The organism is Streptomyces sp. NPDC030222, from assembly GCF_055573115.1.
The window spans coordinates 36,584-79,091 of sequence record NZ_JBVICA010000031.1 but is presented as its reverse complement, the minus strand read 5'-3'; the positions used below and the strand labels follow the sequence as shown (position 1 = coordinate 79,091).

General features: G+C 72.2%; 31 protein-coding genes. 15 read left to right on the top strand and 16 right to left on the bottom strand.

Annotation, left to right across the window (positions count from 1 at the left end):
* Nucleotides 1-280 precede the first annotated feature (280 nt).
* Nucleotides 281-502: a hypothetical protein gene (locus tag ACZ4Z5_RS31395; protein ID WP_468269306.1), complete on the bottom strand. Its 222-nt coding sequence runs from the start codon at nucleotides 500-502 to the stop codon at nucleotides 281-283.
* A gap of 212 nt (nucleotides 503-714) precedes the next feature.
* Nucleotides 715-3,702 carry an SARP-family global regulator AfsR gene (gene afsR / locus ACZ4Z5_RS31390; protein ID WP_468269304.1) on the bottom strand — a complete coding sequence of 996 codons (2,988 nt, stop codon included), beginning with the start codon at nucleotides 3,700-3,702 and terminating at the stop codon, nucleotides 715-717.
* Between the two features lie 166 nt (nucleotides 3,703-3,868).
* Here afsR and ACZ4Z5_RS31385 point away from each other — a divergent pair, with 166 nt between their 5' ends.
* On the top strand, nucleotides 3,869-5,086 hold the full coding sequence (locus ACZ4Z5_RS31385; RefSeq protein ID WP_468269302.1) for an amidohydrolase family protein: 1,218 nt from the start codon (nucleotides 3,869-3,871) through the stop codon (nucleotides 5,084-5,086).
* Here ACZ4Z5_RS31385 and ACZ4Z5_RS31380 read toward each other — a convergent pair.
* Nucleotides 5,083-5,472 carry a hypothetical protein gene (locus tag ACZ4Z5_RS31380; protein ID WP_468269300.1) on the bottom strand — a complete coding sequence of 130 codons (390 nt, stop codon included), beginning with the start codon at nucleotides 5,470-5,472 and terminating at the stop codon, nucleotides 5,083-5,085. The genes ACZ4Z5_RS31385 and ACZ4Z5_RS31380 overlap by 4 nt on opposite strands.
* Nucleotides 5,473-5,733: 261 nt before the next feature.
* Here ACZ4Z5_RS31380 and ACZ4Z5_RS31375 point away from each other — a divergent pair, with 261 nt between their 5' ends.
* The gene (locus ACZ4Z5_RS31375; RefSeq protein ID WP_468269318.1) at nucleotides 5,734-6,657 is read left to right on the top strand and encodes an LLM class F420-dependent oxidoreductase; all 924 of its coding nucleotides are present in this window, start codon (nucleotides 5,734-5,736) and stop codon (nucleotides 6,655-6,657) included.
* 180 nt (nucleotides 6,658-6,837) lie between these two features.
* Complete coding sequence (locus ACZ4Z5_RS31370; protein WP_468269298.1) at nucleotides 6,838-7,599, top strand: SDR family NAD(P)-dependent oxidoreductase; 762 nt, start codon at nucleotides 6,838-6,840, stop codon at nucleotides 7,597-7,599.
* Between the two features lie 70 nt (nucleotides 7,600-7,669).
* On the opposite strand, the gene ACZ4Z5_RS31365 is transcribed toward ACZ4Z5_RS31370, so the two are convergent.
* Nucleotides 7,670-8,749, bottom strand: coding sequence for a CU044_5270 family protein (locus ACZ4Z5_RS31365; protein ID WP_468269296.1), 1,080 nt, complete (start codon nucleotides 8,747-8,749; stop codon nucleotides 7,670-7,672).
* Entirely contained in the window at nucleotides 8,746-9,402 is a 657-nt protein-coding gene (locus ACZ4Z5_RS31360) for an RNA polymerase sigma factor (protein ID WP_468269316.1), read from the bottom strand. The genes ACZ4Z5_RS31365 and ACZ4Z5_RS31360 overlap by 4 nt, the downstream gene beginning before the upstream one ends.
* Nucleotides 9,403-9,616: 214 nt before the next feature.
* Between ACZ4Z5_RS31360 and ACZ4Z5_RS31355 the strand changes: the two genes are divergently transcribed.
* The 4 genes from ACZ4Z5_RS31355 to ACZ4Z5_RS31340 all read left to right on the top strand — a co-directional run bounded on the left by ACZ4Z5_RS31355 (nucleotide 9,617) and on the right by ACZ4Z5_RS31340 (nucleotide 16,311).
* Nucleotides 9,617-10,741 carry an LLM class flavin-dependent oxidoreductase gene (locus ACZ4Z5_RS31355; RefSeq protein WP_468269294.1) on the top strand — a complete coding sequence of 375 codons (1,125 nt, stop codon included), beginning with the start codon at nucleotides 9,617-9,619 and terminating at the stop codon, nucleotides 10,739-10,741.
* 511 nt (nucleotides 10,742-11,252) lie between these two features.
* Nucleotides 11,253-12,992 carry an N-acyl-D-amino-acid deacylase family protein gene (locus tag ACZ4Z5_RS31350; RefSeq protein WP_468269293.1) on the top strand — a complete coding sequence of 580 codons (1,740 nt, stop codon included), beginning with the start codon at nucleotides 11,253-11,255 and terminating at the stop codon, nucleotides 12,990-12,992.
* On the top strand, nucleotides 12,989-14,461 hold the full coding sequence (locus tag ACZ4Z5_RS31345; protein ID WP_468269291.1) for an aldehyde dehydrogenase family protein: 1,473 nt from the start codon (nucleotides 12,989-12,991) through the stop codon (nucleotides 14,459-14,461). Before ACZ4Z5_RS31350 ends, ACZ4Z5_RS31345 begins: the two co-directional genes overlap by 4 nt.
* A gap of 272 nt (nucleotides 14,462-14,733) precedes the next feature.
* On the top strand, nucleotides 14,734-16,311 hold the full coding sequence (locus ACZ4Z5_RS31340; RefSeq protein ID WP_468269289.1) for an APC family permease: 1,578 nt from the start codon (nucleotides 14,734-14,736) through the stop codon (nucleotides 16,309-16,311).
* Nucleotides 16,312-16,394: 83 nt separating this feature from the next.
* Here ACZ4Z5_RS31340 and ACZ4Z5_RS31335 read toward each other — a convergent pair whose 3' ends face one another.
* Nucleotides 16,395-19,325 carry an ATP-binding protein gene (locus ACZ4Z5_RS31335; RefSeq protein WP_468269287.1) on the bottom strand — a complete coding sequence of 977 codons (2,931 nt, stop codon included), beginning with the start codon at nucleotides 19,323-19,325 and terminating at the stop codon, nucleotides 16,395-16,397.
* Between the two features lie 333 nt (nucleotides 19,326-19,658).
* Between ACZ4Z5_RS31335 and ACZ4Z5_RS31330 the strand changes: the two genes are divergently transcribed.
* Nucleotides 19,659-20,777: an isoafricanol synthase gene (locus tag ACZ4Z5_RS31330; protein WP_468269285.1), complete on the top strand. Its 1,119-nt coding sequence runs from the start codon at nucleotides 19,659-19,661 to the stop codon at nucleotides 20,775-20,777.
* A gap of 165 nt (nucleotides 20,778-20,942) precedes the next feature.
* Here the strand turns inward: ACZ4Z5_RS31330 and ACZ4Z5_RS31325 are convergent, their stop codons facing one another.
* A complete protein-coding gene (locus ACZ4Z5_RS31325; protein ID WP_468269283.1) occupies nucleotides 20,943-22,679 on the bottom strand; it encodes a hypothetical protein in 1,737 nt (578 codons plus the stop codon).
* 82 nt (nucleotides 22,680-22,761) lie between these two features.
* Complete coding sequence (locus tag ACZ4Z5_RS31320; RefSeq protein WP_468269281.1) at nucleotides 22,762-23,271, bottom strand: SigE family RNA polymerase sigma factor; 510 nt, start codon at nucleotides 23,269-23,271, stop codon at nucleotides 22,762-22,764.
* A gap of 550 nt (nucleotides 23,272-23,821) precedes the next feature.
* Here ACZ4Z5_RS31320 and ACZ4Z5_RS31315 point away from each other — a divergent pair.
* A complete protein-coding gene (locus ACZ4Z5_RS31315; RefSeq protein ID WP_468269279.1) occupies nucleotides 23,822-24,838 on the top strand; it encodes an acyltransferase family protein in 1,017 nt (338 codons plus the stop codon).
* A gap of 177 nt (nucleotides 24,839-25,015) precedes the next feature.
* Nucleotides 25,016-25,882: an SDR family oxidoreductase gene (locus ACZ4Z5_RS31310; protein WP_468269277.1), complete on the top strand. Its 867-nt coding sequence runs from the start codon at nucleotides 25,016-25,018 to the stop codon at nucleotides 25,880-25,882.
* A gap of 224 nt (nucleotides 25,883-26,106) precedes the next feature.
* On the opposite strand, the gene ACZ4Z5_RS31305 is transcribed toward ACZ4Z5_RS31310, so the two are convergent.
* Together ACZ4Z5_RS31305 and ACZ4Z5_RS31300 are read right to left on the bottom strand one after the other, a co-directional pair.
* Complete coding sequence (locus ACZ4Z5_RS31305) at nucleotides 26,107-26,601, bottom strand: hypothetical protein (protein WP_468269275.1); 495 nt, start codon at nucleotides 26,599-26,601, stop codon at nucleotides 26,107-26,109.
* Nucleotides 26,602-26,977: 376 nt separating this feature from the next.
* Complete coding sequence (locus ACZ4Z5_RS31300; RefSeq protein ID WP_468269273.1) at nucleotides 26,978-28,492, bottom strand: CehA/McbA family metallohydrolase; 1,515 nt, start codon at nucleotides 28,490-28,492, stop codon at nucleotides 26,978-26,980.
* A 141-nt stretch (nucleotides 28,493-28,633) separates the two neighbouring features.
* Between ACZ4Z5_RS31300 and ACZ4Z5_RS31295 the strand changes: the two genes are divergently transcribed.
* Together ACZ4Z5_RS31295 and ACZ4Z5_RS31290 are read left to right on the top strand one after the other, a co-directional pair.
* A complete protein-coding gene (locus ACZ4Z5_RS31295; RefSeq protein ID WP_468269314.1) occupies nucleotides 28,634-29,458 on the top strand; it encodes a TIGR03619 family F420-dependent LLM class oxidoreductase in 825 nt (274 codons plus the stop codon).
* A 33-nt stretch (nucleotides 29,459-29,491) separates the two neighbouring features.
* On the top strand, nucleotides 29,492-32,071 hold the full coding sequence (locus ACZ4Z5_RS31290) for a bifunctional FO biosynthesis protein CofGH (protein WP_468269271.1): 2,580 nt from the start codon (nucleotides 29,492-29,494) through the stop codon (nucleotides 32,069-32,071).
* Nucleotides 32,072-32,154: 83 nt separating this feature from the next.
* Here ACZ4Z5_RS31290 and ACZ4Z5_RS31285 read toward each other — a convergent pair whose 3' ends face one another.
* Nucleotides 32,155-32,982 (bottom strand): hypothetical protein, encoded by an 828-nt coding sequence (locus ACZ4Z5_RS31285; protein ID WP_468269269.1) that lies wholly within the window; start codon nucleotides 32,980-32,982, stop codon nucleotides 32,155-32,157.
* 406 nt (nucleotides 32,983-33,388) lie between these two features.
* Between ACZ4Z5_RS31285 and ACZ4Z5_RS31280 the strand changes: the two genes are divergently transcribed.
* On the top strand, nucleotides 33,389-34,504 hold the full coding sequence (locus ACZ4Z5_RS31280; protein WP_468269267.1) for an ADP-ribosylglycohydrolase family protein: 1,116 nt from the start codon (nucleotides 33,389-33,391) through the stop codon (nucleotides 34,502-34,504).
* A gap of 414 nt (nucleotides 34,505-34,918) precedes the next feature.
* On the opposite strand, the gene ACZ4Z5_RS31275 is transcribed toward ACZ4Z5_RS31280, so the two are convergent.
* Both ACZ4Z5_RS31275 and ACZ4Z5_RS31270 read right to left on the bottom strand, forming a co-directional pair.
* The gene (locus ACZ4Z5_RS31275; protein WP_468269265.1) at nucleotides 34,919-35,701 is read right to left on the bottom strand and encodes an SDR family oxidoreductase; all 783 of its coding nucleotides are present in this window, start codon (nucleotides 35,699-35,701) and stop codon (nucleotides 34,919-34,921) included.
* Between the two features lie 95 nt (nucleotides 35,702-35,796).
* A complete protein-coding gene (locus ACZ4Z5_RS31270; protein ID WP_468269263.1) occupies nucleotides 35,797-36,057 on the bottom strand; it encodes a hypothetical protein in 261 nt (86 codons plus the stop codon).
* A 16-nt stretch (nucleotides 36,058-36,073) separates the two neighbouring features.
* Between ACZ4Z5_RS31270 and ACZ4Z5_RS31265 the strand changes: the two genes are divergently transcribed.
* Nucleotides 36,074-36,913 (top strand): hypothetical protein, encoded by an 840-nt coding sequence (locus ACZ4Z5_RS31265; RefSeq protein ID WP_468269261.1) that lies wholly within the window; start codon nucleotides 36,074-36,076, stop codon nucleotides 36,911-36,913.
* A 147-nt stretch (nucleotides 36,914-37,060) separates the two neighbouring features.
* Here the strand turns inward: ACZ4Z5_RS31265 and ACZ4Z5_RS31260 are convergent, their stop codons facing one another.
* From ACZ4Z5_RS31260 to ACZ4Z5_RS31250, 3 genes are all read right to left on the bottom strand, one after another.
* A complete protein-coding gene (locus ACZ4Z5_RS31260; RefSeq protein ID WP_468269259.1) occupies nucleotides 37,061-37,270 on the bottom strand; it encodes a DUF397 domain-containing protein in 210 nt (69 codons plus the stop codon).
* Nucleotides 37,271-37,472: 202 nt separating this feature from the next.
* Nucleotides 37,473-38,330, bottom strand: a complete 858-nt coding sequence (locus ACZ4Z5_RS31255; RefSeq protein WP_468269257.1) for a helix-turn-helix domain-containing protein — start codon at nucleotides 38,328-38,330, stop codon at nucleotides 37,473-37,475.
* A gap of 402 nt (nucleotides 38,331-38,732) precedes the next feature.
* Nucleotides 38,733-39,464, bottom strand: a complete 732-nt coding sequence (locus ACZ4Z5_RS31250) for a GOLPH3/VPS74 family protein (RefSeq protein WP_468269255.1) — start codon at nucleotides 39,462-39,464, stop codon at nucleotides 38,733-38,735.
* Nucleotides 39,465-39,644: 180 nt separating this feature from the next.
* Here ACZ4Z5_RS31250 and ACZ4Z5_RS31245 point away from each other — a divergent pair, with 180 nt between their 5' ends.
* Nucleotides 39,645-42,374, top strand: coding sequence for a D-alanyl-D-alanine carboxypeptidase family protein (locus tag ACZ4Z5_RS31245; RefSeq protein ID WP_468269253.1), 2,730 nt, complete (start codon nucleotides 39,645-39,647; stop codon nucleotides 42,372-42,374).
* Nucleotides 42,375-42,508: the final 134 nt, after the last annotated feature.

Here is a 42,508-nt window from a genome sequence, read left to right as displayed (position 1 = left end):
AGTGTGTTCTGGTTAGGGGAGGGGTTAGGACAGGACGCAAATGGGGCAGGTAGACGAAACAGGGGGGCAGGGGACCCGCCCCCCCCCTCCCTCTCCCCCCCCCCGCGTCCGGCCGTTCGCCGCCGGCCCTGATGCGGGTGGTGCGCTCCGCGCGAGATCCCCCCAAGGTCCCTCGCCGCCCCCGTGAGCGCGGCCCGCCCGGCGGCCCGGACATCCGGTGTCCGCGGCGGCTCCCTCCTTCAGGCCGCCTCGAACGCCCCCCTGTGGTCCGGTGCTTGGCTCAGACCGTCTCGCCGGTGGCGTGGAAGTCGTTCGGCTTGGTGCCGGTGGCGTGGAAGTCGTTCGGCTTCGTGCCGGTGGCGTGGAAGTCCGCCGGCTTGGCGTCCGCGCCGGTGGCGTGGAAGTCGGCCGGCTTGACGTCGCCGTCCTCGTTCACCGTGCCGCCCGCAGGGGCGCCGGTGGCGTGGAAGTCGTTCGGCTTGATGATCTTGTCGTCGGCCATGTCGGCAACTCCTTCGTAAGGTGGGGCAGTAGGTCGGTGAGTGCCCGCCCAGCCGTTCCCCCGTGGACTGCCGGGCGGGCGCTCGGGGGCCGATCACCTCTATGGGTCATGGCCCTGGCCGACCCATCTGCCCCCCGACGCGACGGATCGACAAGGAAAAGACTGCCAACCCGCGATAAACGATTGATGAACGCCCCTCCGCGGTTCCCGTTTCAGGCGACGACCGCGGGATTCAGCAGGGAGCGAACCTGGTCGGCCTCGGGTGAGCGCAGTGCGTCGAAGAGCGCGAGGGCCTCGGTCCAGCAGGCCCGGGCCCGGTCGGTGTGCCCTATCGCGGTGAGTCCGCGACCCAGGACGGTCAGGACGTTGCCGCGCCGCCAGTCGCCGCCGATGCCGTGCAGGAGGGCGAGCGACTGCTCGGCCTGGGCGGCGGCCCGGGCGGGCGCCCGGTCGGCGAGGTCCACTTCCGCGAGGCGCAGGAGCGTCATCCCCTGCCACAGCCTCTGCCGGCTGTCCCCGAAGGTCTCCAGGGCCTCCACGAGTATCGTCCGCGCCTCGGCGTGCTGGCCCGCCTGGGTGAGGGCCATGCCGAGCGCGTACTTGCCGTTGGCGAGCCGCAGGGCCAGCCCGGTGTCCGCCTCCTCGTAGATGGCGACTCCGCGCACCGCGAGGTCGACGGCGCTCCCGGTGCGGCCGGTGGCCAGGTGCACCCGGGAGAGGTTGCAGAGGGCGCTCGCCTCGCCGGGGGTGTTCGCGTCGTCACGGAAGGCGGCGATGGCCTCCTCCAGATGGGCCTCGGCGTCCCCGTGACGGCCTTCGTAGAGGGCGATGATCCCCCGCTGGTTGGGTGCCTGTCCGCACACGACGGGGTCGAGGGCGGTGCGGCCCAGTTCGAGCGCCAGCCGTGCCTGCGCGTCGGACTCGGTGAACTGACCGGCGATCCCGTGCAGATGGCTGAGGATGATGCGGGCCCGGGCCTCGGCGCGGGCGTCCCCACCGACCGCGGCTGCCTCGCACACCGCGGTCGCCGACTGGACGAACTGCCGGCAGCCCGCGCCGGACTCGCCCAGGTCGATCGCCGCCGTGAGCAGGTCGGCGGCGCGGCGGAGGTTTCCGGGGCGGGCCGCCGCCTGCTGGACGCACGCCAGAAGTCCGCCCGCCTCGGAGAAGAGCCAGTCGAGGGCCTTCTCGCGGCTGTGGAAGGCGAGGCCCGGGTACTCGCCGTGTTCCAGGTGGTCGAGGACGCGTTCGCCCGGCCGCTCCATGGCGTACACGGACGTCGCCGTCGCCAGGTAGAAGTCCAGCAGCCGCGACATCGCGGCCTCCCGCTCGCTCGGCGGCTGCTCGTCGCGTTCCGCGCAGGCGCGGGCGTAGAGGCGTACGAGGTCGTGGAAGCGGTAGCGGCCGGGCGCGGCGCTCTCCAGGAGGGAGATGTCGACGAGGGCTTCGAGGAGGTCCTCGGTCTCGTGGTCGGGGAGGCCGAGGACCGCGGCGGCCGCCGGGAGGGAGATGTCGGGGCCGTCGGCGAGGCCGAGCAGGCGGAAGGCGCGGGCCTGGGCGGGTTCCAGCGCGCCGTAGCCGAGTTCGAAGGTGGCCTTGACGGCGAGGTCGCCGGCCTGGAGTTCGTCGAGGCGGCGGCGTTCGTCGGCGAGCTTCGCGGCGAGGACGGAGACGGTCCAGGTGCGGCGGGCGGCGAGCCGGGCCGCGGCGATGCGCAGGGCGAGCGGCAGGAATCCGCAGGCGGCGACGACGTCGAGCGCGGCCTCGCGCTCCGCCGCGACGCGCTCCTCCCCGACGATGCGGGTGAAGAGCTGGAGGGCTTCCTCGGGGGACATCACGTCGAGGTCGACGAGGTGGGCTCCGGCGAGGTCGACCATTCGGACCCGGCTGGTGATGAGTGCGGCGCAGCCGGGGTTGCCGGGCAGCAGGGGGCGGACCTGGGCGGCGTCCCGGGCGTTGTCGAGGAGCACGAGGACGCGGCGGCCGTCGAGGGAGGAGCGGAACAGTGCCGCGCGTTCCTCCATGGTGTCGGGGATCGCGGAGTCGGCGTGGCCGAGGGCGCGCAGGAACGCGCCGAGGACGGTCTCGGGTTCGGCGGCGCGGGCGCCGGCGCCCTGGAGGTCGGTGTAGAGCTGGCCGTCGGGGAAGTGGGCGCGGGCGGCGTGGGCGACGTGCACGGCGAGGGTGGTCTTGCCGACGCCGCCGATGCCGGCGAGCGCGGACACGGCCATCACGCTGCCTTCGGCGGTGGTGATCCGTTCGCACAGTTCGCGGACGAAGGCGGAACGGCCGGTGAAGTCGGGGACGCTGGCGGGGAGCTGGGCGGGCCGCACTGGGGCGGCCGCGGCGGCCGGCGCGGGTTCGCCGGGCAGGGCCAGTTCCGCGTCGGCGCGCAGAATGCGTTCCTGGAGGTGGGACAGCTCGGGGCGCGGGTCGACGCCGAGTTCCTCGGCGAGCAGGCGGCGGGTGTCGGCGTACACGGCGAGGGCCTCGGCCTGGCGGCCGCTGCGGTACAGCGCGAGCATCAGCAGCTCGCGGAGCCGTTCGCGCAGCGGGTGCGCCGCGGTGAGCGCCGTGAGTTCGGAGACGGCCTCGGCGTGGCAGCCGGTCTCCAGGTCCAGGTCGAGGCGGGTCTCCAGGAGCTGGAGGCGCCACTCGGCGAGGCGGGTGCGCTGGTGGTCGGCGTACGGGCCGGGCACGCCGGCGAGGGGTTCGCCGTCCCACAGGTCCAGGGCCGCGACGAGGAGCCCGCGGGCCGTGGTGCGGTCGCCCGTGGCGCGGGCCTTGTCGGCGGCGGTGGCGAGTTCCTGGGCGGCGGTGAGGTCGATCCGGCCGGCGCCGGAGCGGATGGCGTAGCCGCCGGACTCGCTGGCGAGCACGTTGGGGCCGAGGGTCTTGCGCAGGCGTGAGGCGTAGGTGCGGAGTGCGGCCAGGGCCTGGGAGGGCGGTTCCTCGCCCCAGATGCCGTCGATGAGTTCGGCGGCGGTCGCGGTGCGTCCGTCACGGAGCAGGAGCGCGGCGAGCAGGGCGCGCTGCTGCGGGGATCCGGAGGGCAGGGCTTCGGTGCCGCGCCACGCGCGTACGGGCCCGAGCACGCCGAAGCGCAGACCCGCGTCCGTCGTCGCCTGGGTCTGCGCCTCCCGTGCGGCCGGAGCCGGTGTGCGCTGCTCCGGCACGTACGGCCCGCTGGAACGGTCCATCGCTGCCCCCTGTAGGCCAAACCGCTGCTGTGCCCCGGTCAGTCTGCCTTGTCCCGGCGGTCCCGTCAGCACGGGGCCCGCGTCTGCACAGGATCCGACGACGGGCCGTGGGCCCTTGCTCCACACGTAGCTGACGCCTCGTCAGATCAGCGCTACGGTGAGACGCATGGAGACCTTCCCCAAGATCATCTCGGTGGACGACCACACCGTGGAGCCGCCGCACGTCTGGCGAGACCGGCTCCCTTCGAAGTACCACGGCACCGGACCCCGCATCGTCCGGGCGCCGCTGAAGGAAATGACCTTCCTCGGCGGGAAGTTCGCGCCCGTGATGGGCGCGCCAGGCGACGACGGCCCGGTGGGCGACTGGTGGGTCTACGAGGACCTGCACCGCCCGCTGACCCGCCTCGACACGGCCGTCGGCTACGACAGGGACGAGATACGCCTGGAGGTCATCACCTACGAGCAGATGCGGCCCGGTTCGTACTCCGTGCCCGACCGGCTCGCCGACATGGACGTCAACCACGTCCAGTCCGCGCTGTGCTTCCCGACCTTCCCCCGCTTCTGCGGCCAGACCTTCACCGAGGCCAAGGACCGGGAGCTGGGGCTGCTGGCCGTTCGCGCGTACAACGACTGGATGGTCGAGGAGTGGTGTGGTCCCGACGCCGGCGGGCGGCTGATCCCGCTGACCCTCATCCCGCTTTGGGACGCGGAGCTCGCCGCGGCCGAGGTCCGCCGCAACGCCGCACGCGGCGTGCGTGCCGTGGCCTTCTCCGAGATCCCGCCCCACCTGGGGCTGCCGTCGGTTCACACGGACGAGTGGGACCCCTTCCTCGCCGCATGTGACGAGACCGGCACGGTCATCGCCATGCACATCGGCTCCTCCAGCCGGATGCCCTCCACCTCGGCCGACGCCCCGCCCGCCGTCGGCTCCACGATCACATTCGCCAACTGCTGCTTCTCGATGACCGACTGGCTGATGAGTGGCAAGTTCGAGCGATTCCCGCACCTGCGGATCATGTACGCGGAGGGCCAGATCGGCTGGATCCCGTACATCCTGGAGCGTGCCGACGTCGTCTGGGAGGAGAACCGCGGCTGGGGCGGGGTCGCCGACAAGGTCCACCGCCCGCCGTCCGAGCTCTTCGCCGGACATGTCCACGGCTGCTTCTTCGACGACGCCTTCGGCCTCCGCAACCTCGACGCGATCGGCGTCGGCAATGTGCTCTACGAGACCGACTACCCGCACTCCGACTCCACCTGGCCGAAGTCCCGCGAGGTCGGCGAGGCCCAGATGGCCCACCTCGCCCCCGACGTCGTCGAGCGGATCGTCCGCGGCAACGCCATCGACCTGCTGGGGCTGACCGCCGACGGCCTGTGGGCAGGCTAGGGAGCGGTCCCGGGACCCTTCAGGGCGCCACGAGGGCGTCGCGCCCGGAGGGCGGGGACATCTCGTCGCCGCGGTACGGTCCGTTCCGACGGGTCGGCGGGCCGACGGGTCGGCGGTCGTCCGGCGTCCCGGCTGCGGCAGGCGGCGGCCGCCACCGCGAGGCCGAGGACGCCCCAGCCCGCCGACGGGTGGGCACCCGTCGTGTTGAACCACACGAGCGTCGTCACGAGGACCGCACGCGTCACCAGGTCGCGCGGGCGCCAGGTCCGCCACAGCGGCATGAGGAACAGGGACGTCCCGACCGCACCCAGGCAGACGACGATGTCGAGGTCGAGGTTGTGCAGACCCGAGATGTGAGTGCTGCGGTACCCGTCCTGGAGCGCCATGGGGTCCACTTGTGGCCAGCCGTTGCCGATGAGCGGGTTGGTGGCCTCGAGTGCCCCTGCGTTCCGCCGCCCTCCGCCGGGTCGTCCTCCGTTTCGAGAACTCGGCGCAGCGCAGCCGACGTGCGGAAACGGCCCGTGACGGGGACGGGACCGCGGGCGTGGCGGGGTCCCGGGCCGGAGGGCACCTTGTCTGACGCTGTGTCAGGTATCACGATGAGGGTTCCCGTCGGCCACGAGCGTCAGATGCAGGGGGTCCACTCCATGCCCGCCTACGGCATACAGCTCCCCGTCCAGTCCCAGTCCACGCTGTTCGCCGAACCCTGGGAGACGGAGGCCGGGGCCGCCGAGCTCGTCGAGGTCGCCAGGGCCGCCGACCGGCACGGGTTCGCGTACATCGCCTGCTGCGACCACGTGGCGATACCGCGGCGGCTCGCGGCGGCCATGAGCACCGTCTGGTACGACCCGGTCGCCACCCTCGCCCACCTCGCGGCCGTCACCACCCGGGTGCGGCTGCTCAGCCATGTGGCGGTCGTCGGGCTGCGCCACCCGCTCGTCACCGCCAAGCAGTACGCGACCCTGGACCACCTCTCCGGGGGACGGCTGCTGCTCGGTGTCGGAGCGGGGCACGTGCGGGAGGAGTTCGAGGCGCTCGGCGCGGACTTCGAGCGGCGCGGGGCGGTCCTGGACGAGACCGTCGACGCGCTCCGGGCCGCGCTCGGCCCGGACGAGTACCCGGAGTTCCAGGGCGACCGGTTCGCCTTCGGCGACCTGGGGCAGCGGCCGCGCCCGGCGCAGACGAGGGTGCCGGTCTGGGTCGGCGGGTCGTCCCCTGCGGCCGTCCGCAGAGCCGCGCTCAAGGGCGACGGCTGGCTGCCGCAGGGCGACCCCCGGGACCGGCTGCCGGGCCTGATCGCGACCCTGAGACGGCTCAGGGAGGAGGCGGGGATCACCGCCCCGGTCACCGTCGGGGCGATCGCCGAGCCCCTGTACGTAGGGGAACCCGACTGGCACACGGGCCGGCGCACCCTCACAGGCAAGCCCGAGGCGATCGCGGAGTCGCTGCGCGCGTACACGGCGATGGGCGTGGACCAGATCCAGGTGCGGTTCCGCTCCCGCGGGCCCGCCGAACTGACGGATCAGATGGCGGCGTTCGCCGCGGACGTGGCCCCGCACCTCGGGAGCTAGGGGGTGGCGGCTCCCCTGGCGGCGGGGCCGCGGGACGGCGGGGTGGCGGCTCCCCTGGCGGCGGGGCCGCGGGACGGCGGGGCAGTACGGCGGCGGGACGGCGGGACGGCGGGGCAGCGGCGCAGTACGGCGGCGGGGCGGCACGGCAGCGGATCGAGGTTCAACGCCTGGAGGGCACCCATGGGCAAGCTGGACGGACGGGTCGTCGTCGTCACCGGAGCGGCGCGCGGCCAGGGCGAGCAGGAGGCACGGCTGTTCGCCGCGGAGGGGGCCAGGGTGGTCCTCGGCGACGTGATCGACGACCAGGGCGCCGCCCTGGCGAAGGAGCTGGGCGAGGACACCGCGCTCTACGTGCACCTGGACGTGAGCCGCGAGGAGGACTGGGCGGCCGCGGCCGCCCGGTCGAAGGACGCCTTCGGGAAGATCGACGGACTGGTCAACAACGCGGGCATCCTGCGCTTCAACGAGCTGGTCAGCACCCCGCTCGACGAGTTCCAGCAGGTCGTCCAGGTCAACCAGGTCGGCGCGTTCCTCGGGATCAGGACCATGGCGCCCGAGATCGAGGCCGCGGGCGGCGGCACGATCGTGAACACCGCGTCGTACACGGGGATGACGGGGATGTCCTTCGTCGGTGCCTACGCCGCGACCAAGCACGCGATCCTCGGCCTCACCCGGGTCGCGGCCCTGGAGCTGGCCCCCAAGGGGATCCGGGTCAACGCGATGTGCCCGGGCGCCATCGACACGCCGATGAGCAATCCGCAGGGCACCGATCCGGAGGCCCTGGACGACCTGTACCGGCGGCTTGTCCCGCTGGGGCGGGTGGGGCAGCCGGAGGAGGTGGCCCGGCTCGCGCTGTTCCTGTCGTGCGCGGACTCCTCGTACATCACCGGGCAGCCGTTCGTCATCGACGGCGGCTGGCTGGCGGGCGTGTCGGTGCTCTGAGGCCGGGGCGTCATCCGGGCGTCGCCGCCGTCCGGAAACCGCCCCGGCCCCAGGAGCCGTCGTCGGTGCGTCAGCCCGCCTGGGCCGGGATCTGCTTGATGTCGTCGACGATGGCCCGCTTCATGACGGCGCTGGTGTAGATGAGCGTGCCCGGCTTGAACAGGACGCCCTGGTCGTTCATCTCCTTCACCTGGACGGAGCGCTTGCCCAGGAAGACATGGGTCTTCTTGTCGAAGATCCACTCCTCGCGCTGGCCGCCGGCCTCGTCCAGCCGGGCCACCGCCACCCCGTGCCGGCCCGCCGCGTCCACCGCGTCCTGCACGACGACGACACCGGGGATCTTCGCGGCGGCCTTGAACAGGGCCGGGTACAGCTCCGCGGGCGGGTAGCTCTCGCCCAGCAGGTCGCCGATGGTGGTGAACGCCTGCTGGTCCCGCGAGTTGCCCATGCCCTCGGTCTCTTTGTAGATCTTGGCGAGCAGTTCGTCGGGGTTGGTGGTCAGCTTGGCCAGCAGGTCGTACGAGGGGGCGTTCAAGGTGGCCACCGGGGTGTTGCCGTACTCGTCGGGGAGGCTCAGGGTCTCCCCCTCGGGGTTCTCGTTGACGGCGGGGTCGATGAGCCAGCCCTTGGTGCCGTCGGGGGACTCCCAGATCTGGCGGGTGTGCAGCTCGTTGCTGACCAGGGTGGTCTTGTCGCCGACGGTCCTCGGGTAGGTCTCGGCCCCCTGGGACTCGATGTAGATGTACTGGCCGGGCTTGACCGCCGGGTGGGGCTTCCGGGCCGCCTCCAGCGAGATCCGGTCGAGCAGTTGCGGTACGCCCTTGGCGCTCGCGACGCCGACCGTGGTGGTCAGGGCCGGCCCGGTGGCGAGGCCGCCGCTCTCCTTGCCCGGCATCACCATCAAAGCGATGACCGTCCCGGCCAGGGCGGCCGCCATGGCGGGCAGGGCGATCGCGGGGCGCGGCAGCCGGAAACGCCGTGCCTTCGCCGGGGCTGCGGTCTGCGTGTGCTGTTCCTGCTGGATGTGGGCCATCAGACGCTCCTTGTGGAACTGGTGACGGCCCGCCGGCAGGTCACGCGCCGTCCGGGCCAGCAGCTCTCCGCGGCCTTCCCACTCGGCCGGACTCTGCCGGGACGTGCTCGCGTTCATCGGTTTCCTCCCTGCGCGGGCCGGACCACGTTGACGTGGTCACCTCTTGTCTGTCGGGCCGGGCGGCTGCCTTCCCGTTTTCCGCGCAGGAACTTCTGCGTGCTGCCGGCAGCCGCACCGGCCGGTTCGTCGCCGGCGAGCGCGCGCAGCTTCTTGCGCGCCCGGGACAGGCGGGAGCCGACGGTGCCGACGGCGATCCCGAGGGCTTCCGCCGCGGCTTCGTAGTCCAGGCCCTCCCCGAGGCACAGCGCCACCACCTCGCGCTCCGTCCTGCGCAGCGAGGCGAGGGCGGCCAGGGCCTTCGCGAGGCGGCGCCGGTCGTCGACCCGTTCGGCCACTTCTTCGGCGTGGTCCGGAACCGACAGCTCGGCCGCCGCGGCCGCGTTCGCCGCCGCCCGGTACCGCCGGTTGCTCCGGTACTGGTTGCGCGCCGTGTTGGTGGCGATGCCCAGCAGCCACGGCCGCAGGGAGCCGCCCTCGGGATCGACCCTGTCGCGCAGCCGCCACGCCTCCATGAACGTCGCGGCCATCACGTCCTCCGCCGCCGACCAGTCGGCGGTCAGCCGGAAGGCATGGTTGTAGACCGCGCGGGCATAGCTGTCGAAAAGCTCCGCGAACGCGCTCGAATCCCCGGCCCGTATCCGGGTACGCATTTGAGTGCTCACGTCCATGAGCTGTCCGGCACCACCCGCCGGCTTCCCGTGACCTGTGTCACATCTCGCCTCTCCTGGTCGACCGGTACATCGATCCCGGCCGATGGCCCACGACGGCAGACCCTAGGGTGCCCACCGGTCTTGACGGTGGGTGCCCCCGGTGGAACAGTCGACCCATCGATCTGACGGTCCGTCAGAAACGGAGGGGGTTCCCGTGGAATTCGGGCTCTTTGTCCAGGGCTATGTGCCCGCCGCGCGCGCCGAGGCCGATCCCCTGGCCGAGCACAAGGCGCTGATCGAGGAGACCGAGTACGTCATCCAGGCCGACAAGTCCGGCTTCAAGTACGCCTGGGCCTCCGAGCACCACTTCCTGGAGGAGTACTCCCACCTCTCGGCCAACGACGTCTTCCTCGGCTACCTGGCCCACGCCACCGAGCGCATCCATCTCGGTTCCGGCATCTTCAACCCCCTCGCCCCGGTCAACCACCCCGTGAAGGTGGCCGAGAAGGTCGCGATGCTCGACCACCTCTCGCGCGGGCGCTTCGAGTTCGGATCGGGGCGCGGCGCCGGCAGCCACGAGATCCTCGGCTTCCTCCCCGGCATCACCGACATGAACCACACCAAGGAGATCTGGGAAGAGACCATCGCCGAGTTCCCCAAGATGTGGCTCCAGGACGAGTACGAGGGCTTCCGGGGCAAGCACTGGTCCCTGCCCCCGCGCAAGATCCTCCCGAAGCCGTACGGGCCCGGACACCCGGCCATGTGGTACGCAGCGGGCTCCCCGTCGTCCTACGCGATGGCCGCGCGGAAGGGCCTCGGCGTCCTCGGCTTCAGCGTGCAGAAGGTCTCCGACATGGAATGGGTCGTCGACTCGTACAAGACGGCGATCAAGGAGGCCCGCCCGGTCGGCGGCTACGTCAACGACAACGTGATGGTGACTTCCACCGCGGTCTGCGCGCCCACCCACCGGCAGGCCGTGGAGATCGCCGTCGGGAGCGGGCTGAACCACCTCCAGTCGCTGCTGTTCCGCTACCACGACACCTTCCCGCGCCCCGAGGGCATCCCCGAGTGGCCCGAACTCCTCCCCGAGTACACCGAGGAGATCATCGAGCTGCTGATCGCGGAGGAGCTGATGATCTGCGGCGACCCCGACGAGGTGCTGCGGCAGTGCAAGCGCTGGGAACAGGCCGGCGCGGACCAGCTCTCCTTCGGCCTGCCGATCGGGGTGTCGTACGAGGACACCATGACGACGATCAAGCTCATCGGCGAGTACGTCATCCCGAAGATCGACACGGATCCCGTGCACCGCACGTCGCGCTTCCGCGCGTCCGCGGAGTAGGGGATCCTCCGGCGGACCACGGCCGGGCCCGGTCCGGCCCGCCCCGGTACCGCGGCTTGCGGCGTTGTCACCGGTCGCCGATGCTCCGCATGGACTGTCCCGCTGTCTTCGGAGGGGGACCCTCACTCTCCGCCTTGCCGTCGACGGCACCGGGCGACCCGGGCTGTCCGGCCCTGGTCCGCCGGACACCCCCTGGAGCGGGGCGGCGCCTTCCCGGAGCACCGCCTCATCCGGCCGGTGTGGGCACGGAGGCGGCCCTCCGTGCGCACACCGGCCGGCACCACGTACGTCCCCCGCGCACCCGTGCCGTAGTCCGTGGTCCGGGCCCGTACGCCTCGGGGTAGCCCCCGGGGTGTACCCCGGGGCGCCGGACGCCCGTACGCGACATGCCGGGACGCCGTTCGCCGGAACACCAGCACACGGTTCGCCGGAACACCCGCACACGGTTCGCCGCAACACCCGCCGTACGCCGCAACACCCGTACGCCCCAGGAGCGAAAGGGACGCCAGTCATGCTCGACCACCTCATCAAGGGCGCGACCGTCGTGGACGGCACCGGCGCCCCCTCCTACGTCGCGGACGTCGGACTGCGGGACGGGCGGATCGCGGTCATCGCCGAACCGGGCCGGGCCGGCGAGGCCGCGCGGACGTCCGAGGACGCCGACGGGCTGGTCCTCGCCCCAGGATTCGTCGATCCGCACACCCACTACGACGCCCAGCTCTTCTGGGACCCGTACGCCACCCCGTCCATGAACCACGGCGTGACCACCGTCGTCGGCGGCAACTGCGGTTTCACCCTCGCCCCGCTCAACCCCGCGCGGCCCGAGGACGCCGACTACACCCGCCGCATGATGTCCAGGGTCGAGGGCATGTCGCTGGTCGCCCTGGAGGAAGGGGCGCCCTGGAACTGGCACAGCTTCGGCGAGTACCTGGACGCACTCGAAGGGCGGATCGCGGTCAACGCCGGATTCATGGTCGGCCACTGCGCACTGCGCCGCCACGTCATGGGGCCCGACGCCGTCGGAGGGCAACCCGGCACGGAACAACTGGACGCGATGCTGCGGCTGTTCCACGAGGCCATGGACGCCGGCGCCTGGGGCCTGTCCACCACCCAGTCCGCCACCCACTCCGACGGCGACGGCCGGCCCGTCGCCTCCCGGCACGCCCTGCCCGGGGAACTGCTCGCCCTCGCCCGCGCCGTCGGCGACCACGAGGGGACCCAGCTCGAAGCGATCGTCGCCGGATGCCTCGACCAGTTCTCCGACGACGAGATCGACCTGTTCGTCGAGATGACCGCCGTCGCCGGGCGGCCCCTGAACTGGAACGTCCTCACCATCGACGCGGCCGTCCCCGAACGGGTGCCCCGGCAGCTGGTCCCCAGCGAACGGGCCAGGAAGGCGGGCGGCAGGATCGTCGCCCTCACGATGCCCATCCTCACTCCCATGAACATGTCGCTCGGCACGTTCTGCGCGCTCAACCTCATCCCCGGCTGGGGAGACGTCCTCGGCCTGCCCGTCCCGGAACGGATCGCGAAGCTCCGCGACCCCGCCGTGCGCGCCGAGATGCTCCGCCGGGCGGACAGCACGGAGGCCGGGGTCTTCCGGCGCCTGGCGAAGTTCGACCGGTACGTCATCGGTGACACCTACAGCGCGGAGAACGCGGGCCTCACCGGACGGGTCGTCCGGGACATCGCCGCGGAGCGCGGCCAGGACCCGTTCGGGTGCCTCGTCGAGGTCTGCGCCAACGACGATCTGCGGACCGTGCTCTGGCCCATGCCGACCGACAACGACCCGGCGAGCTGGGACCTGCGCCGACAGACCTGGGACCACGAGGACGTCATGCTGGGCGGCTCGGACGCCGGCGCCCACCTCGACCGGATGTGCGGCGCCCCCTACACCACCCGCTTCCTCGGCGACTGCCTGCGCGGCCGCCGCCTCGTCGGCCTGGAACAGGCGGTGCGCATGCTCACCCGCGACCCCGCCGATCTGTTCGGGCTCCGCGGACGCGGCCGGATCACCGAGGGCTTCCACGCCGACCTCGTGCTCTTCGACCCGGCACGCATCGACGCGGGCCCCGCCGCCCTCGTCCACGACCTGCCCGGCGACAGCCCGCGCCTGGACTCGCGCGCGGCGGGCATCGTCTCCGTACGGGTGGGCGGCACCGAGACCGTCCGCGACGACCGGATCACCGGTGCCGTGCCCGGGACCGTGCTCCGCTCCGGCCGCGACACGAGGACGGTGTCCACCCGATGAGCCCCGCCCTCCCCAAGGAACGCCTCTGCATAGGGGGCCGCTGGACCGAGCCGGAGCACGGCCACTACGAGGTCGTCGACCCCGCGAGCGAGGACGTCGTCGGTCTGGCGCCCGAGGCGAGCCCCGCCCAGGTCCACGCCGCCGCGGCCGCGGCCCGGGAGGCGTTCGGGACGTGGTCCAGGACCGCGCCCGAGGAACGCGCCCGCATCCTCGACCGCGCTGCCGGCGTCATCCAGCGCGACATCGACCGGAACACCCGGACCGCCCAGGCCGAGACCGGTGCCACCACGGCGACGGCCCGTGCGATGCAGGTCGCGGTGGCCGCCGCCCGTTTCCGGCGGTATGCGCGCGGAGCCCTGGAACCCGTCGAGACGCCCCTGCCGCCGCAGATCAACGAAGCCGGGCCGATGGGCCGGGGCGGGGTCGTCGGTGCGCTCGCCGTCCGGCAGCCGGTCGGCGTCGTCACCTGCATCACCTCGTACAACAACCCCTGGGCCAACGCCGCGGGCAAGGTCGCGCCGGCGCTCGCCATGGGCAACACCGTCGTCGTGAAGCCCGCCCCCCAGGACCCCCTCTCCGTGCTCCGCATGGCCGCGGCACTGGAGGAGGCAGGTGCCCCGCCCGGGGTGGTCAACGTGGTCACCGGCTCGGCGACCGCGGTGGGGGAGGCCGCGGTCGCCTCCCCGGACGTCGACATGGTCAGCTTCACCGGCTCCACCGCCGTGGGGCAGCGCATCGCCGAGGTGTGCGGACGCGGGATGAAACGCCAGCTGATGGAACTCGGCGGCAAGGGTGCCGCGCTCGTCTTCGACGACGCGGACGTGGCCGCGGCGGTGTCCGGCATCGGCACCACCTTCGCCTTCTACAGCGGGCAGATCTGCACCGCCCCCACCCGCGTGCTCGCCCAGCGCGGTGTGTACGGGCGGCTCGTCGAACGGCTCGCCGCCTACGCCGGCCGGCTGAAGGTCGGCGACCCGCGGGAGCGGGACACCGTCGTCGGCCCGGTGATCTCGGCCGCGCACCGGGACCGGGTCGAGTCGTACGTCGAGCCGGCCCTGAAGGAGGGAGCCCGGCTCGTCACGGGCGGCCGCCGGCCGGCCCTGGACCGCGGGTTCTACGTGGCGCCGACGCTGCTCGCCGACTGCACCGCGGACATGAGGGCGGTGCGCGAGGAGATCTTCGGTCCGGTCGTCGTCGTCCTGCCCTTCGACGACGAGGAGGAGGGCATCGCCCTCGCCAACGACAGCGACTACGGATTGCTCGACTACGTCTGGTCCGGTGACCCGGCCCGTGCCTTCCGGGTGGCGCGGCGGCTCCGGGCGGGCGGCGTCGGGGTGAACACCGTGGCCCGCAACATGGAGGCACCCTTCGGGGGCTTCAAGCGCAGCGGGGTGGGCCGCGACGTGGGTTCGTACGCACTGCACGCGTACAGCGAGACCCAGGCGATCGTGTGGCCCGGCGGGACGTGATCCGGCGGGACGTGATCCGGCGGGAGGTGACCCGGCACGGCGAAGGCGTGTGACGCAGGCCACAGGGAAAAGCCGGATCGGGCGAAACGGTCGGCCGGTGCGTATTTCGCATGACGGGGCGATCGGGGTCGCACCTGCCTGAGGGTGGGTGTGATCTCCCTTCGATCTTCGATTCATCGAACCGAAACCCTCTTCCTTCTCGTATTTGAAGGCGATCGGGGGGTGAATCGAGAGCGGTGTCTATGGAAACCGCAGCATTTAACTTCCTGTCCATGACTGAGCTGGCAGTACGGCCCCAGGCCGGAGACACGGTAACGGGCGTCCCCGCCCAGGACGGCGGCACCGGCGGCGGCGTCCGCTCCAAGGGCCTCGGCGGGAACTCCGTCGGCCTCCTCGGCAGTGCCGTCATCGGCATCTCGACGGTGGCCCCCGTCTACTGCCTGACCTCGACCCTCGGCTCCACCGCCGGCGAGGTCGGCCTCCAGATGCCCGCCGTGTTCCTGGCCGGCTTCCTGCCGATGCTGCTGGTCGCCTTCGCCTACCGCGAGCTCAACAAGGTCATGCCGGACTGCGGCACCTCCTTCACCTGGACCGTGAAGGCCTTCGGCCCCCGCATCGGCTGGATGTGCGGCTGGGGCCTCGTCATCGCGACGATCATCGTCTTGTCGAACCTCGCCGGCGTCGCCACGTCCTACTTCTGGCTCCTGGCCGGTGAGATCTCCGGCAACCCGGCGGTCGCCGCCCTGGACGACAACAAGGCCGTCCACATCGGCACCTGCCTCACCCTCATCGCCATCGCGACCGCCATCAGCTACCGCGGCATGACCGCGACGAAGGGCGTCCAGTACGCCCTGGTCGGCCTCCAGCTCGCCGTCCTCGCGGTCTTCGTCGTCATGGCCATCCAGAAGGCCGGCACCGGCGCCTTCGACACCGGCGTCGACTTCTCCTGGGAGTGGATGAACCCGTTCGCCGTCCAGTCCTTCGCGGCCTTCACCGCCGGACTCTCCCTCTCGATCTTCATGTACTGGGGCTGGGACGCCTGCCTGGCCACCAACGAGGAGACCACCGGCAGCACCAGGACCCCGGGCCGCGCCGCCCTGGTCGCCATGGTCGTCCTGGTCGCCTCGTACCTGGCCACCGGCATCGCCGCGCAGATGATCGTCGGCTCCGGCGACAAGGGCCTCGGCCTCGCCAACCCGGAGACCTCCGACAACGTCTTCGCCGCGCTCGCCGGCCCCGTCATGGGCCCGGTCCTCGGGATCGCCCTCTTCGTCGCCGTCCTCGCCTCGGCCGCCGCCAGCCTCCAGACCACCTTCATCCCGGTCGCCCGCACGGTCCTCGCGATGTCCGCCTACGAGGCCCTCCCGGCCTCCTACGCCCGCGTGCACCCCCGCTTCAGGACGCCCGGGAAGGCCACGATCGTGGCGGGCGTCGCCACCGGCGTCTTCTACACCGTCATGACCCTCGTCAGCGAGCACGTCCTGGTCGACACCATCTACGCCCTCGGCCTGATGATCTGCTTCTACTACGCGCTGACCGCCTTCGCCTGCGCCTGGTACTTCCGCAGGGAGCTGTTCCGCTCGGCCCGCGACTTCGCCTTCAAGGGCGCCTTCCCGGTCCTCGGCGGCATCCTGCTCACCGCCGTCTTCGGCAAGACCCTGCACGACATGTGGGACCCCGCCTACGGCAGCGGCTCCGCGGTCCTCGGTGTCGGCTCCGTCTTCGTCATCGGCGTCGGCCTGCTGCTGCTCGGCGTGGTCATCATGATCGCGATGCAGCGCCACAGCCCCGCGTTCTTCCGCGGCGAGGTCCTGACCAGGGAGACCCCCTCCCTCGTCGTCGCCGACTGACCCCGACCCACTCGGCCGCTTCCGTCAGGCCCGCACCGCCCGGTTCCCTCCCTCCGGAACCGGGCCCGTGTGCGTACGAGGCCTCAGTGGCGCGCCGATTCCGGTGCGGCCGCCCCGGGCGCGATCAGCCGCGGCAGTCCCGCATGGTCGGAGCCGACCTTGCGGTAGACGTCCGACAGCAGCCGCGTCACCGCGCGCTCCTCGACGTCCAGCGCCTCGGCTATCCGGGTGTTCGACCAGCCGTCGACCGCCCATTCGGCCACCGCCCGTTCCTGGGCGGTGAGCGAGTCGGTGGCCGAGGTCCGCAGCTGGAGCGGCCACAGCCCCGCCGCGTCGAGCTCCTCGCGGGCCCGCGCCGCCAGGGCGTCGGCCCCGCACTGCACGGCGCCCTCCAGGCCCCGGTGGAGCTGTTCGGCGGCTTCCTGCGGCAGACCGGCCAGCCGCAGTGCGACCCCGTGGTCCACCAGGGCGCCCGCCAGGTCGTAGCCGGCAGGGGACCTTTCGAGGTGCGCTACGGCCTCGGCAAGCAGCGCGACCCGCTCGGCGCCGTGGGACACCGCGGCCCGGGCGTGCAGTGCCTGCCCGATGGCGGACTGGGTGCCGAACCTGCGGGCCCGCTGGACGCCCTCGTCGGCGAGTACACGGGCCCGTTCCGGTTCGGCGGTCTCCAGCGCCCGGGCCAGATGGAGCTGCCAGGGACACCACGCGGGGTTGCGCATCCCGCGCGGTTCGAGCCGCTCACCGACCCGGACGAGCTCCTGCTCGGCCTCCCGGCGCATGCCGAGGGCGAGCAGCAGCTCGCTGTACACGGTCTGGGAGTCCGGGTACACCACGGCATTGGGGACGATGTCGCCGTATCCGTACGTGGCGGCGAGCTCCTTGGCGTCCTGGGTGCGGCCGCGGGCGAGCAGGATCTCTATGAGGATGCCGATGGCGAAGTACTGCGCGGGCACCTGGTGCCCGACCCGGTCGGCGATCCGCAGCCCGCCGCGGACCAGGCTCTCGGCCTCGTCGAGACGTCCCCGCCGGTAGCGGATGTAGCCCAGGAGAGTGAAGCCGAACGACAGATGGGCGCCGCGCCACCCCCTGCTCTCGCACTCCCCGATGCCCTTGTCGAACAGCTCCTCCGCCCGCCCGGGCTGGTCGCAGTACATGAAGGTGAGCGCGACCAGCACCGGGACCTCGAAACCCCACTGTTCGTCGGTCCACTTCAGCCCCTCGCCGAGGGCTGCCTCGGCGAAGTGCAGCGCGGTCGCCGCGGGCTCGCCCCGCACCATGGCGTCCCAGGCGCGCAGGCCCAGGATGTACCGCTCGGCGGTGCCCCTGCCGTTGAGGTGGTCGGCGAGCCGGGCGAGCTTGCGCGAGCGGGCCGGCGAGTCCTCCTCGTCGGCCCGGAAGGCGTTCCACATGAACTGTTCCGCCTGCATGCGCAGCCGGGTCCTGGCGTCGCGGGCGCCGCGGGCGGCTTCGGCGACGGTCCGGGCGGCCTCCGCCATCCGGTCCGAGTGGCCGAGCGCCTGCGCCAGCCGGTAGACGATCGCCTCGCGCAGGGCCGGGTTGAGGACGGGTTCGTCCAGCGCGGCCCGCAGGTGGTTCACCGTGGTCGCGGGTTCGGTCAGCAGGGCGGAGCAGCCGAGTTCGAACAGCACGTCGGCCCGCTCGTCCAGGGCGGGCGGTTCCCGGAGGGCACGGGCGAGACAGCGCCGCGCGGCCTCGGGGGCGCCCGCCCTCAGGTACTCGCGGGCGGCCGCGCGGAGCTGCTGCACGGCCCACGGGTCGCTCTCGGGGTGCATCTCCAGGAGGTGGCGGGCGGCCGTGGTGGCGCCCAGTCCCGCGTTCGAGACGATCGCGGCGGCCTGGCCGTGCATGGCGACGCGGAATGCCGCGGGGATCGCCCGGTAGACGGCCGTGGCGACCAACGGGTGGAAGAACTCCAGCTGTTCGTCGTCCGGGGCGTCGGGAGCGGGAACCGCGAGGATGCGGGCCTCGCGGAGCCGGGCGACGGCGTCCGCGGACTCCGCCTCGCCGAGGCCTCCGACGCTCGCGGCGAGGCTGCGGGACGCCTCGGCTCCCAGTACGGCGGCGCTCCAGGCGAACCGGACGGCGGAGGTGCCCAGCCGCTCCAGCCGTTCGACGAGTCCGCCGCCCTTCACCGCCGAGGCGAGCTCGCGCAGTTCGGGCACGTGGACGCCCTGCGGTTTCAGCCCGCGGTCGGCGACCTTGGCGGCCAGCTCGACGGTCTCGAAGGGGTTCCCGCCGGTGACCGCCCAGGTCTCCCGGCAGAACGCCTCGTCGGCCTCCTCGCCCAGGGCGTCCCGGACGATACGGCCGACCGCTCCGGGCGTGAGGGGGACGAGGTCGTGGGGGCGTGAGCCGTGCCGTTCGGCGAGTCGGCCGAACGCCGCGGCATCGGCTGGGAGTTCGTCGGAGCGATAGGCCACCACGAGCAGGATCGGGAGCTCGGTGACCCGCGGTGCGAACCCGGTGAGCCACGCCAGGGACTCGGCGTCCGCCCAGTGGGCGTCGTCCAGCATCACCACCAGCGGGGCGTGCTGCACGGCGAAGCGCGTGGCGATCCAGTCCAGGCCGTCCCGTACGCCCTGGGGGTCGGGGGCGCCCCTGCCGCTCCCCGCCACCAGGCCCACCGCGGGGGCGACGATGTCGTACCAACTCCCCAGTGTTCTGCGGTGCTCCTCCTCGGTGCCCGCCGCGAGGACGGGCTGGACGAGCTGCCGCACGACATGGAAGGCCAGGCCCTGCTCCTGTTCCCCGCCGCGGGCGGAGAGCACCGTGCAGCCGCGGGCCGTGGCGCGCCTGCGCACCTCGGTGAGGAGGGTGGTCTTGCCGAGCCCGGCCGGCCCGGCGAAGGCGAGCAGACCGCCGGCGCCGGGGGCGCCCGATCCTGTGGGGGATCCGCTCAGGTCGTTCAACAGGGCGTCGAGCGCCGCGAGTTCCTGGTCCCGTTCGAGCAGCAGCCGGCGCTGTCGCCCCGACCGGTCTCCCGTGTAGGCCACATCCGTTCCTTCGACCGTGTGTCGTCGTCCCCGAGTACGCGAAGCGTACGCCCGCCGGGACGGTCCGTAGCCCCTCACGAGCGTTTTGGCGCATGGAGACGGCAGGAATCTGATAACACCGGTGGGACGGTGACCGATTTCCCTCGCTCTGGCCACATCTGCCCACCGGTCAGGGGGCGTACGCGCCGTCGCATGCGCCGGTTGCGCGCCCCATGTCACCCGTCAGGGAAGGCCGTTCTGCGCGGGTCGCACCTAGCCTCTTAGGACGGCGAGAACGCGTCATCCACGCACCCCCGAGCCGACGGTGCGTGCCGCGACACCCAGGGGGTGCCCATGGCGTACGCGACGGCTTCCGGCCACCCACCGGTGCCCTCGGACCCGACCCGACGGGCGACGGCCGTCCGGATCCCGTTCCCCGCCCGCTTCAGCCCGCACGCGGAGCGCGCCCGGCGCCACACCCTGCTGTGGCTGCAGGAGACGGGCCTGCTGACCGGGGACGAGGCGACGGCCGAGTACGACGCCCTGCGGCTCGAACGCCTGATGGCGTACTTCTACCCCGACGCGACGGGCGGCGACCTGGAACTGGCGGCCGACTTCAACGCCTGGTTCTTCATCTTCGACGACCAGTTCGACGGCCGGCTGGGGATGAGGCCCGAGGCGATCGAGCGCGTGGTGGACTCCCTCGTCGGGACCATGACGGCACAGGCCGTGTCCCGGCCCGCCGGCGGTCCCGCACCTCCGCTGGTACGGGCCTTCCGGGACATCTGGCGCCGGGCCACCGCAGGCACCCCGCCCCACTGGCGGCGCAGGTTCCGCGCGCACTGGCAGGCCTACATGGCGGCCCACCAGGGGGAGGCGCACCACCGGAACGCGGACCGCCTGCCGTCCCTGGAGGAGTTCCTGCAGATACGCCGGGACTCCATAGGAGTACAGCCCTGCCTCGACTTCACCGAGCGGTGCGGCGGCTACACCCTGCCGGACGAGCTGCACGGCTCCTTCCCGCTGCGGGAGATGCGGGAGATCACCGGCGATGTCGTGATCTTCGTCAACGACATCGTGTCGCTCGTCAAGGAACTCGCGGCCGGGGACGTCAACAACAGCGTCCTCGTCTTCCGCGAGGAGAAGGGCTGCACCCTGGAGGAGTCCGTCGAATGCATCGCCGCCTCGGCCAACGCCCGTACGGCCCGCTTCCTCCACCTCGCCGCGGCTCTCCCCGGAACGCTCGCCGAACGGGGCGTGCCCACGGAGGTGCGCGGCCATATCGACCACTACGTGGAGGGCATGGGCCATCTCATGGCCGGCAACCTCGCCTGGTCCCTCGCCACGTCCCGGTACGACGAGACCGGGATCGCCGCGGTGAGCGGCGGCCGGCAGCGCCCCTGGGCGCACCTCGTGGCGGCAGCCGATCCCGCCCAGGAGCGATGCGCGCGGGGGGCGCCGGCGGACGGCTGAGCGGCCGGGCCGCCCCGTCGAGCAGCCCCGTCGGCTGCGGAGCGGGGCACGAGCGGGGCGGTCCGGCGGCGGGGGTGTCGTAGAGGGGCGGTCCGGCCGCGGGAGTCGCGCGGGGAGGCGGTCCCGCTGTCCGGTTCCCATGCACGGCTCCGGGCACGAGCCCGTTCACCCCTTGCGATCCTGTTCGTTCCACTCCTCGGACATCGCGATGGCCTTCAGGACCGCCAGGTTCAGCGGCGGATTCTGCCGCATCGCGCCCCTCTTCGGATCGTCGGTGTTGTACGCGGTGACGGTCACCTGCTTCCCGCCCGGCCGGACGGCCGTGACGGTCCAGCGGACCACGCCGGCCCCCGCGCCCTCCACCTTCTCCTCCCGGACGTCGAGCAGGACTTCGTCACCGTCGTTGCGCCGTTCCGTGTCGATCCGGACCTCGACGGCACCTGGTCCCAGGCCGTCCAGGTTCCGGACGATCCGTCCGTAGCAGTCGCCCGCACAGGTCGCCGCCCCTCCGAGGCGGTGCGCGTCCATCAGCTCCCCGATCGGCACCACGACATGCCTGCCCCCGGGCTCGGGCCTGGTGGGGCCGCCCGTCGACTCCTCCGGCGCCGGCGGAATGTCGGCGAGGGCGGTCTTCCACTTCTCGGAGGCCACCAGGGCCTCCAGCTGCTCCACGGGCAGCGGAGGCTCGGGCCGCGTGGGCTTCGACCCCTTCCGGTCGGGGGTGTTCCACTCGCTCACCTCGACCATGTCGCCCCCCGCCGAGAGATACGTCGAGGTCCAGAACTTGCGGAACTTTCCGGTCCGGGTGCGGTTGTCCTGGAAGGTCTTGATCCGTGCGCCGTCCGGCAGCATCGTGACGTGGCACCCGTCGGCGGGGACGTTGCTGCCGCGGATGCGGCAGTCGCCGGTCCACCGGCGGACCGAGTGCCCCTGCGGGTCGACGCGGTACAGGTGGAGCGTGACGCCGCTCAGCGCCTCGCCGTCGTCGTACAGGGCGGTGACCGAAGGGCCGAGAGGGTCGGCCGTGCCATGGGCGCGTACCCGGGTGAGGTGTCCGCCCGGGAAGAACTCCGCGAGCGTCCTCGTGAGCTGCTTCCCGTCCACCCTGCCGGTGCCGGTGACCGGCGCCGGGTCCTCCACCAGGTCGTCGTCGGCCGCCCGCAGGGGCAGGGCCGCCAGCTCGTCCCGCCAGATCTCCGCCGAGACGACGTTGTCCATGTCCTGCAGGACGGGTTCGGCCCGGGTCGGCCGGACTCCCTTCGCCGCGGGGGCGTTCCAGGTCTTGAACTGGATCACGTACCCCTCCCGCGTGACCAGCTGGTGCAGCTTGTAGGCGATGTCCTGCTCGCGGTGGGGTGCCTCGTGTCCCTCCGCCCGGAGTTCCCGCCCGCCGTCCTCCACGGTCGCGACACTGCACGTGCTGGTGCCGGTGCTGTCGGTGCCCGCGACGGCACCTTGGGTGCCCTCGGTGCAGGAAGGCCCGGGGTACCTGGGGCGGAACCGGCCGAGCGTGAGGGAGGCCGCGCCCGGACCCTCTCCGTCGTCGTAGACGAACGAGACCCTCACGTACCGGCCGTTCTTCGCCGGGAGCACGCGCTCCTGGCTCACCTTTCCCTTGCCCGGGGGGAGCAGCCCCTTGAGACGTTCCAGTGCGCGTACACCGAGCCCGGTCGTGTTCGCCACGCCGGCGTCGTCACGGCCGTTCCCGAGGAGCCCGCTGTACACGCCTCCCATGCCCAGGACGCCCACCGCGACGACGCTCGCCGCGACCGCCGTGACACGCCGCCGGAACCGCCGGCGGCGGCCCCGGGCGAGACCGCCCTCGGCCAGCCGCCCGGGATCGGTGTCGAGCGTCTCGACGGTGCGCCGCAGGGCGTCGCCGAGCTCGTCTTCGAAAGTCATGGGGGACCACCTGGGTTCGGAGATCGGGGGCGGGTTCGGTTTCGGGGGCGGGGGCGGGGCCGGGTTCGGTTCACAAGTCCGCTCAGTGCGCGAGCAGTTCCGTCAGATTGCCGCCCAGGCGCTCGCGCATCCTGCCCAGCGCGCGGACCGACCGGGTCCGCACGGCGGCGGTGCTGGCGTTCATCACCCGGGCGGTCTCTTCGATGCTGCGGTCCTCCCAGTACCGCAGCACGAGCACCGCCCGGTCCTTCGGAGCCAGTTCGCCCAGGGCCTGGAGGAGGGCGAGCCGGAGGGCGGGGTCGTGGCCGGCGGCCGCCGGGGACTCCGGGAGGTCCCCGAGGAGCCGCTCCCCGGCAGACTTGCGGCGCCGGTGCGTGAGGAAGGTCCGCACCAGCACGGTCTGCGCGTAGCCGGCCGGATTCTCGATCCGGGACAGACGGCCCCACTTCACGTACATCCGGCCCAGGGTCTCCTGCACGAGGTCCTCGGCGAGATGGGTGTCACCGCTGGTCAGCAGGCAGGCCGAGCGGAAGAGGTGGCCCGCGCGGCCGACCGCGAACTCCCTGAAGCCGTCCGTCCCGGACTCGTGCATGTCCTCCCCCGTCCTCACCGTCACCCCACTGACGCGGTGACGCCCGGGAAATGTTTCAGGAGTCCTGCACAGAGCCGGCCGGACCCCGCTTTGTGTCCACGGCGGAGAACGGGGCACGAGCAGTCACGTGATCCACCCGGACATTTTCCTGGCCGGTACGCCGGGGCGGGTGCACGGGGGTCGCTGGACGGCCTTGAAACATATCCCGCTCCTCACCGCATCAGTGAGGTGACGGCAAGGGACAGGAGAGGGCATGCACGAGTCCGGGACGGACGACATCACGGGGTTCGCACGCGCCGGAGTGGCGGACGGGCGGGCAGACGTCCGGGGAACGGCCGTCGCGGTGTCCCCCGGCGTCGCGGTATCGCCCGGTGCCTTGGTATCCCCTGGCGTCCCGGTGCCGCCCGGAGCCACCCGCACCCGTACTTGCGCCCGCGCCCAAGGGGCTGTGTGCGCCACGGTCCCTGAACCTCCCCGGACCGCCGTACCCCCCGCGGCGCAACGGGCGGGAACAGCGCGGACGGGCGGGAATCTGCCGTCCCTGACGGGCATGCGCTGGGCCGCGGCCCTGATGGTCTTCCTCTTCCACATGAAGAACTTCCGGTACTTCGAAGGCGAAGGCCAGACGTTCGTGAGGTGGGCTTTCGGGCCCGGCGCGGTCGGTGTGACCTTCTTCTTCATCCTCTCCGGGTTCGTCCTGGCCTGGTCGGCCCGGCCGGGTGACGGGGCTGTGTCCTTCTGGCGGCGCCGGCTGGCCCGGATCTACCCGGTCCATGTGGTCACCACGCTCGGGGCGCTCGCCCTCGCCTTCACGGTGCTGCCGGCGCTGAAGCCCGACGGCGGGCTGGAGGTCGCCGCGAACCTCCTGATGGTGAACGCCTGGACCAACGACTGGTGGGACGGCATCAACCCGGTCGGCTGGTCACTGGTCTGCGAGGCGTTCTTCTACGCGTGCTTCCCCGCTCTCCACCCGGTCCTCCGCCGGCTGGGCCCCAGGGCGCTGACAGTCCTGGTGGTGCTCTGCATCCTCACGGTGATGGTCCTGCCCGCGGTCGACCTGGGCCTGGACACCGGAGCGGTCCCGTACTGCTTCCCCCTCGCACGGTTCCCCGAGTTCGTGCTCGGCGTCGCCGTGGCGCGGCTGGTCCGGCTCGGCCGCTGGCGCGGCCCGGGTCTCGAAGGGTCCATGGCGATCGCCTTGATCGGGTACTTCATGGCCCCGCTGCTGACCGGGGCGTACGCCTCGACCACCGTCCTCGGCTTCACCCTGCTGATCGCGGCGGGCGCCGTCGCCGACATCGAGGGGCGTCCGTCGATGTGGCGCGGCCGGCTCCTGGTGAAGCTGGGCGAGTGGTCGTTCGCCTTCTACATGGTCCACGTCCTGGTGCTGCAGGGCATGGGTCTGGTCGTCGGCGACGATCCGGGGCTCGACCCCCTTCCGGCCGCGGGCGTCACCGTCGTGGCCTTCGCCGTAGCCCTGGCCGGAGCGGCGCTCCTGTACCGCCTTGTGGAACTGCCGGGCAGACGCCTGCTCCTGGGCCGCAGGCGCACCGCGCGCCGGGCCTGACGCCCGCTGCCGGTCCGCATCGCCCGACTGCCGGTCGCGCGTCCTCCCCGCGTACGCCTGCTGTCCGGTGAGCGGGCGGCCTCGCCCGACCGGGAGGTTCCGGCACTCTCCGTCACGCGTCGATTACGGTGGCCTTCGGCCGAGCCGCGACCCGGGAGTGATCGAACGATGGCGAAGGTGCTGGTGACAGGCGCGACGGGGCACGTCGGCTCGGAGACCGTCAAGGCGCTGCACGAGCGGGGAGAACCCGTACGGGCCTTCGTGAGGGACGCCGGGCGGGCGGGCGCGGTCCTGGGGAAGGGCGTCGAACTCGCGGTGGGCGACTTCGCCGAGGAGGACTCGGTGCTGCGGGGCCTCGACGGGGTGGAGCGGCTGTTCCTGATCTGCCCGAACCATCCCCAGCAGGTCGAGTACGCGGTGAACGCCGTCGACGCGGCGGTGCGTGCCGGGGTCCGGCAGGTCGTCGTGCTGTCCGTGACCGGTGCGGAGGCCGGCTCCCGGACGGTCTTCCTCGACCAGCACGGGAGGATCGAGGAGTACGCGCACGAATCGGGGATCCCGGAAGTGGTCCTGCGTTCCGCGCACCTGATGTCGAACATCCTCGGTTCGGCGCCGGGCATCCAGCAGACCCACAGGTTCTTCCTGCCCGCCGGCGACGCGCGTATCGCGATGATCGATCCGCGCGACGTCGCGGCGTCCGCGGCCGCCGTGCTGACGGAGGACGGACACGACGGCCGTACGTACGACCTCACCGGCCCGGAGGCGATCACCTACGGGGAGGTCGCGGAACGGCTGTCGGACGTGCTGGGCCGGCCGGTCGGCTACGTGGACGTGCCCGATGAGGCGGCCGTGGGCGGCATGACCATGGCGGGTCTGCCGCCATGGCTCGCGGAGCAGGTCGTGGCCGTCTTCCGGTCCCTGCGTGCCGGGCTGAACGCCTCGACCACCGGCCGGGTGAGGGAACTGACGGGCCGTGAGCCGCGCCGTTTCGAGGACTTCGCCCGCTGGGTGGCCCCGCTGCTCGGAGCCCGGCCACCCGCCTGAGGCGCGGGTGGCCGGGCCCACTGATACGAGCCCATGGGTACGGGTGAGGGCCCGCCGGGGAGTGGGTTGGCGGCGGGCCCTCGGTCGGGGGTGGCCGGGACGGGGGAACGGACCGGCCGTGATCAGGGGGGTCAGGGGAGCCGCCCGGGATCAGGGGTGTTCGGGGTCGGGGGTGTCCGGGATCAGAGGGGCGGGATCAGAGGGGTTCCGGTGGGTCGGCCGGGTCAGGAGATGGGCGCGCCCGTGCGGATCGACTGCAGTGCCACCGGTGAGATGCCGACGATCCTGTTCCACGCGAAGTGGTACTTGTCCATGGCGGACGGGCTGGTGATCCACCGTTTGACGCCGTTGCTGACGAGATAGACGGCGGGGTCGTTCGGGGCCTTGGCGAGAATGGCGCCGTTGCTCAACGGTCCGCCGTCGGTGATTTCCTCGATGTCGATGACCGACTGAATTCCGTTCCAGTCGCGGAACAGATTGTTGTAGGTCGCCGGATTGGGAATGTGGCGGCGTTTTCCGTCGAGGATCAGATAGACGGCCGGTCCGTTCACACTCTTGACGCGCATGCCGTTGAGCTCGGGGCGGACCCTGGCGGGCTGCGCCGATTCGCTGTCCGTCGCCGCAGTCGATGCCGAGGCGATGGCCGGGGGAGCGGCCACGGGTCCGGCGAGGGCGGCGACGAGCAGCACGAGAGCGGCTGACCATGATCTTCTGGTCACGTTACCTCCGCGATCGGAGAAGCGGGGAATGGGTGAATCCGTGGTGCGAGGGGCGTGCCGGGGTGTCGGGGGCACCTGGGGACGGCTGGAGGTTGCCGGGAATCGCTGGGGGTTGCCGGGAATCGCTGGGGGTGCTGTCAATCGCTGGGATTGCCGGCTCATTGCCTGTCATCGCTGGGGACGTGAGGGGAGGTCGGGGCGGCACGGGAGCGAGGATTTCAGCGGAAGGGGAGGATGAAGCAGTGAAATGTTGAGCCGAAAACCCTTCGCTCTCCTGCCTGGCGACAGCTTTTCATCGCGGCGGCCCCGCCTGTCAACGGTTCTCCGGAATTCGCCACATCTCGCCGGTGCTTCTCGGCCAGAGATTGAAACCCGTTCATTCCCCGAGGAAAACCGGGTTGGTGAACGCGGCGAGCGGCCCCGGCAGTCCGGGCACGACCGGCGGGTGCCGCACCTCTGCCCGTACGTACGCGGCGCGCGCCGGTGTGGTGCGCCACTCCACGGTCCCCGCGCCCCGCTCCGGGAGCGGAACGGAGTACAGGGTGCCCTGGTCGGTGACGAAGCGCGCGGTGCAGCCGGGCGCTCCGCCGACCTCCAGCCGGACCGTGACCGCCTCACCGGCCGCCGCCCCGAGCCGCTCCCCGATGCCGACGTGCTGCCCGTGGCCGCCCGCCGCGGAGAAGGCCAGCGAGACGGCCGACGACTCGGCGACGTAGCAGCGCCCCGCCCGGATACCGTCCAGGATCGCCTCACGTGACAGATCGTCGGCGAGGACCACGGTCTGCGGGGTGCCGACGGCCTGGGGCTCGCGGTGCGCGTCACTGTTGCCGATGGCGGGCGTCCACGACCTCCGGGAGTGCGCGGACGCGACGAGCGTGTTGTCCCAGGCCAGGAGGGACATCTCGTCGTCCGGGGTGTAGGGGCCGTTCCACACCTCCACCGCGTCGGCCTCGGCGAAGCCGAACTTCCAGTTGCAGCCGATGCAGTCGGCGTGCGGATGGGCGGGCACCACCAGTCCGCCCGCCCGCCGGATCTCGCGGGCGAAGCGGCCGAAGCGGTTGTCGCGGGCGCGGTAGCGCCAGTCGATGAAGGTGCCCGGATCGACCCCGAGCGCCAGCAGGTGGCCGTTGCGGGTGGTGACCTCCTCACCGGTGAGGATCAGCAGGTCGTCGCCCCACAGTCCGGCCCAGGCGCCGTGCGAGGTATGGGTGTTGTGTTCACTGGTGTGGATGAAGTCGAGGCCCGCGGCGCGCGCCGCCGCGGCGATCTCGGCGGGGGTGCGCTGCCCGTCGGAGTGCACCGAGTGCAGATGGCAGTCGCCCCGGTACCAGGCGCGCCCCCGGCCCTTGGCCCGCTCGGGCGGGTACACCGGCCCGGGTGTGGCCCCGGGCGCCCCCTTCGGCCCGCCGAAGCGCAGCGTGATCGTCACTTCGTACGCCAGCCCCTGCGGGGCGATCGTGTACGGGCCGAGCAGCACCGTCCACGTACCCGCCCGCACCGGGCCCGCCACGTATCCGGGCGTCGCGTCGTCGGCCCGGACGAAGAACTCGCTGCGCGCCCCGCCGGACCAGCCGCGGAAACCGCGCCCGCCCGGTTCGGTGCCGCGCTCGTCGAACACGCCGATGTCGAGTGCGTTGCCGGCCGTGCCAGGCGGCACCGCCGGCCGCTCGTACCGGTAGCAGACGGACAGCTCGCGCACCCCGCGCGGCACCTCGACGGGCAGGTACACGTAATCGGGTGAGCCGGGTGGCAGGACGCCCCGCACCACCTCGGTCCGTTCGCCGCCGCTCTCTGCCGCGGCCGCGGTCTCGGCGAAGCTCACGCTTCCCAGTGTGAGTGCCGTGGCAGCACCGCTCATCAGCAGTCCGCGTCGTCCGATCGCCTCGGTCATGCGCCCGCCTTTCCGGGGGAGGGGCTGGGTCTGGCGCGGGGCCACGGGCCCCGCCCCCACAGTCGTAGAGAGCGGTGAACTTCCGCGCAAGACACGGGGTTCGGCGCCTTTCTGCGGCTTTACGATGCGCGCATGTCCCCTCTGCGGATCGCGACGACGATCTTCCTCACCGATGAGACGATCACCCCGGTACGGCTGGCCCGTGAACTGGAACAGCGGGGCTACGCCGGTCTCTACCTGCCGGAACACACCCACATCCCGGTCGGCGGCACCGAGCATCCGGCGGGCGGCGCACCGGGCCGCGAGTACGGCCGCACCCTCGACCCGTTCGTGGCGCTCGGGCAGGCGGCCGCGGTGACCGAGCGGATCGGTCTGGGCACCGGCATCACGCTCGTGGCCCAGCACGACCCGATCGTGCTCGCCAAGGCCGTGGCCACCCTCGACCATCTCTCCGGCGGCCGGTTCACCCTGGGCGTCGGCTTCGGCTGGAACGCCAAGGAGGCCGCCGACCACGGCGTCGACTGGCGCACGCGCCGGGACCTGGTGCGTGACCGCATGCGGCTGATGCGCGCCCTCTGGGCCTCCGAACCCACCGCCTACGAAGGCGAGTTCGCCTCCGTGCGGGCCAGCCACGCCCACCCCAAGCCGGCCGGCGGCGCACCGCGCGTCCTGGTCGGCGGCGCCGCGGGTCCCCGGCTCTTCGCGCACATCGCCGAATACGCCGACGGGTGGCTCCCGATCGGCGGCCGCGGACTGACCGGCACGCTGCCCCGGCTCCGCACCTTCTGGGAGGACGCGGGCCGCGACCCGGAAGCCCTCCGCGTGGTGCCGTACGCCGTGCACCCCACCCCCGGCAAGATCGCCCACTACGCCGAACTCGGCATCGAGGAGGTCGTGGTGCAGCTGCCGCCCGGGGACGAGACGAACGTCCTGCGCGTTCTGGACGATTACACCCAGTACCTGTGAGACCGCGCGGCGCGCGCTCGTATGCTCGCACCCATGACTGACCAGCACCCACGACCGACCGCCAACGCCATGCGACGCGCCCTGAAGCGTGCCCGGGACGGCGTGGCGCTCGACGTGGCGGAAGCGGCCGTGCTGCTCCAGGCCCGCGGCGACGACCTGCGGGACCTGTCCGCGTCGGCCGCCCGGGTCCGGGACGCGGGCCTGGCGGCGGCCGGGCGGCCGGGCGTCATCACGTACTCGAAGAGCGTGTTCGTCCCGCTCACCCGGCTGTGCCGGGACAAGTGCCACTACTGCACCTTCGCCACCGTGCCCGGCCGCCTGCGCCGCGCCGGACACGGGATGTTCATGTCACCGGACGAGGTGCTGGACATCGCCCGCTGCGGCGCCGCGCTCGGCTGCAAGGAAGCGCTGATCACCCTCGGCGACAAGCCCGAGGACCGCTGGTCCGAGGCCCGCGAGTGGCTCGACGCGCACGGCTACGACGACACCATCGCGTACGTCCGGGCGATGGCGATCCGCATCCTGGAGGAGACCGGGCTGCTGCCCCATCTGAACCCGGGCGTCATGTCCTGGACGGACTTCCAGCGGCTCAAGCCCGTCGCCCCGTCCATGGGGATGATGCTGGAGACCACGGCCACCCGGCTGTGGAGCGAGCCCGGCGGACCGCACTACGGATCGCCGGACAAGGAACCGGCGGTCCGGCTGCGCGTACTCGAGGACGCGGGCCGCAGCTCCGTGCCGTTCACCAGCGGACTGCTCATCGGCATCGGCGAGACCTACGAGGAGCGCGCCGACTCGCTGTTCGCGCTGCGCCGGATCTCCCGGGCGTACCACGGCATCCAGGAACTGATCATCCAGAACTTCCGCGCCAAGCCGGACACCGCGATGCGCGGCATGCCCGACGCCGAGCTGGCGGACCTGGCGGCCACCATCGCCGTGGCCCGGCTCATCATGGGCCCCTCCGCCTGTCTGCAGGCACCGCCGAACCTGGTGGACGACGAGTACGCCATGCTCATCGGCGCCGGCATCGACGACTGGGGCGGCGTCTCCCCGCTCACCCCGGACCATGTGAACCCCGAGCGGCCCTGGCCCCGCATCGACGAACTCGCCGGGCACTCCCGGGCAGCGGGTTTCCGGCTGGAGGAACGCCTCTGCGTCTACCCGGAGTTCGTACGGCGCGGCGAGCCCTGGCTGGACCCGCGGCTGCTGCCGCACGTCCGCGCCCTCGCCGACCCGGACACCGGCCTCGCCCGTGACGTGCGCCCGCGGGGCCTGCCCTGGCAGGAGCCCGACGAGGGGTTCGTGCCGTCGGGACGCACCGAGCTGCACCGCACCATCGACACCGAGGGCCGCACCAAGGACCGGCGCGACGACTTCGACGAGGTGTACGGCGACTGGGAGGCCCTGCGCGAGCAGGCCGCGCCCGGCATGGTGCCGCAGCGTATCGACGGCGACGTACGCTCCGCGCTCGGGCGGGCCGCCGACGACCCCACGAAGCTCACCGACGACGAGGCGCTGGCGCTGCTGCACGCGGACGGACCGGCCCTGGACGCCCTCACCCGGATCGCCGACGAACTCCGCCGTGACGTGGTCGGTGACGACGTCACCTATGTCGTCACCCGGAACATCAATTTCACCAATGTCTGCTACACCGGCTGCCGTTTCTGCGCGTTCGCGCAGCGCCGCACGGACGCCGACGCGTACACGCTGTCGCTGGAGCAGGTCGCCGACCGGGCGCAGCAGGCCTGGGACGTGGGCGCGGTCGAGGTGTGCATGCAGGGCGGCATCCACCCCGACCTGCCGGGCACCGCCTACTTCGACATCGCCCGCGCCGTGAAGGAACGCGTGCCGGGCATGCATGTGCACGCGTTCTCCCCGATGGAGGTCGTCAACGGCGCCACCCGTACCAACATGTCGGTCCGGGAGTGGCTGTCGGCGGCCAAGGAGGCCGGCCTGGACTCCATCCCCGGCACGGCCGCGGAGATCCTCGACGACGAGGTCCGCTGGGTCCTCACCAAGGGCAAACTGCCAACGGCCACCTGGATCGACGTGGTGCGCACGGCCCATGAACTGGGCATCCGGTCGAGCTCCACGATGATGTACGGGCATGTGGACCAGCCCCGGCACTGGCTCGGCCACTTCCGGACGCTCGCCCGCGTCCAGCAGGAGACCGGCGGCTTCACCGAGTTCGTGACGCTGCCGTTCATCCACACCAACGCACCGGTCTACCTCGCCGGCATCGCCCGCCCGGGCCCCACCGTCCGTGACAACCGCGCGGTCACCGCGATGGCGCGACTGCTGCTGCACCCGCACATCACCAACATCCAGACCAGCTGGGTGAAGCTCGGTGCGGACGGAGCGGCCGAGATGCTCCGCTCGGGCGCGAACGACCTGGGCGGCACCCTGATGGAGGAGACGATCTCCCGGATGGCGGGATCGAGCTACGGCTCCTACCGCTCGGTGCGGGACCTGGTCGCGATCGCCGAGGCGGCGGGCCGCCCGGCGAGGCCGCGGACGACGCTCTACGGAGAGGTCCCGGAGGAACGCGTCCGCGCGGCGGCGGCGTCGGACGGGCACCTGCCGGAGCTGCTGCCGCTGGCGGACACCCCTTAGGCGTCGGGGCGATCGTTCGGAACGCCGCCGGCCGGGCTCGTCCGGACAGCCCCCACCGGGGCGCAGGGGAGGGTGTACGCCGCCTAGCCGTCGGCGCCCCGTGCCCTCCGCCCCTCGTCGTCCATCCGGAGGACCCGGACGAGGACCATTCCCGCCACGATCAGGGTGATGCCCAGCCAGGTCGGTCCTGCGTCGGCGGCCAGTACGACGATGCCCGCCGGAATCAGATAGACGACCGGATACAGGAGCAGGTCGGACAGCGGTGGCGGCGGAGCCGTCGGCACCCCGGCCGCCGCCTTGCTCTGCGCCCGGACCCGGTCCGGGTACCACTCGGTGAAGCGCAGCGCGAAGACGATCACGGCGAGCGGGATGATCCAGTTCGTCCACACGTTGTCGGGCTCGTGGAGCAGCAGGTCGCCTGCGCCGCTCACGAGCGCGCCGAAGAGGAAGGCGAGCCCCCACGCCCCGGTGACGGCGTAGTTGGTGTGCCGGAAGGCGGGCGTGTCCCAGTACTCGCGGGCCACCTGCTCACGGGCGTACTGGAGGGTGAACGGGATCCGCACCGCCATGGAGCCGAAGGCGACGGCCGCGAGTGTGAGGTTGGCCAGCTCGTCGCCCCAGCTCTCCAGCCACCGGAACGTGCCCTCCGAGCCGAACGCCCCGATCACCGCGAGGACCGCGAAGAAGACCACGTCCGCCACCTCGAGGATCTTCAGCGAGGTGCCGGGGCGTGCGATGCGGCCGGCGACGACCAGGACGACGGCGATCCCGAGTGCGATGCCGACGGCGATCTCGAACCGGCCGGGTCCGGACAGGACCGAGAACGCGATCCACGGACTCATCCCGATGGCCGGATTGTCGACGAAGCCGCCCAGATGGCGGCGCGGCTCGGTGCCGGCCACAGCGTTCATGACGAAGCCTTTCCGGTGACGGTCTCCGCGCCGGTCCGGAGCGCCCCGGCCGCACCCGCCGGGAGCAGCCGTGCCCCCGCGGCCGGTACCGCCGCGGCCGCGTCCGGCGGTCCCGCCCCCTCGGCGAACCTGACGGTCGAGCTCCCGAGCGGTCTCCCCCGACCCCGGGCCGCGCTGCGTGCCGGTGCCTGGCGTCCGCAGGACTCCAGGAGGCTGGACACCCCTCGTTCCACGGATGGGCGTGAACATCGGCGCGCATCGTCTCCAGCGTCGCGCCGGGTGGCGGGGCTGTCCACCGCGCCGCCCCGGACCTGCGGGGGCTGCCCGTGACACGGCCTTGCGTATACGAGCCATGTGCGCAGAGTGAGCACTCCGGGCCCTTCCTCGTTCGATTACAGTGCGGGCCATGAGCGCAGCAGCCGCGGCGATTTGGGGCCGTGCCGAGCAACAGGACTTCCGCAGCAGGGTGCGGGGCTGTCTGCTGGGCGGTGCCATCGGCGACGCGCTCGGCGCGGGCGTCACCGCGCTCCCCCTGGAGCAGATACGCCTCGCCCACGGGCCGGTGGGCGTCATCGACCTGGTCCCCGCCTACGGGCGGCGCGGCGCGATCACGGCGGCCACCCAGATCACGATGTTCACCATCGACGGACTGATACGCGCCCAGGTGCGCCGCGACACCGGGGCCTGGCACCCGCCGACCGATCTGCACCGGGCCTACCTGCGCTGGGCGGCCACCCAGCGTGACTGGGGGCCGGACGAGCGCCGCGAGGACAACGGCTGGCTCGGCCGTGAGGAGTGGCTGTACACCCGCCGCGACCCGTCGCCCGCCTCACTGGCCGGGCTGTCCGACGAGGTGCTCGGCACACTCCAGCAGCCGAAGAACCCGGAGGCCCGGGACGCCGGTGCGGTGGTGCGTTCGGCGCCGTTCGGACTGCTGGTCGGCTGGGAGCCGCAGCTGGTGTTCCAGCTGGCGGTCGAGTGCGCGGCGCAGACGCACGGGCACCCGTCGGCGTTCCTTTCGGCGGGCGCGTTCGCGGTGGTCGTGCACGGCCTGGCGCGCGGCGAGACCCTCGACACGGCGGTGCAGCGGGCGCTGGCCGGGCTGGCGCCCTGGCCGGCGCACGAGCCGGTCGCCGAAGCCCTGCAGGGCGCGCTGGGTGCCGTGCGGCAGGGCATACCCGGGCCCTCGCTGATCGAGTCACTGGGCGACGGGAACTCCGCGGAGGGCCTGCTCGCGGTCGCCGTCTACGCCGCGCTGGTCGCGGAGGACGTCCGGCACGGACTGAAACTCGCCGTGAACCACGGCGGCCACTCGGCCGTGGCCGGATCGCTGTGCGGGAGCCTGCTGGGGGCACTGCACGGCGAGACCGCGCTGCCGCCCGCCTGGGTCGCCGAACTGGAGGGCCGCGGCACGCTGCTGGAACTGGCCGACGACTTCGCGATGGAGATGACGCAGGGGCCCGCCCTGCACTCGCCCGCCGCCTCCGCACAGGGATGGCTGGCCCGCTACCCGAGGGCCTGACGCCGGGTGCCTGCGCCCGCGTGCGGGTCCGGGTCCGGGTCCGGCCCGTGTACCGCCTGCCTTGCCTGCCCGCTCCCCGAGGGCCAACGCCGGGTGCCTGCGCCCGCGTGCGGGTCCGGGTCCGGCCCGCGTACCGCCGACCCGCCGGCCATAGGTGGGGGCCCGGCGCTCCGACGACCTGGAGTAGGTCAACCGCGGCGCCCCGTCGTTCCTCGCCGAGGCCTCCGCACTGCTCGGCGGACAGCTCGACCAGGACATGATCGCGGCACTCGCCGGACAGCTGCTCGTCCCGCGCCTCGCCGACTGGTGCGCCGTGTGGCTCGCCCCGGACGAGGCCGAACCGGGCGGCGGGCCCCGGCTCTCCGGCGTGTGGCGAGAACATGACGGGGGCGCGGACGCGACCGCGCGGCGGCCTCAGCGCATCACCTCGCCGGCGTTCACCAGCAGGGACTGGCCGGTGATCGCGCGGGCCCGGTCCGACGCCAGGAAGACCGCGGCGTTCGCCACGTCCCCGTCCGTCGCCAGTTCCGGCAGCGCCATCCGTTCGGTCAGCCGGCCCAGCACCTCCGCCTCCGGAACGCCCTCGGTGTCGGCGGTGAACCGTACGTAGCCCTGCACGGGCGGTCCCCACATCCAGCCGGGGAGGACCGTGTTGACCCGTATCCGGTACGGGCCGAGCTCGCGCGCCAGCGAGTACATCGCCGAGGTCAGGGCGCCCTTGGACGCCGCGTAGGCCGCCTGCCGCACCTGGGAGGGCGCGGCGACCGCCGACTGCGTGCCCACGATGACGACGGATCCGCCGCGCTCCTTGAGGGCGGGCAGGCACGCCCTGGTCATCCGCAGCGTCCCGAGCAGGTTCACGTCGAGGACGCGCTGCCAGCTGTCGAAGTCCGCGTCCTCCAGGCCGCCGAAGCAGCTGTCCCACGCGGCCACGTGCACCACGGCGTCGATGCCGCCGAAGCGCTCGACCGCGAGCGCGGCCAGTGCCGCGCACTGGGACTCGTCGGTGATGTCGGTGGCGCAGTGCGCGGTGTGCGCCCCGTCGGGGTCGATCTCGGCCGCCGACTTGGCGAGGTTCGCCTCCGTCCGCGCGCCGAGCACGGCCCTTCCGCCGTCCCGCACCACGGCGGCCGCCACCTGGTGTCCTAGTCCGGCGCCCACACCGGACACGACGACGGTCTTCCCTCGCAGAGGCATGCCGAGCTCCCTCCGTGCTCCCTCGGGCCGCTGTCTGACGATGCGTCAGAGTAGGGTCCGGGGGGAGCGGGCGGAAGGGGTGTGCCGGAGCCCGGTCAGAAGCTGCCGTTCAGGCCCCACCACTCGCCGTCGATGCGCTGCGGCCGCTTGAACGAGCCCGCGCCGTCGCCGGTGTAGCCGATCAGCCAGCCGAGGTGGCCCGGGCTGCCGTCGATCCGGTAGGTCTCGTTGGTGACGCCCGCCAGATCGGCCCGGCCGTCACCGGTGTGGTCGCCCTCCTGCGGGGCGCGCGTCCGGACGACTCTAGGGGGTGTCCGGTGGATCACGGCCGGGCCCCTCCCCAACTGACGATCCATCAGATAGACCGGAGGGATGACAGACGACACGCGCAGCGAGACCTACGCGGAACTGGCGTCGGTCGGCCCGTACGGGGTGCAGCCGGGCCACGCCCTGATCACCATGGTCGAGCCCCACCCGGGCCATGAGTACGCGTACAACCGCTGGTACGAGGACGACCACTACTACGCCGGCGCGATGGCCATGCCCTGGATGTCCGCGGGGCGGCGCTGGGTCGCCACCCGGGACCTCCAGTTGCTGCGCTACCCGGAGAAGTCCGCGATCGCCCGGCCGGTGACCGCGGGCTGCTACCTCTCCACGTACTGGATCACCCGCGGCCGCTATGCCGACCACATGAAGTGGACCGTGGCCATCAACCGGCGGCTGAACCGCGACGCCCGGGTCCACCAGGAGCGCACGCACGTCTTCACGGCCTTCCAGGACCACGAGGCCACCGTCTACCGCGACGGGGCCGCGGGGCCGCGTGACATCCATGCGCTTGACCACCCCTATGCGGGACTGGTCGTCGAGGTGATCGACACGGAGAGTCTGGAGCAGCGGGCGGAACTGCTGGAGTGGCTGCGCACGGCCCACCTGCCGAAGCGCCTCGCCGGTTCACCGGCCGCGCTGGTGACCGTCTTCCGGCCGACACCGCTGCCGTCGACCCGGATGACCTATGTGAAGCAGGTGGAGGGCGTCGACACCCGGCTGACGCTGCTGTGGTTCCTGGAGGCCGATCCCCGGGAGTGCTGGGAGGAGCACTTCGTGAGGCTCGGCGAGCCCGTGGCCGAGGCGGGACTGGGGCGGGTGGAGCTGGTGGCGCCCTTCATTCCGACCGTCCCGGGCACCGACCGGTACGTCGACCGGCTCAGGTGACGCGCCCGGCCCGTGCGGTGCGTCCGGCCGGATCCGGGCGGTCCGCAGGGAGCGCCCGGGGCATGGCCGAGCCCCCTCGGCCGGGACGGCGGACCAGTCGAGAGGGCTCCAGGTACTGCTGGTGCGGTTGTGGCGCTGGGGAATCGCTCAACCGAGGTCGAAGGTGCCCTGGTTCACCCCGGAGACGAACGAGCTCCAGGCCGTGGGGACGAAAGTGATCGACGGGCCCTCGGGAACCTTGGAGTCCCGGACGGCGACGGCCTGCACGGCCGGAGACTTGACCTCGATGCACGCGCCATTCCCAGTGGAGTACGAGGACTTGGTCCAGTTTTCCGTGGCACCCTGAAGAATTGCCATGACTGCTCCGTATTGCCGGTGAGTTGCGCCAACGTTCTTGATGGCGTGATCGACGCTACTCGCAAGGCCTTGGCGGGCGGAGGCGCCGTTCACTCGACCGGATGGCATCCTCGACGAGGATCTTCCGTGGATGGTTGCGGAGGTGTACCGTTACCGCTCCTCATTTGAATAACGGACATATTGCGCCAATCGGCTGTGGGTGTCAGCGGGCGTAATCCTTGGCGATGTCGGTGATGAACTGGCGGGTCTGGTCCGCATTCAATGCCTGTGCCCGGAGATGTTCGTACATCACGCTGTATCGCTGCACATCGTTGGCCTTCTCCAGATACAGATCGCTGGTCACGCCCTCGATGTAGACCACACTGGAGTCCGCGGCGTCGGGGAACTCCAGAATGGCGTACTGGCCGTTGATCCCCGGGTGCGCGCCCATGTCGAACGGCAGCACCTGGATCGTGACGTGCGGCTGCTGCGACTGCTCGACCAGGTATTCCAGCTGCTCGATCATCAGTTGCTTCCCGCCGACCACGCGCTTGAGCGCCGCCTCGTCGATCACCGCCCACAGGCGCAACGGGCGCTCGGCGGAGTGAATGCGGTCCTGCCGGCGCACGCGCACCTGCACCCGCTTCTCGATGTCGCTGCCGGTGCTCTCCGGCAGTGCGCCGCTGATCAGCGCCTCCGCGTAGGAGCGGGTCTGCAGCAGACCGGGCACCACCTGGGGCTCGTACACCCGCAGACTCGCCGCGTCCGTCTCCAGACCGATGTAGACGCTGTACGGGATGTCGCCGAAGGCGTGCCACCAGCCCTGCTGGCGGGAGTCCTTGGCCATCTGCATCAGCGAGTCGACGATCCGGTGGTCCTCGACCTCGTAGACTCCGCACAGATCGCGCACATCGCGCTGGCTGATCGAGCGGCGGCCGTTCTCCAGCCGGCTGATCTTCGACTGCGAGACGAGCAGGCGCTCCGCGACCTCCTCCGCGGTCATGCCCTTGAGTTCACGAAGCCGGCGCAGTTCCTGGCCCAAACGGCGGCGCCTGACGGTGGGGTTGACGTTCGACGCCAAGGGAACTGCACCTCCGGGCTGCGGCTTTTCTGCTCTTCCGGTCAGCAGACTGCCACCAATGTTCCGTTCCGCGCTGGAAAACGGCCACACACGGTTCCGTCGTGGCCACTTGACGCAACCGAGCGAAGGCGCGAGAGGTGTGGCGTGCGGGACCGGGTGACCGGTCCCGCACGCGTGCGGCTCCCGAACCGGGTCCGAGGGGACGCCGGAGCGGCGAGTGGTGCGAACGTCGGTACGAGGATCTGGTGCCGTGATCGTTGCCGTGGCTGTTGCCGCCGGCGGTGTCGTGACCACTGCCGTGGCGGCAGCCGTGATGATGCCGTCACGGCAGTCGTCGCGATTGCCGTGATGGCAGTGGCGTGGTGCCGGCCGCGGTTGTATTCCGGGTGTGCGGCCGTGGTTTCAGTGCGCCGCGACGCGGGCCATGCCGGCCCGGCGCGAGTGCGTCGGCATCGCCGCCGCGGTCGGGCGGCCGGCCGATGCGGGGGAACCCGCCCGGCGCGGTTGTGCGCCCGCCCCGTTCTGGACGTCCATCACGGCGTGCGCCACGAGTCCGCCCATGGGGTCGTGCCGGATCAGATCCCGGAGCCTGGAGCGCGATGAACGCCCTTCGTTCCCGGGATACAGGTGCTTGCCGAGGCCGACCGCATGGGCCAGCGCGGCGAGCGCGGCGGTCCGCGGGTCCGGCGGTACACCGGTGCGGATCGCCGAATCCAGCCGGGCCCTGATCTCCCGGCTGATGGCCGTGTCCGTCGCCTGGTAGCGAGTCGTCGGCAGTACCCCGCACATCTGGCCCTCCACGGCATGCACCATGCCGCATCGCTCCAGATGCGAAAGATACGTCTGGCGCAGCCCCAGCCGGGGCCCGCCGATCCAGTGGACGGCCCGTACCGGAGCGCCGCGTCTGCGCAGCAACTCCAGTGCGGAGTCCAGGGTCGGATCTCCGGTCGGCCGTGGTACAACCACGGCGATACGATCCCCGTCAGGGGCTATCCGTCCTGCCAGGGCCAGCTCCACTAGCTGAGCTCCGGCCAGGCCGAGGTCGAGCGACTGCGGCTGCGCTGTGGTACCCGTCGCCGGGTCCAGAGCGAGCAGCAGAAGCTCCTCCGGAATTGTTCTGCGGCTCCTGCCCATCCATGCCTCCCCGCGTGGATGAATGACAGGGTGACGCCTCTCACATTGGTCTGTCGAGAGTGCCTGGGTGCTTCGTACGGGAACCGGCATGTATGTCGTTCTCGTCTAGCACGGCGGCCAGGGCGTTCAGCCCTGACACTGGTAGAAGTTTGGGCGGGCATACGCATGAAGGAGGCATCGGTGGCGGGCGAGTCCCCCGACAAGTCGGAGCAGCAGAAGTCCTCGGGGGAGACCACTCCGGATGAACGTGACAATCGGGATCCTCGACTTGCCTTCCGTGATTTCTCCGGCCGCGCGTCCTCGGGTGGGCGCACCGACACGGGGAGCGGGGGTGCGGTCGACCGGGCGACGGCCGTCTTCAAGACGATGACGCCGCGCGGCTCGTCCGAGGTTGCGGGCGATCCGGCGAAGGTCTCCGGCCCGGCCGACCCGTCGGCCGACGCGGATCGGGACCCGGGCGTGGAGCGCGGCCGGGGCGGTGTGGCCACGGCGGTCGCGGACCCGGCGACGTCCGACGCCAAGCCCGGCGACACCGACGGGGGTTCGTGGTTCTCCCGCCCGGTGAAGCGGGTGAGCCTGGAACGGCAGCAGGAGCCGGTCGCCGAGGACGGCGAGCACGCCGAGGAGCGCGAAGCCGCCGACGGAGACGCGGACGACGCTCCCGTCGCGCGGTCGGAGCCCGCCATCAGGTCCGCGGCCGACGGGGACCGCGACGAGCCGTCCGAGGACGAGGCGGCCAAGGGCGATGTGCCTGGGGACGACGCTCCCGCGGCACGCGACGAGGACGACGACCTGGACGACGACCAGGCCGGGGCCGAGGACGAGGCCGCGCCGGAGACCGACGACGGACCGCGCGTCCGGGACGAAGCCGATGACGCGGACGCCGACGACGCGGTGAACGCGAAGGACGAGGCCAAGCGCGCCGTTCGGGCCGACGACGCGGACCGGGACGAGGAAGACGGCCGGGACGACGAAGGCGACCGGGACGAGCCCGCGAGTGGTGCCGGCGTCGACGGCTCGGCGTCGGACCACACCGAGGACCAGGGCGACGCCGCGGACGACGAGGGCGGCCACGGGGACGACCCCGCGGACCCCGCGGACGACAAGGGCACCGACCGCGGCGATGACGACACGTCTGCCGCCGGTGCCACGCCGGCAAAGCGGGTCGACCAGGCCACGGCCGTGTTCAAGGCCGTGCGCCGGCCCGCCGTCGACCAGCCGACCACCATGCTCAAGGTGTCCCCGCCGGACGCCGGACCGGCCTCCGCGCCGTCCGCCGGGCGCAAGACTGCGGACGGGGACGAGGCCCGCCCCCAGGGCCAGGGCAAGGCCGGGACCGTTCCAGCCGGACCGGAGCCCCGGAAGCCCACAGCCGCGGGTCCGGAGACCCGGAAGCCCAAGGCCCCGGCCGCGGGTCCGGCGTCCCGGACGCCCGGCGCCCCGCGCCGCCCGGACTCCCCCGGCGCCTCGGACCGGCCCGCCGGCTCCAAGTCCGTTCCCGCGCCCGCGCCCAGGCCCGCCTCCACGGACAGGCCCGCGGCGGCGTCCGTCTCCGCACCCTCGTCCGCCCCGGCCAGGTCGTCCTCGCTGGGCGAGATCGAGCGGACCCGGCAGCAGCCCCTGCCGCCGAAGCCGCCGCTCGACCTGCTCGCGGAGCTGACCAACACCCCGCCCCCGCCGGACACGGCACTGCGGACCACGGTCCGACGGTTCAAGATCTGGACCCCACTGGCCCTGCTCGTCCTGATCATCTTTGCGGTCGTACAGATGGTGCGCCCGCTGCCGGAACCCTCCCTCGCGCTGTCCCGGGACGCCGAGTTCACCTTCGAGGGCGGACAGGTCAAGCTGCCGTGGCCCGGCGAGGGCCAGTCCGCGGTGGAGGTCGAGGGCGTCGGCGTCATGGGCACGGAAGGTGCGCGGAAGCCCGCCCCGATCGCGAGCGTCACCAAGACCATGACGGCGTACGTGATCCTCCAGGGCCACCCCCTCAAGGGCAAGGAGGAGGGGCCGCAGATCGAGGTCGACCAGCAGGCCGAGGACGAGTCCAAGGCCAAGGACGAGTCGACCGCCTCGATAAGGAAGGGCCAGAAGTTCAGCCAGAAGCAGATGCTGCAGCTGCTGATGATCCCTTCGGGGAACAACGCGGCCCGTCTGCTCGCCCGCTGGGACTCCCAGTCCGAGGAGGTGTTCGTCAAGAAGATGAACGACGCCGCCAAGGCACTGGGCATGAACGACACGACGTACACCGACCCGAGCGGTCTGAAGTCGACGACCATCTCCACGGCCGACGACCAGCTGAAGCTGGCCAAGGCGGTGCTGCAGAACGAGGTGTTCCGGGAGATCGTCGACACGCCCCAGATCCAGATCCCCGGCATCCCCGGAACGATCTACAACAACAACGGCCGGGCCCTCCTGGAGCCGGGTGTGAACGGCGTCAAGACGGGCTCGTCGACCCCGGCCGGCGGCAACCTGCTGTGGTCCGCCGACACCGTCGTGGACGGTCAGAAGCGCCGGATCGTCGGTGCCGTGTTCGGTATCCAGACCGGCGCCACGGTGGACGCCAAGCTGCAGAAGTCGATCACCGACAGCATCACGCTGATCAAGGCCGCGCAGAAGTCCGTCGAGTCGGCCGCGGTCGTCAAGAAGGGCGATGTCGTCGGGTACGTCGACGACGGGCTCGGCGGACGTACGCCCGTCGTGGCGACCAAGGACCTGAAGGCGGTCGGCTGGTCCGGCCTCAAGGTCCGGCTCGAGATCGAGGGCGGCAGCGTCCCGCACTCCGCCCCGGCGGGGACCGTGGTCGGCAAGGTGACCGTCGGCACCGGCTCCGGCATGGTGTCGGCTCCGGTCGCGGTGCAGAGCGAGCTGTCCGAGCCCGGCTTCGGAGCGAAGCTCATCCGCCTGGGCTGATCCCCCCGGGGTCACGGGCGGCAGCGGGGGGGGGGGGGGGGGGGGGGGGGGGAAAGGGGAGCGACGGGGGAAAAAAAACACGGCGAGAGAAGAAAGGACTGCGACCCTTGCAGGGGGAGAACGAGAGCACCCCT

Bases quoted from the DNA above. Each gene is read 5' to 3' on its own strand.
- ACZ4Z5_RS31280 (WP_468269267.1), top strand. From the start codon at position 33,389: ATGAGCGCAGCAGCCGCGGCGATTTGGGGCCGTGCCGAGCAACAGGAC.
- ACZ4Z5_RS31275 (WP_468269265.1), bottom strand. From the start codon at position 35,701: ATGCCTCTGCGAGGGAAGACCGTCGTCGTGTCCGGTGTGGGCGCCGGA.
- ACZ4Z5_RS31360 (WP_468269316.1), bottom strand. From the start codon at position 9,402: ATGCGTACCCGGATACGGGCCGGGGATTCGAGCGCGTTCGCGGAGCTT.
- ACZ4Z5_RS31290 (WP_468269271.1), top strand. From the start codon at position 29,492: ATGACTGACCAGCACCCACGACCGACCGCCAACGCCATGCGACGCGCC.
- ACZ4Z5_RS31300 (WP_468269273.1), bottom strand. From the start codon at position 28,492: ATGACCGAGGCGATCGGACGACGCGGACTGCTGATGAGCGGTGCTGCC.
- ACZ4Z5_RS31285 (WP_468269269.1), bottom strand. From the start codon at position 32,982: ATGAACGCTGTGGCCGGCACCGAGCCGCGCCGCCATCTGGGCGGCTTC.
- ACZ4Z5_RS31260 (WP_468269259.1), bottom strand. From the start codon at position 37,270: ATGGCAATTCTTCAGGGTGCCACGGAAAACTGGACCAAGTCCTCGTAC.
- ACZ4Z5_RS31270 (WP_468269263.1), bottom strand. From the start codon at position 36,057: ATGGATCGTCAGTTGGGGAGGGGCCCGGCCGTGATCCACCGGACACCC.
- ACZ4Z5_RS31325 (WP_468269283.1), bottom strand. From the start codon at position 22,679: ATGACTTTCGAAGACGAGCTCGGCGACGCCCTGCGGCGCACCGTCGAG.
- ACZ4Z5_RS31265 (WP_468269261.1), top strand. From the start codon at position 36,074: ATGACAGACGACACGCGCAGCGAGACCTACGCGGAACTGGCGTCGGTC.
- ACZ4Z5_RS31315 (WP_468269279.1), top strand. From the start codon at position 23,822: ATGCGCTGGGCCGCGGCCCTGATGGTCTTCCTCTTCCACATGAAGAAC.
- ACZ4Z5_RS31340 (WP_468269289.1), top strand. From the start codon at position 14,734: ATGACTGAGCTGGCAGTACGGCCCCAGGCCGGAGACACGGTAACGGGC.
- ACZ4Z5_RS31375 (WP_468269318.1), top strand. From the start codon at position 5,734: ATGCCCGCCTACGGCATACAGCTCCCCGTCCAGTCCCAGTCCACGCTG.
- ACZ4Z5_RS31380 (WP_468269300.1), bottom strand. From the start codon at position 5,472: ATGGCGCTCCAGGACGGGTACCGCAGCACTCACATCTCGGGTCTGCAC.
- ACZ4Z5_RS31330 (WP_468269285.1), top strand. From the start codon at position 19,659: ATGGCGTACGCGACGGCTTCCGGCCACCCACCGGTGCCCTCGGACCCG.
- ACZ4Z5_RS31320 (WP_468269281.1), bottom strand. From the start codon at position 23,271: ATGCACGAGTCCGGGACGGACGGCTTCAGGGAGTTCGCGGTCGGCCGC.
- ACZ4Z5_RS31350 (WP_468269293.1), top strand. From the start codon at position 11,253: ATGCTCGACCACCTCATCAAGGGCGCGACCGTCGTGGACGGCACCGGC.
- ACZ4Z5_RS31395 (WP_468269306.1), bottom strand. From the start codon at position 502: ATGGCCGACGACAAGATCATCAAGCCGAACGACTTCCACGCCACCGGC.
- ACZ4Z5_RS31365 (WP_468269296.1), bottom strand. From the start codon at position 8,749: ATGAACGCGAGCACGTCCCGGCAGAGTCCGGCCGAGTGGGAAGGCCGC.
- ACZ4Z5_RS31345 (WP_468269291.1), top strand. From the start codon at position 12,989: ATGAGCCCCGCCCTCCCCAAGGAACGCCTCTGCATAGGGGGCCGCTGG.
- ACZ4Z5_RS31250 (WP_468269255.1), bottom strand. From the start codon at position 39,464: ATGGGCAGGAGCCGCAGAACAATTCCGGAGGAGCTTCTGCTGCTCGCT.
- ACZ4Z5_RS31370 (WP_468269298.1), top strand. From the start codon at position 6,838: ATGGGCAAGCTGGACGGACGGGTCGTCGTCGTCACCGGAGCGGCGCGC.
- ACZ4Z5_RS31385 (WP_468269302.1), top strand. From the start codon at position 3,869: ATGGAGACCTTCCCCAAGATCATCTCGGTGGACGACCACACCGTGGAG.
- afsR (WP_468269304.1), bottom strand. From the start codon at position 3,702: ATGGACCGTTCCAGCGGGCCGTACGTGCCGGAGCAGCGCACACCGGCT.